At 35.7% G+C, this 57,671-nt stretch carries 50 protein-coding genes (1 of these 50 only partly in view); 34 read left to right on the plus strand and 16 right to left on the minus strand.

Annotation, left to right across the window (positions count from 1 at the left end):
• Positions 1-306 precede the first annotated feature (306 nt).
• Positions 307-795, plus strand: coding sequence for a DNA-deoxyinosine glycosylase (locus tag BMX24_RS03625; protein ID WP_089790702.1), 489 nt, complete (start codon positions 307-309; stop codon positions 793-795).
• A gap of 91 nt (positions 796-886) precedes the next feature.
• On the opposite strand, the gene BMX24_RS03630 is transcribed toward BMX24_RS03625, so the two are convergent.
• The 5 genes from BMX24_RS03630 to BMX24_RS03650 all read right to left on the minus strand — a co-directional run bounded on the left by BMX24_RS03630 (position 887) and on the right by BMX24_RS03650 (position 5,581).
• Positions 887-1,924, minus strand: a complete 1,038-nt coding sequence (locus BMX24_RS03630; RefSeq protein WP_089790703.1) for a phosphotransferase enzyme family protein — start codon at positions 1,922-1,924, stop codon at positions 887-889.
• Positions 1,915-2,823 carry a nucleotidyltransferase family protein gene (locus tag BMX24_RS03635; RefSeq protein WP_089790704.1) on the minus strand — a complete coding sequence of 303 codons (909 nt, stop codon included), beginning with the start codon at positions 2,821-2,823 and terminating at the stop codon, positions 1,915-1,917. The genes BMX24_RS03630 and BMX24_RS03635 overlap by 10 nt, the downstream gene beginning before the upstream one ends.
• Complete coding sequence (locus BMX24_RS03640; RefSeq protein WP_089790705.1) at positions 2,813-4,201, minus strand: Gfo/Idh/MocA family protein; 1,389 nt, start codon at positions 4,199-4,201, stop codon at positions 2,813-2,815. The genes BMX24_RS03635 and BMX24_RS03640 overlap by 11 nt, the downstream gene beginning before the upstream one ends.
• 429 nt (positions 4,202-4,630) lie before the next feature.
• A complete protein-coding gene (locus BMX24_RS21325) occupies positions 4,631-4,801 on the minus strand; it encodes a hypothetical protein (RefSeq protein WP_228404668.1) in 171 nt (56 codons plus the stop codon).
• Positions 4,802-4,888: 87 nt separating this feature from the next.
• A complete protein-coding gene (locus tag BMX24_RS03650; RefSeq protein WP_089790706.1) occupies positions 4,889-5,581 on the minus strand; it encodes an AIM24 family protein in 693 nt (230 codons plus the stop codon).
• A gap of 198 nt (positions 5,582-5,779) precedes the next feature.
• Between BMX24_RS03650 and queA the strand changes: the two genes are divergently transcribed.
• From queA to BMX24_RS03680, 6 genes are all read left to right on the plus strand, one after another.
• Complete coding sequence (gene queA, locus BMX24_RS03655; protein WP_089790707.1) at positions 5,780-6,829, plus strand: tRNA preQ1(34) S-adenosylmethionine ribosyltransferase-isomerase QueA; 1,050 nt, start codon at positions 5,780-5,782, stop codon at positions 6,827-6,829.
• Positions 6,830-6,893: 64 nt separating this feature from the next.
• Positions 6,894-7,241, plus strand: coding sequence for a four helix bundle protein (locus tag BMX24_RS03660; RefSeq protein ID WP_089790708.1), 348 nt, complete (start codon positions 6,894-6,896; stop codon positions 7,239-7,241).
• A gap of 41 nt (positions 7,242-7,282) precedes the next feature.
• Positions 7,283-8,317: a dual-specificity RNA methyltransferase RlmN gene (gene rlmN, locus BMX24_RS03665; protein ID WP_089790709.1), complete on the plus strand. Its 1,035-nt coding sequence runs from the start codon at positions 7,283-7,285 to the stop codon at positions 8,315-8,317.
• 75 nt (positions 8,318-8,392) lie between these two features.
• Positions 8,393-9,331, plus strand: a complete 939-nt coding sequence (locus BMX24_RS03670) for a sterol desaturase family protein (RefSeq protein WP_394332538.1) — start codon at positions 8,393-8,395, stop codon at positions 9,329-9,331.
• A 408-nt stretch (positions 9,332-9,739) separates the two neighbouring features.
• Positions 9,740-10,618, plus strand: a complete 879-nt coding sequence (locus BMX24_RS03675) for a hypothetical protein (RefSeq protein ID WP_089790711.1) — start codon at positions 9,740-9,742, stop codon at positions 10,616-10,618.
• 188 nt (positions 10,619-10,806) lie between these two features.
• A complete protein-coding gene (locus tag BMX24_RS03680) occupies positions 10,807-11,784 on the plus strand; it encodes a polyprenyl synthetase family protein (protein ID WP_089790712.1) in 978 nt (325 codons plus the stop codon).
• Between the two features lies 1 nt (position 11,785).
• Here BMX24_RS03680 and BMX24_RS03685 read toward each other — a convergent pair whose 3' ends face one another.
• A complete protein-coding gene (locus BMX24_RS03685) occupies positions 11,786-12,079 on the minus strand; it encodes a hypothetical protein (protein ID WP_089790713.1) in 294 nt (97 codons plus the stop codon).
• Positions 12,080-12,216: 137 nt separating this feature from the next.
• Here BMX24_RS03685 and BMX24_RS03690 point away from each other — a divergent pair, with 137 nt between their 5' ends.
• Positions 12,217-14,649 carry an alpha-ketoacid dehydrogenase subunit alpha/beta gene (locus BMX24_RS03690; RefSeq protein ID WP_089790714.1) on the plus strand — a complete coding sequence of 811 codons (2,433 nt, stop codon included), beginning with the start codon at positions 12,217-12,219 and terminating at the stop codon, positions 14,647-14,649.
• A gap of 6 nt (positions 14,650-14,655) precedes the next feature.
• Positions 14,656-15,585 carry a restriction endonuclease gene (locus tag BMX24_RS03695; RefSeq protein WP_089790715.1) on the plus strand — a complete coding sequence of 310 codons (930 nt, stop codon included), beginning with the start codon at positions 14,656-14,658 and terminating at the stop codon, positions 15,583-15,585.
• A gap of 21 nt (positions 15,586-15,606) precedes the next feature.
• On the opposite strand, the gene BMX24_RS03700 is transcribed toward BMX24_RS03695, so the two are convergent.
• Positions 15,607-15,990, minus strand: a complete 384-nt coding sequence (locus BMX24_RS03700; protein ID WP_089790716.1) for a winged helix-turn-helix transcriptional regulator — start codon at positions 15,988-15,990, stop codon at positions 15,607-15,609.
• 302 nt (positions 15,991-16,292) lie between these two features.
• Between BMX24_RS03700 and BMX24_RS03705 the strand changes: the two genes are divergently transcribed.
• Positions 16,293-17,354, plus strand: a complete 1,062-nt coding sequence (locus tag BMX24_RS03705; RefSeq protein WP_089790717.1) for an NADH:flavin oxidoreductase — start codon at positions 16,293-16,295, stop codon at positions 17,352-17,354.
• Between the two features lie 303 nt (positions 17,355-17,657).
• Here BMX24_RS03705 and BMX24_RS03710 read toward each other — a convergent pair whose 3' ends face one another.
• The gene (locus tag BMX24_RS03710) at positions 17,658-18,860 is read right to left on the minus strand and encodes a C1 family peptidase (RefSeq protein WP_089790718.1); all 1,203 of its coding nucleotides are present in this window, start codon (positions 18,858-18,860) and stop codon (positions 17,658-17,660) included.
• A 504-nt stretch (positions 18,861-19,364) separates the two neighbouring features.
• Between BMX24_RS03710 and BMX24_RS03720 the strand changes: the two genes are divergently transcribed.
• From BMX24_RS03720 to BMX24_RS03805, 17 genes are all read left to right on the plus strand, one after another.
• Positions 19,365-19,883 (plus strand): RNA polymerase sigma factor, encoded by a 519-nt coding sequence (locus BMX24_RS03720; RefSeq protein ID WP_089790720.1) that lies wholly within the window; start codon positions 19,365-19,367, stop codon positions 19,881-19,883.
• A gap of 12 nt (positions 19,884-19,895) precedes the next feature.
• Positions 19,896-21,002, plus strand: coding sequence for a TonB-dependent receptor plug domain-containing protein (locus BMX24_RS03725; RefSeq protein ID WP_089790721.1), 1,107 nt, complete (start codon positions 19,896-19,898; stop codon positions 21,000-21,002).
• A 150-nt stretch (positions 21,003-21,152) separates the two neighbouring features.
• Positions 21,153-23,066 (plus strand): vWA domain-containing protein, encoded by a 1,914-nt coding sequence (locus tag BMX24_RS03730; RefSeq protein WP_089790722.1) that lies wholly within the window; start codon positions 21,153-21,155, stop codon positions 23,064-23,066.
• A gap of 126 nt (positions 23,067-23,192) precedes the next feature.
• On the plus strand, positions 23,193-23,696 hold the full coding sequence (locus tag BMX24_RS03735) for a GbsR/MarR family transcriptional regulator (protein ID WP_089790723.1): 504 nt from the start codon (positions 23,193-23,195) through the stop codon (positions 23,694-23,696).
• Positions 23,697-23,769: 73 nt separating this feature from the next.
• Entirely contained in the window at positions 23,770-24,114 is a 345-nt protein-coding gene (locus BMX24_RS03740) for a hypothetical protein (RefSeq protein WP_089790724.1), read from the plus strand.
• 7 nt (positions 24,115-24,121) lie between these two features.
• On the plus strand, positions 24,122-24,529 hold the full coding sequence (locus tag BMX24_RS03745) for a hypothetical protein (RefSeq protein ID WP_089790725.1): 408 nt from the start codon (positions 24,122-24,124) through the stop codon (positions 24,527-24,529).
• Positions 24,530-24,996: 467 nt separating this feature from the next.
• Positions 24,997-25,779 (plus strand): fatty acid desaturase family protein, encoded by a 783-nt coding sequence (locus BMX24_RS03755; RefSeq protein WP_089790727.1) that lies wholly within the window; start codon positions 24,997-24,999, stop codon positions 25,777-25,779.
• 43 nt (positions 25,780-25,822) lie between these two features.
• Positions 25,823-26,527: a YqjF family protein gene (locus BMX24_RS03760; RefSeq protein ID WP_089790728.1), complete on the plus strand. Its 705-nt coding sequence runs from the start codon at positions 25,823-25,825 to the stop codon at positions 26,525-26,527.
• A gap of 138 nt (positions 26,528-26,665) precedes the next feature.
• Entirely contained in the window at positions 26,666-27,559 is an 894-nt protein-coding gene (locus BMX24_RS03765; RefSeq protein ID WP_089790729.1) for a TIGR01777 family oxidoreductase, read from the plus strand.
• Between the two features lie 135 nt (positions 27,560-27,694).
• Positions 27,695-29,137: an alpha-L-fucosidase gene (locus tag BMX24_RS03770; RefSeq protein ID WP_089790730.1), complete on the plus strand. Its 1,443-nt coding sequence runs from the start codon at positions 27,695-27,697 to the stop codon at positions 29,135-29,137.
• Between the two features lie 243 nt (positions 29,138-29,380).
• Positions 29,381-32,044, plus strand: coding sequence for a beta-glucosidase (locus BMX24_RS03775; RefSeq protein WP_089790731.1), 2,664 nt, complete (start codon positions 29,381-29,383; stop codon positions 32,042-32,044).
• Between the two features lie 117 nt (positions 32,045-32,161).
• A complete protein-coding gene (locus BMX24_RS03780; RefSeq protein ID WP_089792726.1) occupies positions 32,162-32,422 on the plus strand; it encodes a hypothetical protein in 261 nt (86 codons plus the stop codon).
• A gap of 166 nt (positions 32,423-32,588) precedes the next feature.
• Positions 32,589-33,977, plus strand: coding sequence for a dihydrolipoyl dehydrogenase (gene lpdA / locus BMX24_RS03785; protein WP_089790732.1), 1,389 nt, complete (start codon positions 32,589-32,591; stop codon positions 33,975-33,977).
• A 34-nt stretch (positions 33,978-34,011) separates the two neighbouring features.
• Positions 34,012-34,626: a PH domain-containing protein gene (locus tag BMX24_RS03790; RefSeq protein WP_089790733.1), complete on the plus strand. Its 615-nt coding sequence runs from the start codon at positions 34,012-34,014 to the stop codon at positions 34,624-34,626.
• A 61-nt stretch (positions 34,627-34,687) separates the two neighbouring features.
• Entirely contained in the window at positions 34,688-35,287 is a 600-nt protein-coding gene (locus BMX24_RS03795) for a hypothetical protein (protein WP_089790734.1), read from the plus strand.
• A gap of 141 nt (positions 35,288-35,428) precedes the next feature.
• Complete coding sequence (locus BMX24_RS03800; protein WP_089790735.1) at positions 35,429-36,997, plus strand: amidohydrolase family protein; 1,569 nt, start codon at positions 35,429-35,431, stop codon at positions 36,995-36,997.
• A 108-nt stretch (positions 36,998-37,105) separates the two neighbouring features.
• A complete protein-coding gene (locus BMX24_RS03805) occupies positions 37,106-37,906 on the plus strand; it encodes a patatin-like phospholipase family protein (protein ID WP_089790736.1) in 801 nt (266 codons plus the stop codon).
• A gap of 34 nt (positions 37,907-37,940) precedes the next feature.
• On the opposite strand, the gene BMX24_RS03810 is transcribed toward BMX24_RS03805, so the two are convergent.
• Positions 37,941-38,378: a hypothetical protein gene (locus tag BMX24_RS03810; protein ID WP_089790737.1), complete on the minus strand. Its 438-nt coding sequence runs from the start codon at positions 38,376-38,378 to the stop codon at positions 37,941-37,943.
• Positions 38,379-38,836: 458 nt separating this feature from the next.
• Here BMX24_RS03810 and BMX24_RS03815 point away from each other — a divergent pair, with 458 nt between their 5' ends.
• Entirely contained in the window at positions 38,837-40,774 is a 1,938-nt protein-coding gene (locus BMX24_RS03815; protein ID WP_089790738.1) for an SPFH domain-containing protein, read from the plus strand.
• 171 nt (positions 40,775-40,945) lie between these two features.
• Here the strand turns inward: BMX24_RS03815 and BMX24_RS03820 are convergent, their stop codons facing one another.
• The 3 genes from BMX24_RS03820 to BMX24_RS03830 form a co-directional block, all read right to left on the minus strand.
• The gene (locus tag BMX24_RS03820; RefSeq protein ID WP_089790739.1) at positions 40,946-41,641 is read right to left on the minus strand and encodes an ATP-binding cassette domain-containing protein; all 696 of its coding nucleotides are present in this window, start codon (positions 41,639-41,641) and stop codon (positions 40,946-40,948) included.
• Between the two features lie 83 nt (positions 41,642-41,724).
• Positions 41,725-42,285 (minus strand): hypothetical protein, encoded by a 561-nt coding sequence (locus tag BMX24_RS03825; RefSeq protein WP_089790740.1) that lies wholly within the window; start codon positions 42,283-42,285, stop codon positions 41,725-41,727.
• A 561-nt stretch (positions 42,286-42,846) separates the two neighbouring features.
• Complete coding sequence (locus tag BMX24_RS03830) at positions 42,847-43,443, minus strand: hypothetical protein (RefSeq protein WP_089790741.1); 597 nt, start codon at positions 43,441-43,443, stop codon at positions 42,847-42,849.
• 292 nt (positions 43,444-43,735) lie between these two features.
• On the opposite strand from BMX24_RS03830, the gene BMX24_RS03835 reads away from it, so the two are divergent.
• From BMX24_RS03835 to BMX24_RS03855, 5 genes are all read left to right on the plus strand, one after another.
• Positions 43,736-44,140 (plus strand): VOC family protein, encoded by a 405-nt coding sequence (locus tag BMX24_RS03835; RefSeq protein ID WP_089790742.1) that lies wholly within the window; start codon positions 43,736-43,738, stop codon positions 44,138-44,140.
• A 337-nt stretch (positions 44,141-44,477) separates the two neighbouring features.
• Positions 44,478-46,982: a PIG-L family deacetylase gene (locus BMX24_RS03840; protein WP_089790743.1), complete on the plus strand. Its 2,505-nt coding sequence runs from the start codon at positions 44,478-44,480 to the stop codon at positions 46,980-46,982.
• A gap of 100 nt (positions 46,983-47,082) precedes the next feature.
• On the plus strand, positions 47,083-48,774 hold the full coding sequence (locus BMX24_RS03845) for a sodium:solute symporter family protein (protein ID WP_089790744.1): 1,692 nt from the start codon (positions 47,083-47,085) through the stop codon (positions 48,772-48,774).
• Between the two features lie 29 nt (positions 48,775-48,803).
• Complete coding sequence (locus BMX24_RS03850) at positions 48,804-49,322, plus strand: DUF2911 domain-containing protein (RefSeq protein ID WP_089790745.1); 519 nt, start codon at positions 48,804-48,806, stop codon at positions 49,320-49,322.
• Positions 49,323-50,314: 992 nt separating this feature from the next.
• Positions 50,315-51,130: a hypothetical protein gene (locus BMX24_RS03855; RefSeq protein WP_139176719.1), complete on the plus strand. Its 816-nt coding sequence runs from the start codon at positions 50,315-50,317 to the stop codon at positions 51,128-51,130.
• A gap of 204 nt (positions 51,131-51,334) precedes the next feature.
• Here BMX24_RS03855 and BMX24_RS03860 read toward each other — a convergent pair whose 3' ends face one another.
• The 4 genes from BMX24_RS03860 to BMX24_RS03875 form a co-directional block, all read right to left on the minus strand.
• On the minus strand, positions 51,335-52,354 hold the full coding sequence (locus BMX24_RS03860) for a hypothetical protein (protein WP_089790747.1): 1,020 nt from the start codon (positions 52,352-52,354) through the stop codon (positions 51,335-51,337).
• Positions 52,355-52,786: 432 nt separating this feature from the next.
• Entirely contained in the window at positions 52,787-53,743 is a 957-nt protein-coding gene (locus tag BMX24_RS03865) for a hypothetical protein (protein ID WP_089790748.1), read from the minus strand.
• Positions 53,744-53,826: 83 nt separating this feature from the next.
• Complete coding sequence (locus BMX24_RS03870; RefSeq protein ID WP_089790749.1) at positions 53,827-54,879, minus strand: hypothetical protein; 1,053 nt, start codon at positions 54,877-54,879, stop codon at positions 53,827-53,829.
• Positions 54,880-55,024: 145 nt separating this feature from the next.
• The gene (locus tag BMX24_RS03875) at positions 55,025-56,596 is read right to left on the minus strand and encodes a tetratricopeptide repeat protein (RefSeq protein WP_089790750.1); all 1,572 of its coding nucleotides are present in this window, start codon (positions 56,594-56,596) and stop codon (positions 55,025-55,027) included.
• 584 nt (positions 56,597-57,180) lie between these two features.
• On the opposite strand from BMX24_RS03875, the gene BMX24_RS03880 reads away from it, so the two are divergent.
• Positions 57,181-57,671 carry the 5' portion of an SDR family oxidoreductase gene (locus tag BMX24_RS03880; RefSeq protein WP_089790751.1) on the plus strand. It continues 265 nt past the right edge of the window, so the window shows 491 of its 756 coding nt (coding positions 1-491); its start codon is at positions 57,181-57,183; its stop codon lies off the right edge, out of view.

Consider the following 57,671-nt stretch of genomic DNA (forward strand, 5'->3'; position numbering starts at 1 on the left):
CCCCTCCTTTGGAGGGGTGGCGAAAATTCTAAAAGAATTTTTGACGGGGTGGTTCAAAAAAAAACAAATAATTATTTAAAAATATCAATAGGAGCGGGCTTTAGCCCGCTTTTTGTTTGTAACATTCCGATGGCTTTAGCCAAAACTTAAAAGAAGTTTATTTGAACCATTAAGATTTATGTAAGGAGTTAAGTTTAATTAAGAAAATCATTCTGATTTTTAAGCTTAATTCCTTACATAAATCTTAATGGTTCAAAAATTTAAAGCAAATTCATAGTTTAAGTCAAAAAATGATATATTTAAAAGATGCAAAACAGGATTTCTTCATTTCCTCCGATTATTGATAACAATTCTAAAATTTTGATTTTAGGTTCGATTCCGGGCGTAAAATCTTTAGAAAAGCAGCAATATTATGCTCATCCGCAAAATAAATTCTGGAAAATTATTTTTGAATTGTTGAATGAAAAATTTACTGAAGATTATGCGGAACGAATTAATATTTTAAAGAAACATCATATTGCACTTTGGGACGTCATTGATTCCTGTGAGAGAAAAGGCAGCCTCGATTCGGAGATCAGAAATGAAGAAGCCAACCAGATTGCAGAGCTTCTGGAAAACCATCCTCACATTGAAGCTATTTTTTGTAACGGTGGAAAATCTTACAAAAACTTACATAAAATTTTAGGAAAGAATTTCAGAATTCCTGTATTTTTGATGCCATCAACAAGTCCGCTTCACACTGTTTCTTTTGAAAAAAAAATTGAAGAATGGAAGACTGTTTTGGATTTTTTATAAGTTAACATATAGTTTGTCATGCTAAGCGGAGTCGAAGCATCTTTTAAAACTCCAAAACGCTAAAATCCTCAAACTCTATAACTCTCCAACCCTAAACCCTCAAACCCAAATACTCATTCAACCCTTTTAAAAGCTCCAGTTGATTCCTGGTTCTATCAAGATTATGCTCAGGATATTTTGTTGAATAGTAAGTGCTTCCATTTAAATAATCCGTCAAAAAGCGAATTTCCTGAATATAAATTGCGACTTGCGCAGCATAATCAAGGTTCTCAGATTCTTCCGGAGTTAATTTTTCTTTTAGATGAAATAAAAATCCTTCTTTTACAGCTTCATAAATTTCAGGATTAAAATTATTTTCGGCACTTCCGTCATCTTCATTTGTCGTGTTGGTATAGGATTGAATCATAGTCCCAAAGTCATATAAAATGGTGGAAATCATTACTGTATCCAAATCAATCACAGCTAATGCATGGTGATCTTCATCAAACAAAATATTACTGATTTTGGTATCGGCATGAATAATTCTTTTGGGAAGTTGGTTGGTTTTCACCATTTCGATCCATTTATCGGGCAATGACAGAAATTGGTCGGTGATTTCTATTTCTTTTTTTGCGTTTTCAATCAATTGAGGATCAGTGTTTTTTAAAGAATTTTTATAATCTGCAACTCTTTTTTCAAAATTAAGAAAGTTGGATAACGTTTCTTTTATTTCAATTAAATCACCGGTATTAATAATATTTAAAAAATAACTGAAAGTTTTTGCCGCCTCAAAAGCTGTTTGCACGGAAGGAACTGTAATAAAAGTGAAACTGTTTTCAATATAACTTTGCATCCTCCATGACTGTTCGTTTTCATCATGAATCAGAAATTCCTGTGTTGAAGAGGAAATTGGATGAATGATATCAAGTTGATAACCGTTAGACTGCAATAGACAATTGATCTGCAAATGATTAATAATGATAGTATTTGCGTCTTTAAATACCTGATTATTAATTTTTTGAAGAATAAATTTTTGATCAGAATCTCTGTTTTCTACAATATAAGTAGTATTGATCAGCCCGTTGGTAACCGGCGTGATCGTATAATTTTCGGTGTTGATAAACTTGTAAACAATATGATCTATTTCCATAAATTTGCAGGATATCTGTTGCGTTGAATCTGTTTTTCAAGATAATTTTTCAGGATAATTTTATCATTCGGGTACGTCATTCCCATCCATTGTGAAGGTGAAGACTTTACTAATACTTTTACTTTTTTAGTAGTAATCATTTTTTGTATTGCGAAAGGAATATAAAATTCTTCTTTAGGTAAAGGGTTTGACTTTATAAATTCAATAAAATAATTTTCTAAAGAATTAAAAATACTTGGATGAAACACGAAAAAATTCATGGAAACCAAAGTTTGATTTTTGATTTCAATATCTGTTTCATTTTCGGTGTAAATAATTCGGCTGTTTTCTTTTCTGAGGGAAGTTTGTTCCTTGATTTTCAATAAATAACTTTCTGAATCTAAGGCACAAACTCCTCTTGCAACCGTGCCGTTTTCACTTAAGGTTGTTTCAACAGGATAAGCAATCAATTCAAACTGAAATTCGGAAATATTTCCCAAATCCATTTCCCTGGAGGCAAGTTGAAAAGCTTCTTTTCCATAAAAATCATCGGCGTTGATTATGACAAAGGGTTCTTTAATCATTTCTTTGGCACAAAGGGTGGCATGACCGGTTCCCCAAGGTTTCTCACGACTTGAAATATCAATCTCTTTCGGAACAAATTTTTCCATTTCCTGATAGATCCATTTCAGCTCAAATTTTTCCATTTTTGAAATTTTTTCGAGCCTTTCAATATAACTTTCAGGAATAAATTGATTGATAACCACCGCAATTTTATTAAAACCAGCCTCCAAAGCATCATAAATAGAATATTCCAGAATAGGGGAGCCGTTTTCCAAAATTCCGTCGACCTGCTTCAGACCTTTGTATCGGGTTCCCAAACCTCCGGCTAATATGAGAAGTGTTTTTTTAGAATTCATCGGTCATTCCAAATACCGGTTTACGGTTTTTCCATTGTCCTTTTGTAAAATCGGGGATATCGATTACCTGGCCGCCTTTTGCGATGGATTCTTCACTTAGTGGAGTAATCGAGTACAAAGTTGCCAGATCATAAACATCCAGCGGAAACTCGATATTTCGTTTGATACATTCAATAAAAGTATTCATAACAAAGAAATCCATTCCGCCGTGGCCGGCTCCTGTAGCTTTATTTTCAAATTTTTTCCACATCGGATGATCGTTTTCACTAAGCCATTTTTCGGAATTATCCCACTGATCGTTATGATTCATCAATTTTTCGAAATAAATATGTCCCTGATTGAGTCCGCCTGAACCGAAATCCTGCCAAAGTCCCTCAGTTCCCTGCACACGGAATCCCAGATCATAAGGTCGCTGTAAACTGGTGTCATGCGTCAGAAGAATTGTTTCTCCATTTTCACACGCAATTTGTGTGGTTACAACATCTCCCTGTTTGAATTTTACTTTTGCATTCGGATGATTTTCTCCACCTTTTGCGTGTTCTACAATATATTTATGTAAGCCGAGAGATTTGGATGAAAATGAAGAGAGTCTTGTTAATCTATTCCCACGATTGACGTTCATCATGACAGAAACCGGTCCTAAACCATGAGTTGGATAAAGCTCTCCGTTTCGTTTTACATAATGTTCGGTTCTCCATTTTGCTTCACTGAAACCTTTTGCTCCAAATTCTACCCCCGAATTATAAGCTGTAATCCCGTCATTGAACAAAACTCCACGAAGGTCGTGCTGATAGCCACCTCTTCCATGAACCAATTCTCCAAACATTCCCTTGCGGACCATATTTAAAACCGCCATAATATCTCTTCGGTAGCAGACATTTTCCATCATAAAAATAGGAACTTTTGTTTCTTCGTAAGCTTTTACAAATTCCCAGCAGTCCTCAAGTTTCATGGCTCCGCCGACTTCCATTCCCACGATTTTTTTATTTCGCATGGCTTCCACACCTTGCGTAAGATGCCACTCCCAGGGTGTTGCAATGACTACAGCGTCGATGTTTTTTAACTTTAAAAGATTCTTATAGTCATGTTCGCCGTTAGAGAATTCCTGTGCGGCAGGTTTATTATTGTCTTTTAAGATTTTTTGAGATCTGGCAAGCATAATTTTATTGGGATCGGCAAAGGCGATAATTTCTACATCGTCTCGTTTTGCCAATAATTTAACGTGTTCCTGTCCACGGAATCCGACACCGATAAACCCCACGCGGATTTTTTTATCATATCTGAAGTTTTCAGAATATGCAAACAAAGAATTAGGTAAAACAAGTGCTCCAAAGCTTGCCATAGCGGCAGTCTTAATAAAATTTCTTCTAGTCGTCATTTGTGTATTTTTATTAATTTTAAAGGTAAATAAAAATTTGACAAATTGATTAAAATAATCGTTTTTGCCTATGTGTTTTAATTGAAAATTTCATTTTGTTTGAATTTTTATTAATATGGATTGATTTATTGTTCTAAATGTATATTTTATTTATTGTTAGGTGAATTATTTTTAATGTTCAAAATTATAAACAACAAAATAGCTCTGAAACTATTTCAAACGATGAAATGGATAATAGTAAAATCGTATTATTTACTGTAATAGGCAGTAAGAACCCTTTCTCTCATTTTATTAAGGTACTTTGATATCCTTCGTGTTGGATAAAATAATCAGGGAAACATTTTTATCAATTAAATGAACCCAATTGGCACTGTGACCGTAACCTTCACCCTGACGTTCTGCGAATAATGTATTTACAGAACCAAATTCTTAGAATAAACCTTTATAAGTAAGCAATTCAATATTGCCGTTTTTCGTTAATAATGAACCATTGAAATTGTCTTTCTTCACACAGGAATCAATGACTTTTTCGACTTTTTGCAGTTGTGAATACGCTGTATTGATGGTGATCAGTAACTGCACAGTCAATAAACTCTTCAATGGATGTATATTTTTAACAATATTGAATTGCTTATAGGGTGAACATAATTAATTATTAATAATTTGGTTTAAATTAATCATAAATAATTATTTTTCTATCGTATAAACTTCTTCGTAAGGCTGAATTAAAACCCATCCGCTTCCTGAAAATTTCATCTGAAATTCTTCACCGCTTCCTCTTCCGATCAGGCTTTTGAAAGATACATTGGTTTTCAGTTCAGGGCTCAGATTTCCCGACCAGGCAACGGTAGCATTCGGATCTGTGAAAACAGGAGCATCAGGAGTTACCATCAATGTCAGTGGATCTCCGTGAGTAGTGATTGCGATATGTCCCGTTCCGGATAATTTCACCTGAAACAATCCTCCGGACATCATTCCTGCTACACTTTTCAGCATGGTGATATCGTTTTTGATGCTTTGTTCGTGAGCCAATACGTCATTTCCGTTGACGCAGATCGATTCATTATTAAGATAAAGAATACGGACTTTTTTCCCCGAATCGGCAACGTATAATTTTCCCGTTCCTTCAGCCTTCATCAGTCGCGTTCCTTCTCCGCTGATCGCTTTTTTCAAAAGATTTCCCAACCCTCCGGAAAGCATGCCTTGTTTTTCGAAGTTGATATTTCCGATGTAGCCGACCATACTCCCGATTTTTGTCCATACAGACTGGTTATTCAGGTTGATTTCGAGTAATTGCGGTTTTTCGAGTTCGAAATAATCTCTTTCCTGCGGATTCTCTTTTGTTTCGTTTACGAAAGCTTCCAATGAATATTTGCTCATAGTGTAATTATTTTAAGATGCCAAAGTACAATTTTTTACCTTTAGAAATTACCGTAATATCACGGTTTTTTATTTCATTTAAAATTAATTTGATATGAATTCAAATAATACTTGACAAAGGGGTGTTTGATGTCGTATATTTGCACTCCGAAAATTACACCTCGTAATTTCAATAATTTTTAAACCGTAATTTAAAAAATGAAAACATCAGATTTTAATTTTGATCTTCCTGCAGAACTATTAGCAGAACACCCATCAGAGCACAGAGACGAAGCGAGATTAATGGTTTTGGACAGAAAAACTCAGACCATTGAGCACAAATTGTTCAAAGATGTGGTAGATTATTTCAGTGAGGAAGATTTATTTATCTTTAATAATACTAAAGTTTTCCCTGCACGTCTTTATGGAAATAAGGAAAAAACAGGTGCTAAAATCGAAGTATTCCTTTTAAGAGAGCTTGATAAGGAAACACGTGTGTGGGATGTATTGGTAGATCCTGCAAGAAAAATCAGAATCGGTAACAAACTTTTCTTTACAGAAGATGAATCTTTGGTAGCTGAAGTTATCGACAATACAACTTCCAGAGGAAGAACATTGAGATTTTTATTCGACGGTTCTTACGAAGAATTCAGAGCCAAATTAAAAGAATTAGGAGAAACTCCACTTCCAAAATACATCAAAAGAGCTGTTGAACCTGAAGATGCTGAAAGATATCAGACTATTTATGCAAAAATAGAAGGGGCGGTTGCTGCACCTACTGCTGGTCTTCACTTCTCTAAACATTTGATGAAGAGATTGGAAATCAAAGGAATTAATTTTGCAGAAATTACACTTCACGTTGGTTTAGGAACATTCAACCCAATCGAAGTTGAAGATCTTTCTAAACATAAAATGGAGTCGGAAGAAGTGTTTATTGATGAAAGAAATGCTGAAATCATCAACAAAGCCGTAGACGGAAACAGAAGAGTTTGCGCAGTAGGAACTACAACAATGAGAGCTTTGGAAACTTCGGTTTCTTCAAACAAAAAAATCTCTGCATTCCACGGCTGGACAAACAAATTCATCTATCCGCCTCACGATTTCGGAGTAGCAAACTCAATGATCACAAACTTCCACACGCCAAAATCTACATTAATCATGATGATTGCAGCGTTTGCCGGAAGAGATTTCATCATGCACGCATACGAAGAAGCTGTAAAAGAGAAATACAAATTCTACTCGTACGGTGATGCAATGTTAATTTTATAATAAAAAAGTAAAAAGAGCCAAGTTAAAAGTAAAAAGGTAAGTTAGAGGTATAAAGTAGAGGTCGATGAGACAGAATGATTTACTTACAAGGACTTTTGCATTTGGGGTTAATTGTCTTAAGTTTTTAAGAACGCTTCCAAACGATCCTGAAAGTAAATTAATAAGATTTCAACTTGGAAAATCTGCTACTTCAATAGGTGCTAATTATGAAGAATCGCAGGCTGGATCTTCTAAAGCAGATTTTAAAAATAAAGTGAAAATTGCTTTAAGGGAAGCCCGGGAAAGTAATTTTTGGCTTCGGGTTTTAGAAAAACTAGACGGCTATAATTCAGAAGAATTTAAAAACTTATTGAATGAAAGTGCAGAACTGAAAAATATTCTGGCTGCAATAGTTAATAATACCAAACTTTAAAAACTTTTTAATTTTTACTTTTAACTTGGCTCTTAAATAATATGAAAGATATCAGAACTTTATCACTAGACCAGCTCAAAGAATACTTTATGTCTTTGGGAGAGAAGCCGTTTCGTGCGAAACAGGTGTATGACTGGTTGTGGAGTAAGAATCTCCATTCGATTGATGAAATGACGAATCTTTCGAAAACTCTTCGCGAAAGAATTGCGGAAGAATATACCATCAATCCCGTTTCTGTGGATCAGCTTCAAAGAAGTACGGACGGCACCATCAAAAACGGAGTGAAGCTTCACGACGGCCTTATGGTGGAATCTGTATTAATTCCTACAGAAACAAGAACTACAGCATGTGTTTCTTCACAGGTCGGATGTTCATTGAACTGCGAATTCTGCGCCACAGCGAGACTGAAAAGAATGAGAAATCTTGAAGTTGCTGAAATCGTGGATCAGGTTGCTTTAATCGACAGCCAGAGTAAAATGTACTTCGACAGACCGCTTTCCAATATCGTTTTTATGGGAATGGGAGAGCCGATGATGAATTACAAAAATGTGGTGGAAGCGATCAGAAAAATCACCCAGCCGGAAGGTTTGGGAATGTCTCCGAGAAGAATTACCGTTTCTACTTCCGGAATTCCAAAAATGATCAAAATGTTGGCAGATGAGGATTTGAGGGTGAAATTGGCATTATCACTTCACTCGGCAATTGAATCTAAACGCAACGAGATCATGCCTTTCTCCGATAAGTTTCCTTTAACGGAGATCATGGAAGCGCTTCAATATTGGTACAAAAAGACAGGCTCTGTTGTTACTTTTGAATATTGTGTCTGGAAGGATATTAATGATAAAGATGAAGACATAAAAGCCTTGATTAAATATTGCAAGCAGATTCCTTCTAAAGTTAATTTAATTCAGTATAATCCGATCGGTGACGGAAAATATGACCAGTGCAACAAACAGGCGGAAGAAAACTATATCCGTCAGCTTGAAAATGCCGGAATCGTTTGCGTCGTAAGAAAAAGCCGTGGTGGAGATATCGATGCAGCTTGCGGTCAGCTGGCTAATAAAGCTTCGGATTAAAATTTTATTAAAAAAATCAAAAAAAATTCTTAAAAGTTTCTTAAAATCCTACCTTTGTGTTACAAATTAAAGGTGATAATGGATTACTTTATGGACGAAAATGGATTAGAAAGTGTCTATTCATGGGCAATTCCTATCCATGCCACTATTATTTTAGCTGAGATGATTTATAGTCACGTTTCAGAAGCTAAGCTGTATGATAAAAAGGATGTTGCCACCAGTGTCTATCTTGCTTTAATGAATTTCGGACTTGATCTTGTGATGAAAGCTTTTGCCATGGGTGTCATGTTTTTCTTTTACAATCACAGGCTTTTTTCATGGGATTTTACGATTTGGTATTGGCTGATCTGCTTTGTTGTGACAGATTTTGCTTACTATGTTTTACACTATGTAGATCATCATTCCAGGGCGTTTTGGGCGGTTCATATTACGCATCACAATTCAGAATATTTTAATCTGACAACAGGTTTCAGAAGTCCTGTTTTACAGCCGCTATACAGATATTTATACTTTTCTCCATTGGCTTTTTTAGGGTTTAATCCTTGGCATATTATGGTCGTGTATGCGATCGGTCAGGTGTACGGAACTTGGGTTCATACGCAGACCGTGAAGAGTATGGGAATTCTTGAATATGTTTTGGTAACGCCTTCTCATCACCGTGTTCATCACGCCTGCAACATCAAATATCTTGACAGAAACATGGGAATGTGCCTTATTATCTGGGACAAAATTTTCGGAACTTTTGAAAAAGAAGACCCCAACGTTCCGGTAAAGTATGGAATTTATCCAAAAATGCCGGATAATAAACCGGATACCGTTCTTTTGTATGAATGGAGAAAAATTTGGAAAGATATTAAACAACCAGGTTTAAAATTTTCAGACAGAATTAATTATATCTTCAATTCTCCGGGATGGCGACACGACGGAACTGGAAAAACGGTACGACAATATCAAAAAGATTATTGGGCGAAAAAAAATAAGAAAAAAGAAGACATTCAGAAGAAATCTGCTTGATTTTTTTTTAACACAAATGGCACTAATATTTTCACAAATCGCACAAAGTTTTAAACATAAATTACACAATTTTTCACTTCAACGGTTTCATAAAATCAATAAAAATCAATATTAATATCGATAGGAGCAGGCTTTAGCCCACTATCACTTTAAGAATAATCATTTGGCTTTAGCCAAAACCTAAAATACAAAACATCAACCCTTTGCTGAGTGAAATTGAAGATTCGATGTAGTCAAATGCCTTTGCGAACGAAAAATCAATACAATAATTTAAATAAAAACCTCTGCGTTAAAATAGATTCTTCCTTCGTCAAAATGACAAAAAGAACGTCTAAGTTTTATATAAATATTGGTGAAAATTAGTGCAAAGATTAGTGCAATTTGTGTTTAAATAAATATTTTTACCCTATGAAAAAGTTATCCCTCATAATAGCCATCACTATTTCCACATTCTCCTTTTCGCAGCAATCTGATCAATTGAAAATCAGAAAGCACAGAATTAGTTATTTAAATGAAAAGATTCAGGAAACATCTGGTTTAAACTTTTTTGACGGAAAGCTTTACACATTCAACGACAGCGGAAATGCTCCCGAACTTTTTGAACTGAATAAAACAACGGGAGAAATCATCAGTATTTTAAAAATTAATGCTAAAAATAAAGATTGGGAAGCCTTGACAAACGACGGGAAGAATGTCTACATTGGAGATTTCGGAAACAATGGCGGAACAAGAAAAGATCTGGAGATCTATAAAATTCCATTTGAAAATAATTCGTTGAAAAATGATTCTGTTAAAATAATTTCATTTGAATATCCGGAACAGGCTGAATTTGTACCAAAATATCTGGAAACGAACTATGATGCGGAAGCGATGATTTACTTAAATGGAAAAATTCATCTTTTTACAAAAGAATGGGGCGCGAAATCAACCACACATTACACGATAAATCCTGAAATTTCAGAAAAACAAAAAGCCGAAAAAGTAGAATCTTTTAAAACAAATTTTGTTATAACCGATGCTTCTTATTTTGATAAAAAGCTTTATTTAGTCGGATATACAAAGAAGACGGAAGTCTTTTTAGACATTTTCAATGAGTCCGAACCGGGAATATTTTTTAAAGAAAACCCCAGGCATTATTACCTCGGAAGTTCTTTATCCATCGGACAAATCGAAGGCATTGCCGTAGACGAGACAGGAGTTTATATTTCTGGGGAAAAATTCCATTCTCCGTTGGGAAGTACAAAACCGAGCCTTTATTTTATTCCTAAAGAAAAACTTAAAGATTAACAATTTTAACATCATAGTATCATTTGCTGAGCGAAGCGCCCTTACGAACGTAAAATAGTGAAACAATTAATATAATTCTTTGCACCTTTGCATTAAAACTAAAAAACTGATATTCGTATTAAATTACCTTAAAATTGCCCGAAAACAATTATCTTTGTGAGAATTAATTTATCCATCATTCAAAGACTGTGGCCAACACCGTAGAAGAAATCAAGCGACCGATCAATGAGGAAATGAAACTTTTCGAACAAAAGTTTTACGAATCTATGCAGAGTAAAGTACCTTTATTAGATAAAGTCACTCGTTTTATCGTTACCACAAAAGGAAAGCAGATGCGTCCTATGTTCGTATTTCTTTGCGCAAAACTCATCGGGGATGTCAATGAAAAAACCTATCGCGGAGCTTCCATGATCGAATTAATCCACACGGCAACTTTGGTACATGATGATGTGGTAGATGAAAGTTTTAAACGTCGTAATTTCTTTTCAATCAACGCTTTATGGAAAAATAAAATTGCGGTTTTGGTGGGGGATTATCTTTTGTCGAAATCGGTTTTATTGTCGACGGATCATAAAGATTATGATTTGTTGGGCGTGATCTCCAGAACGATCCGTGAAATGTCGGAAGGGGAGCTTCTCCAATTGGAAAAGGCCAGAAAACTGGATATTACGGAAGATGTTTACTATGAAATTATCCGTCAGAAAACAGCGACATTGATTGCCGCCTGTTGTGAAATCGGTGTTCTGTCTAATAATGCCGATGAAGTTTTAGCCAAAAAAATGATGGATTTCGGAACCTATACCGGAATGGCTTTTCAGATCAAAGACGATCTTTTCGATTATCTGACTTCCAATGTCATCGGAAAACCTGTCGGAATTGATATTAAAGAGCAAAAAATGACCCTGCCTTTGATTCATACCTTAAAAACAGCCGGCGAAGCAGACAAAAAATACTATTTCAACACGATCAAACGTTATAATAATGATCAGAAAAGAGTAAAGGAGCTGATTAATTTTGTTAAAAGTTCCGGAGGTCTTGATTATGCTTTTGGTGTCATGAAAAACTTTCAGCAGAAGGCGAAAGATATTCTCGACGAATTCCCGGATTCTGAAGCCAAAAGGTCTTTACACATTATGCTGGATTATGTAATTGAACGAAAATTTTAAATTAAATAATTTTCACCGTTACAATAACAACCGCTAAAACAATGCAAAATAAAGCGATTAAAAATAAATAATCCGCAATATCCTCAAACTTGTTTCCGCGCTTTTTATCTGCAGATCTGATCGATAAAAAGGAAAAGAAACAGCTTATGGCAAAACAAACGCTGGCAACTGAGGCAAATTCATCCAAATAGGTGCTCTGACTGATTTTAGAGATTTTTAATGAGGTAATGATGACCAATGAAAATCCTAAAAGATTGCTCGATGCATTCAAAATATGCGATGATTTTTTTTCCATCCTTACAAATTTACTCTAAAATAAGCACTATTTTTTTTATTATCAAATTTTTAAAAAAGATTATTAAAAATTAAAATTAATTTAAAAAGTGTATATTAGCAAAATACTTGGAAAATTAAAATTTTTTATATTTGGCTATGCAAACAACCTATATTGAAACACAGCAAATTTCCTTTCAAGATTTTAAAAATCAGATACTTGAAGATTACAAGTTAGGGAGGATTTCTCGCGAAATGTCTTATCTGGGCAGAAGAGAAGTTCTTACAGGAAAAGCTAAATTTGGTATTTTTGGGGATGGTAAAGAGCTTCCTCAGCTAGCAATGGCGAAAGTTTTCAGAAATGGAGACTTCCGTTCAGGATATTACAGAGATCAGACTTTTGCGTTGGCTGTAGATGCTTTGTCTGTTGAAAGTTTCTTTGCTCAGTTGTATGCAGATACAAGTGTTGAAAGAGAGCCTGCATCAGCGGGAAGACAGATGAACGGGCATTTTGCGACAAGAAGTTTAAACGAAGACGGAAGCTGGAAAGATCTGACGGCTCAGAAAAATATTTCTTCGGATATTTCTCCTACTGCAGGGCAAATGCCGAGATTGTTGGGGTTGGCTCAGGCTTCTAAAATATATAAATCAGTAAAATTCGACGGTTCTGAAAAATTCTCGAAAGAGGGTAACGAAATCGCTTTTGGAACAATTGGTGATGCTTCGACTGCAGAAGGTCATTTCTGGGAAACTTTGAACGCGGCTTGTGCGCTTCAGGTTCCGATGATTGTTTCGATTTGGGACGACGGTTACGGAATTTCTGTTCCTACAAAAAATCAGAGAGCAAAAGCGGATATCGCAGAAATGTTGAGCGGTTTCCAGAGAAAAGAAGGTGAAAACCAGGGTTGTGAAATCATTCAGGTGAAAGCTTGGGATTATCCGTCATTGTTGGATGCATACGCAAGAGCTGAGCAGTTTGCAAGAATGGAATCGGTGCCGGTTGTAGTTCACGTGATTGAAGTTACACAGCCGCAAGGGCACTCCACTTCGGGTTCTCACGAAAGATATAAAAATGAAGAGCGTTTGGCTTGGGAATCTCAGTTTGACGGACTGGTAAAATTCAGAGAATGGATTTTAAATTATTCCATCGAAATTGAAGGAAAAGAAGAGATCATTGCTAGTGCGGAAGAATTAGACGCTATCGATGAAGAAGCTAAAAAAACGGTAAAAGCCGGACAGAAAAACGCTTGGGACAGTTATCAAAAAACAATTACGGATTTAGTTCATTCAGTTTTGCCTTTAGTTGAAAATCTTAAAGGACAGAATGCTGAAATTGAAAATTATATCAATCAATTTAATAAATTAGTTTCAAAAGCTAAGAAAGATGTTTTCCATTTGGTGAGAAAATCTTTATTGGCAACGAGAGGAACAGATTCTGCAGAAAGAAGCCAATTGATGCAGAAATACAATGAGATTTTTGAGGTTGAAAAAGACAATTATTCTTCTCATTTATATTCTCAGTCTCAGTGGAAGGCTGAAAATGTAAAAGAAATCAAACCTATCTATTCCGACAGTTCTGAAGATGTAGACGGAAGAGTAGTGGTAAGAAATAACTTTGACAAAATTTTTGAAAAATATCCTGAAACTTTAGTCTTTGGTGAAGATGCCGGAAATATCGGTGACGTAAACCAGGGGCTTGAAGGAATGCAGGAAAAATATGGTGACGTACGTGTTGCCGATACGGGAATCCGTGAAGCGACGATTCTTGGTCAGGGTATTGGTATGGCAATGAGAGGATTGAGACCGATCGCTGAAATCCAGTATTTAGACTATATTTTGTACTGTTTACAAGGGATGAGCGATGATTTGGCGACGGTTCAGTACAGAACAAAAGGTGGTCAGAAATCACCTGTAATTATCAGAACAAGAGGTCACAGATTAGAAGGGGTTTGGCATTCAGGTTCGCCAATGGCGGGAATTCTGAACCTTTCAAAAGGTATTTTGGTATTGGTTCCAAGAAACTTAACAAAAGCTGCCGGATTCTACAACACAATGCTTCAAAGCGACGATCCAGCTGTAATTGTTGAATGTTTAAATGGATATAGATTAAAAGAAAAACAACCTGATAACTTAGGTGAATTCACTGTTCCTGTCGGTAAAATTGAAGTGACAAAAGAAGGAAAAGATGTGACGTTGGTAACGTACGGTTCGACTTGGAGAATTGTAATGGAAGCGGCGGAAGAACTGGAAAAATTAGGGATTTCTGCGGAAGTTATTGATGTTCAGTCTTTAATTCCTTTCGATTTGACGCATGAAATTGCAGAAAGCGTAAAGAAAACCAACAGATTGGTCGTAATTGACGAAGATGTGGAAGGTGGAACTTCAGCGTTTATTTTACAACAGATTTTAGAGAAGCAAAAAGCTTTCAGATTCTTAGATTCTGATCCGTTGACAATCGCTGCGAATGATCACAGACCTGCATATGCAAGTGACGGAGATTATTTCTCTAAGCCATCTGCGGATGATATGGTTGAAAGAATTTATGCCATGTTTAATGAAACAAATCCTCAGAAATATCCTGCGATATTTTAATTTATAATGAATAAGGATTTAGAAAAGCTAGCTCCTTCGAAACAATCTGCAGCTAAAAATCTGTTTGCTGCATTTGAAATTCTTAAACAAGAAGGAGGGCAGTTACTAGGTAAACAAGTAATTGATAGGATAAGAGATAAGAATGACCTTACTGATTGGGAAAAAGAAGTCTATGAGAAGACTGGATATATTCGTTGGGAATCAATTCTACACTTTTATACAATAGATGCAATAAAAGCAGGCTATTTAAGGAAAAATAAAGGTATTTGGTATTTAACAGAAGAAGGTGAAAAAGCAATTAGTTTAGGTCCTGCAAAAATATTAGAAACGGCTTCAAAACTTTATAGAACTTGGGCTGCTGACAAAAAAGAAGGTAAGTATTTAAATAATAACAATTCTAATGATGAGCCAATTGAACTGGAGGAAAATAAAACCCAGAGTCAAAAAGCTAATTTAGATTTACTGGAGGAACAAGCTATTGCTGGAATAAAAGATTTTATCAGAAATAAAAATGCCTACGAATTTCAAGATATGGTTGCAGCTCTTTTAAGAGCTATGGGCTATCATACACCATTTATTTCTCCAAAAGGGAAAGATGGAGGACTAGATATAATTGCATATAATGATCCACTTGGTGCAACAACTCCCAGACTAAAAGTGCAAGTAAAGCATAGACCGGATTCTTCAGTTCCTGTTGATGATATAAGAAGTTTAACGGGCTTATTAAATAAAGATGGAGACATTGGATTATTTGTGACGTCAGGAGCTTTTACATCAGAATCCGAACGTTCAGCGAGAGAAAGTCATAGACATATAAAACTATTGGATATAAATAATTTTATTGAATTATGGCAAGAGTTTTATAATAAAATGGAAGATGAAGACAAAAATATGTTGCCATTACATCCAATTTATTTTTTAGGAAGTAATGAATAATTTTTAATAAATAAAAGGCTGTCAAACAACAGTCTTTTTTATTTTCTTACTATTAACACCACATTCTTTCACTTTATCCGGGTCATACACATGATACTTCGTTTCCCATTCTTCCAACAAATATAAAATCGGCAACAACGCCAATCCTTTTTCCGTTAGCGAATATTCAACTCTTGGAGGGATTTCTTTAAACTCTTCACGAATCACTAATCCATCGGCTTCCATTTCTCGCAATTGGTCGGTCAATACTTTTCTGGAAATCACATGAATGCGCACTGCGAGTTCTCCAAAACGTAATTTCCGGTCTTTGATGACCAATACAATGATAGGCTTCCATTTGCTTCCCAAGGCAGACATTGCTTTGCCGAGAGGACAGCTGTATTGCATTAATTCGTTCTTTTTCATTGTTGATTTATTTAAAACTTATTAAAAAAATTAACCTTAGTATCATAAAATAAAATCAGAAATTCTAATATGATTAATAACAATCTTGATTATTAATATTCCTAAACCTAACGGGTTTTTAAAATCCGTTAGGTTTCATTAGGCTTCCGATAAGAATAGTCAAAAAAACTATTCATTTATCCGTTACTTTTACGTTACTAATGTAAGTTACTGTAAAGTTACCACTTTTTTTTATTTAAAGATACAAAAACGAACTATTATTAGTTACTTTGTGTAACAATTATAAAATACACATTAAAAAAATGAGTACAGAATCATTATTTAAACCTTTTCAATACAAGAATTTACAGCTTAAAAATAGAATTGTAATGGCTCCGATGACGAGAGCACAATCTGATAATGGAGTTCCGACTCAGCAAATTGCTGAGTATTATGCAAGAAGAGCTGCTTCAGAAGTAGGTTTGATCCTTTCTGAAGGAACTGTGATCAATAGACCGGCATCAAAAAATATGCAGAATATTCCCGATTTCTATGGAAATGAAGCCTTAAATGGGTGGAAAAACGTAATCGATGCCGTTCATGAAAACGGAGGAAAAATGGGGCCTCAAATCTGGCATGTTGGCGACACGAGAAATTCTCCGGATTATCCTTTGGAGGATATGGAAAAAGCTTCTACAATGACGTTGGAAGATATCAAGGATACGATTGCCCAGTTTGCCGCTTCGGCGAAAGCAGCAAAAGATCTTGGGTTTGATGTAGTGGAAATTCACGGAGCGCACGGCTATCTGATCGACCAGTTTTTCTGGGAAGTGACCAATACAAGAACAGATGAATATGGTGGTAAAAATATCAAAGAAAGAAGCCGTTTTGCGGTGGATGTTGTAAAAGCCATCAGAGCTGCAGTAGGAGAGGATTTCACGATTATTATCCGTCTTTCCCAATGGAAACAGCAGGATTATTCATCGAAATTAGCGAATACTCCTGAAGAAATGGAAGATTGGTTATTACCATTAAAAGAAGCCGGAGTTGATATTTTCCATTGTTCACAACGTCGTTTCTGGGAACCGGAGTTTGAAGGTTCTGATCTTAATTTTGCAGGTTGGGCTAAAAAAATTACGGGGCAACCGACAATTACGGTAGGATCAGTTGGTTTAAAGGGTGATGTGATGGGCGCTTTTGCGGGACAAGGAACTGAAAAAGAAGATTTGGCAGAACTTACCCGCAGATTGGAAAGAGGAGATTTTGATCTGGTTGCAGTCGGAAGAGCTTTGCTACAGGATCCGGAATGGGCAAAGAAAATCAAAGAACAAAATATAGAAGCGATTTCAGATTTTAAAGCGGAAAGCTTAGGCGTATTATATTAAAAATCAATTGTTAATGGTGAATTTGCTTTGCTGTCAATTTGATTTTTACAACTTTTCTGAATTGACAATTAACTATTCACTGGCGAAGTAAAATTCACTATTGACAATTTTATTTATATCTTGATTACCTATTTAAATTTTTAAACAAAACCGCCTTAAGATAATTTCTTGAGGCGGTTTTATTTGATTCAAAATTAATTTTTAAAATGTAAAAACAAAGCCACTTTCCAGGAATTCAGGAAGTGGCTTTTAACAGATTTAAATATCTAAAATTGTCATCTTCTAATGACAAGAGTGATTCTCTTACAAACCAATATTTTTAGTTGGTTTTAATTGTTTTTTAATGCTTTTTGGAAGCGCATCTTTATGAACCAAAATCGCAGTCGATTTGTATTCTATATAGGGCTTTGTCGCGTACAGATATCCTTCGAAATCATTGGTCACACCCCAGGAATTTTTCACCATATAGTATTCTTTTCCGGTTTGATCTTTTGCCAATCCTACGATATGCATACCGTGATCATCCGTTGTAGAAAGGTTGTTCAGTGCTTTCTGACGCATATCTTCCGTGATGGCTTTGTCTTTTTTAGGCTCTGTGAATAATGTTCCTTTGTTTTCTGCCGTAATTTGGTCTAAATCCATGTCCGGAACATAAGCAACTCCATTTTTATATGAGAAGTACGGCTCGGAAACATCTGTTGCCCAACCTACGGAATATCCTTTGTTTACAGCATTATCGATAATTGCCGTTAGATCTTTCATCGGAACATTCCAGTCAGAATCGTGGCTCCAGTTATCAGGAATCGGAACTACGAATTTCTGATAATATGGATAATCTTTATAAGAAGAAATTTCTACATAATCTTCAGGATTAATCCCTACAACCTCCTTCGCAAAGGTTTGCGGAGTGTAATTTTTTCCTTCATATGTAAAATTGGCAGGAACTTTTCCTAAATACTGGTCTAAAATTGCATCCACTGCAGACATCCAGTTATCCGTCAGTTTTCCTTTTTGGGAAGCCTGAACCAGGCTGTCTAAAACCGGCTTCAGTTTACCCTGCATTTCTGAGAAATTGTTGATGGTTTGTCCTTGTTTTAGCCCTGTATAAGCATCCTGAGGAACAGCTCCGTATTTTTTGTACATGTTGATTACATCGTGCAGTTCACCTCCGTCTCCCCAGTTGATCGCGCCGTTGTTCAGGACGTATAGTTTTGCTTTATCGTGATAAGAATTCCTTGCAGTATAGATTTCTGCCAAATCAACAGGTTTTTTACCCATTCTCTGCATTTCAGATTCAAGGAAAGAGTTCCCCGAATAACTCCAGCAAGTTCCCGAAGAACCTTGATTTTTTACTGAAGTTGCCCCCACGTCTTTCAACGTTGTGAACTGGAAATTAGCATTTTGAGATTGATTGTTTTTTAACTTATTGATTAAGTCATCCTGAGCAAACATCATACTTCCTGCAGACAAAACAAAAAGTAATGACACAATTTTGGTATTTTTCATTACTATAAAAGGTTATTTTTCATGAATAGTCGTTAATGTTAAAGATTCGTTACAACAGGAAAGGTTAAATTTACTATTGAAATTTTTCACGGAAAGTTTTTATTTGAAGCTATTTCCCGCTTTCCGCACTCGCTATTTTTAGCTTTTCGGTTGGGGCAAGCCTTTGGCTTGCCCCAACCGAAAAGCTAAAAATGAGCTCAAACAAATGCTCCAATCGGGGCTAGGGTGGCAGTCGGTGATTTAAACATTGAAAATCCATTCAATAGACCATAAAATTTGTCATCTAAACATTGTATTAGAAAACAGTCTGGAAAAATTCGAGCATGGATCCTTTCAGTATGAAAAACTTTAATAAAAAAAAAAATCTTTAAAGCTTCAAATTTCTTTATATAAAAGGCCTTTTCGTTCATTACCTTATTTACTTTTTCACTATTTTTAAAAAAAGTTTACAATGTTTCCAACGCTTTTTGAAATTTTTGCATCTATATAGTATACAACCGGATTATGGAACATCAATTACTGATAGAATGTCAACGGAACGACCGCAATGCACAGCGGAAGGTTTACGAAAAAATGGCGGGTAAGCTTTACTCTGTCTGCAAAGGCTATTTGAAAAATGATGAAGATATTGAAGAAGTGTTGGCAGATACATTTTATAAAATTTTTACGAAGATCAATCAGCTCCAAAATCATGATATTTTTGAAGCCTGGGCCAGAAAAATTGCGGTGAATGAGTGTCTGCAAAAACTGAGAGCCAATAAAGCCCTGCATATTTCTCTGGAAGAAAATCATATGGCTGCTTCAGATTCTGCGTTGGAAAATATCTCTTTTGAAAAAGATATTCTGAGCCTGCTGAACTTCCTTCCCGAAGGATGCAGAGCAATTTTTAATCTTTTTGCCATTGAAGGTTATCCTCACAAGGAAATTGCGGTCATGCTTTCCATCAGTGAAGGAACATCGAAATCCCAACTCAATTTTGCCAGAAAAAAACTTCAGGAATTGCTGGTTAATCAAAACATTTAAACTTTTAGAACAATGGAAAATAATCATAATATAGATAAAACGTTCAACGAGGCTTCTAAGACTTTGGAAGAGCCTGCGACTTTTCCGGGTTTTGAAAAAGTTTGGAATACAATTGAAGAAAAATTAGATAAAAAACAGGAAAAGAAAAAAATATTTCCGATCTGGCTTCCTTATGGGATTGCTGCAAGTTTGCTGATTGCTTCGGGAGTTTTTTACTTTAATAATCAAAAAGAAAATACTGAGATTGCAAAACCTGCGATTGCAGAAACTGTTGTAGAATCTAAAATGCCTGCTACTGCTACTTCTGGAAATATCCTGAAAATTGACAGTACAGTGAAAGCTAATATCCAAAGTGAAAGTTTGCCTGCTGCACCGGCGAAAATTGCTTCTCATACTTTTCCAAAAATGGTTACTTCTCCGGTTGTTGTGGCTCCGGTACAGCCTTCTTATGATGATGTATCAGACGCTGTTTATGACAAAATTTCAGATACTTTGCAAAGTAAAAACCTTGAAGAAGTAAGGATTGCAATGGGCTTAAAAAAGGATAAAGTTTCTATGATAAACGCTGAGCGTCTGGCTTCTTCGGAAAAAAAGAAAATCTCTGACCTGAATGCCATCGCTGATACCGCTGAATTGATTGAACCGATTGATGTTTTCGACCTGAAACAGCAAGCTCGCGAACCTGAAATTCTTGCGTACAACAAAAAGTACAAAAAAAGTCAAAAACCTGTAGCTGCGACATCCGCTTTTGGAGAAAAAATCGGGAGGAATAGTTACCTTAATTCAATTCAAGGTGCGACTCCGGGAGTAAATGTCAGCTCGATTTCAGGAAAACCCGGCTCAGGAAAAGTAGATATTCTGATCAGTTGTCAAAACTCTGCAAAACCCGAAATGAATCCTCTGGTTGTTATCGACGGACAAGTTTCTGATATGGAAACGCTGAAAAAATTAGATCCAAAGAAAATTGAAAATATTTCAGTCATTAAAAAAGAAAAAGCTGCAGGTCTCTTTTCAGGGAAAGCCCAAAACGGACTTCTTGTAGTGATCACCAAAGATATTTCCAAAAAAGAAAAAAGAAAACTGAAAAAACTTCTTAAAAAAGAATTACCCCAAAAATAATCTTTTAAAGTTCATTAATATATTTTTTGATTGTTGGTACGTGGATAATACAGGCTATTCACAAGGGTAGTCTGTATTTACAATCAAAAGAAAAATCCAAACTCTTATTGACACATTTTCAAATAATTTAACTCTTAAAAATCAATTAAGATGAGAAAAACATGCATAACAATAACTGCCCTGGTATTTCTGGCAGGCTGTAAAACTAAAAATGTTTCAGAAGCTTCGAATGAATCGAAACCTTTAAGTATTAAAAAAGATAAAGATCAGGACGGAATTCCCAACAAGCTCGATCAATGCCCTGAAATAGCAGGTTCGATTGAAAATAATGGCTGCCCATGGCCCGAAACAGATGGCGACGGTGTGATTGATAAAGATGATGCGTGTCCTACCGTTGCTGGCCCTGCTGAAAACAACGGCTGTCCGTGGCCGGATACAGATGGTGACGGAATTTTGGATAAGGACGATGCTTGTCCTACCGTTCCCGGGTTACCGGAGTACAATGGCTGTCCAAAACCTAAAAGCGTGACGGCAATGGAAGTTGAGTCTTCCTTTTCAGTAGGAGATTATTCATACCAATCTCGAGGAAAGGTGTATAATAATCGTATCAGAACCCAAAAAACAGGAAAAAAAGTAATTAAAAAACAAAGAGATTACAGCAATGAGGAATACGATGCTTTGGTAGAAAATCCTTTCGAACTGGCACAAAACCAACCGGTTTCTACTTTTTCAATTGATGTGGATAATGCTTCTTATTCTAATGTCAGAAGAATGATAGATTATGGGAGTGTCGACAAAAATGCTGTGAGAATAGAGGAAATGATTAATTATTTTAAATATAATTATCCTCAGCCTAAAAATAATCAGCCGTTTTCGATTAATACAGAATTAAGTTCCGCGCCGTGGAATCCTGATCATCAGTTGTTGAAAATCGGTTTGAAGGGAAAAGATATCCCGATGGACAATCTTCCGACTTCGAATATTGTTTTTCTGATCGATGTTTCAGGGTCTATGAATGAAGAGAATAAGTTGCCGCTGCTGAAATCTTCCTTTAAAATTTTACTGGAACAGCTGAGACCACAGGATAAAGTAGCGATGGTTGTGTATGCAGGAAGTGCAGGAGTGGTTTTACCGCCAACTTCCGCTGCAGAAAAAGGTAAAATCATTGAAGCTTTAGGCAGACTACAGGCAGGAGGAAGTACGGCAGGAGGAGCGGGAATCGAACTGGCGTATAAACTGGCAGAAGAAAATTTTGTAAAAAATGGGAATAATCGCGTGATTCTGGCTACAGACGGAGATTTCAATGTTGGGGTATCTTCTAAAGCTAGTCTGGAAGAATTAATTGAAGAAAAAAGAAAATCCGGTGTTTTTCTAACGTGTCTTGGCTACGGAATGGGCAATTACAAAGACAACAAAATGGAAACCTTAGCAGACAAAGGAAACGGAAATTATGCCTATATCGATGACTTGAAGGAAGCCAATAAATTTTTGGGAAGAGAGTTTGCAGGAAGTATTTACACCATCGCCAAAGACGTGAAAATCCAAATTGAGTTTAATCCAAAATATGTAAAATCCTACCGATTGATTGGATATGAAAACCGGAAGTTGCGAAATGAAGACTTTACCAATGATAAAATAGATGCCGGAGAATTGGGAAGCGGACACACGGTAACTGCTTTGTATGAAGTGATTCCAGTAAACGCCTCTTCAGAATTTTTGCCAAAACAAAGCAAGCTGAAGTACAGTTCGACATCAAAAACACAAAAGTTCGGAGATGAATTGGCGACCATTAAATTCAGGTATAAAAAACCGGCGGGAATGAAGAGTTCAGAGATGATTCAGATTGTTAAAAATTCTGCTGTTTCCAAAGCAAAGGCAAGCCGGGATTTCAAATTTGCTTCTTCGGTGGCTTGGTTTGGGCTGGTGTTGAGAAATTCAAAATTAATTAAAAAGAAAAATCTCACAGACATCGAAAATCTTGCAAAACAGAATGTAGGAAACGATTCTGAAGGTTACAGGGCAGGATTTGTCAAAATGATTCAGGATTATAAAAATATTAAATAGCGAGAAATTGCTTTAAAACAGGCATTCGAAAGGGTGTCTGTTTTATTTTTAAAATTAATTTTCAAAAATTATTGAAAGTTCAAAAATTATTATTACATTTGTATCAGAAATTTAAAAGAAAACAAAATGCAACTTTCAGAAGCTAAAGAAAAATACATTCAGACCTGGGGAACATTTGCTACCAATTGGGGGATCAACCGTACGATGGCGCAGGTTCACGCTCTGCTTTTGGCTAGTGGCAAACCGCTTTCTACTGATGAAGTGATGGAACAGCTCGAGATCTCGAGAGGAAATGCCAATATGAACCTGAGAGCTTTGATGGATTGGGGAATTGTAAAAAAGGAGTTTGTAAAGGGAGAAAGAAAGGAATATTTTGTGGCAGAAAAAGACGTTTGGTTTTTATTCAAACAAATTACGAAAGAACGCAGAAAAAGAGAAATCGAACCCGTAATCTCCTTTTTAGAAGAACTGAAAAACATTGAAGATAATGATTCTGAAGAGGCTAAAGAATTCATCAAATTAATGGATGATTTCAGCTCCGTAACAGGGAAGATCAACAATATCATGGATCTGGCGATAAAAAGCGATGATCACTGGCTGGTCGGCAAGATTACGAATTTATTGAAATAGATAGAAGAGGGTGAAAATCCTTTTTTATTTCAAATAAACTTTCAAAAATTACTGAAAATATAAAAATTATAAAATGTTCAATATTGTTTCATATGTGATTTTCCTTACGATCAGTTCATACATTACGATTGATGTCGGGCGCAGGTGCTACAACGCCGGAAAGTCTTACCTGGACTACCTTATTCATGATTCCGATCTTTGTCTGACGATCAACAGAATTCTTTTAGGATGCTATTACCTGATCAATTTAGGATATATAGCGATCAGCTTAACGACTTGGGACAGAGTAGATTCGATGGAGGAAGTTTTTACGGTGACAGCCTTCCGGATAGGAAGTATCGCACTGATTCTTTGCGCTTTGCATTATATGAACATTTTTGCGCTTTACTTTTTAAGAAAAAATTTAACAATCAAATAATACTATTATGACAGCAACAATTCTTACCACAGCAACAACGTACAATTTTCAGGCCTACATGATGTATCTGCCTATTGTGATTACGCTTACCGTTTTTGTTTCTCAGTTTCTGTTTAAAAATTCAAAAACTTTCATGATCGATATTTTTCATCAGAAAGAAGACATTGCAATGGCGACAAATTCATTGTTTAAAATTGGTTTTTACCTTCTGAACATCGGTTTTGCCCTTTGTATTATCGAATTTTTCCAAATCGAAAGCGTAGAAAGACTGGTTGTAGAGTTAAGCCAAAAAGTCGGCGGATTCTCTATCTATCTGGGAGTAATGATGCTATTGAATTTACTATTATTCTTAAAAGGCCGCAAACACGCCATGAACAAAGAAAAACAAATGCAACATGAAAACACTGATATTTAAAATCTGGATGTATTTCACCTTCAAATTTCAGAATAAACGTACAAGAGGAGATTTTTTAAACCTTTAAAAACTGATGACCATGAAAACTTTTTTTAAATATGATTATTACTTTCAACTTTCAATTCTTGTTGCTTATGTATTAGGCTGGATATCAATAGAGTTATTCAATATTAATTGGGGAAATTACTTTTTATTGTTTTATTATATAGTAGGAGGATCTCAGCTAATAAGTTATCTTTTGAGATTGATGATGAGATATCCTAAAAATTGGATATATGTGATGTATGGAATATTTATTATCCCAGTTTGGCTAATTTTATTGTATCAAACTCAAATTCGAATAGTAAACGGATTCTTTTTTTACATTCTTTTTTCTTCTTTCTTCTACAGTCCTGTTCTGGCTTTAGTTTACATCTTTTACACATATCGGATGAATATTTTATATAATTCAAATAAAAACTAAGAAAATGAATCACCTTGAACTTATCAAAAAAGTAGAATGGAAAGATCTGAAATCTCTTTCTATCAAAGAAATGTTGATTGAAAATAACATTAGTCTGCCTTGGTTAATTATTTCCTTATTTTTAGCTTACAAAAATTATTATTGGGCGGCACTTCCGTTTTCGGGATTTTATTTTCTAACGGCTCTCAGACAGGTTCATAATGGTTTTCACAATTCGTTGGGGACTGGAAAATTTCTCACTTGGCTGTCTTTGTATCTCAACAGTATGTCTATGATGACATCAATTCATGCAGTAAAATTCAATCACATCAGACATCATAAATTCTGTCTTTCTGAAGAGGATTATGAAGGAAAATCTGCTTCAATGAAATGGTACGAAGCTATTTTGTATGGCCCGAAACACATGTTTCTCATTCATTGGATCACTTTTAAAAAAGCGAATAAAAATTATAGAAAGAATATGATTTTAGAATTAATTTCAATTTCAGTTTTTGTAATGATTGTCTTTTATTTTAGGATTAATTTTTTACTGTATCACATTGCAGTCATGTTTTTCGGAGAATTTTTAATGGCCTTTTTTGCAGTATGGACGGTTCATCATGACACTCATGAAAATCCGAATATTGCGAGAACACAACGCGGATTCTGGAAAAATAAATTGACATTCAGCATGTTTTATCATATGGAACACCACCTTTTTCCTGCTGTTCCCACCATAAAACTTCCAAAACTTGCAGAAAGGATTGATCAAGTTTTACCGGAACTGAATAAAAGACAAACATTTTAAGAGAGGTTAAATGTGACTTAATTTAATTGAAAAAACAGAAACAATGAACTTTCTAAAAGCCGAATGGCGAAAACTAGCCATCATCAACTACGAGATAAACCCTGAAACCCTGATAAAATACCTCCCAAAAGGTACAGAACTCGATTTCTACCAGGGAAAATGCTATGTAAGCTTAGTGGGTTTTATGTTTTTAAATACTAAATTATTAGGACTTCCAATTCTTTTTCACCGAAATTTTGAAGAAGTAAATTTAAGATTTTATGTCAAGAAAAAAGAGGGCAACGAATGGAAACGGGGAGTGGTTTTCATCAAAGAAATTGTACCGAAGCCGGCTTTAAGTTTTGTAGCTAATTCTGTCTATAAAGAAAATTATAAAACAATGCCGATGAAAAATTTTATTAATGAAAAAGACGGAGAACTATTAATAAAATACTCTTGGAAAGATAAAAGCTGGCATTCAATTGAAATCACGGCAGAAAATGAACGGTTAAAAATGGAAACAAATGCAGAATTTGAATTCATCACGGAACATTATTTTGGCTTTACAAAAAAAGGAAATAAAACTTCTGAATATGAAGTCTGCCATCCGAAATGGGATTATTATTTCATCAAAGACTACCAGTTGGAAATTGATTTCGAAAAAATCTACGGAAAGGATTTCGGATTTTTAAATCATCAAAAACCAATCTCCATCATGCTTGCAGAAGGCTCTGAAATTGAAGTGAAAACAAAGAAATATTTAGCTTAATTTTAAAAAGCATCAAAACAGTTCGTATTTGCGCTGTCATCCTGAGGATAAACCGATGACTTCCGAACGAATGTTCACGAAGGATCTCAACGTAAAAGAAACAAACAACTTGCAACCATCAACCACCAACTAGAAAAAATGAAAATAATCATCGCCGCCGGAACAGGATTTCTGGGAAAAAACCTGGAAAAATATTTTACAGAAAAAGGAAATGAGGTTTATATTTTAACCAGAAGTCCAAAACGAAATAATGAAATGTATTGGAATGCGAAAACATTAGGAGAATGGAAAAACATCCTTGAAAATGCAGATATTTTAATTAATCTTGCAGGAAAATCTGTTGACTGCAGGTACACAGAGAAAAATAAAAAGGAAATTTATTCCTCAAGAATCGACAGTACAAAAGTGCTTCAACAGGCTATTGATGACTGCAGGAATAAACCTAAAGTTTGGTTAAATGCAAGTTCCGCAACGATTTATGTGCATTCCGAAACACAATTAAATACAGAAGAAAACGGAATTATCGGAGACGATTTTTCAATGAATATTTGTAAAAGTTGGGAAAAAGAATTTTTTAAAGCAAAAACTGAAAATCTGCGAAAAGTAGCTTTACGAACTTCTATTGTTTTAGGTAATAACGGAGGCGCTTTTCCAAAATTAAAAATGATCACAAAATTCGGATTGGGAGGAAAGCAAGGACGCGGAAATCAGAATGTAAGCTGGATTCATATCGATGATTTTTGTAAAGCGATTCAATTTATTATTGATCATGAAAATATTTCAGGAAAAATCAATATTACGGCACCGAATCCTTTATCCAACAAAGAATTTATGATGAAATTAAGGAAAGAAATGAAAGCTCAATTTGGGTTGAATGCCCCCGTTTGGCAGTTGGAAATCGCATCAATTTTTTTAAAAACCGAAACCGAATTATTACTAAAAAGCAGAAATGTTTATCCTGATAAATTAATGAAAAGTGGTTTTGAATTTTCTTATCTGGAAATAGATTCTGCATTTAAAAATTTAATTTAAATATGATAAGTCACTTTTTGAGAATACTTTAAAATTTGAAAATTATTTTAACCTAAAACTTAATTTTCACTTGATTATATTGACATTTTTGTGGTTTTAATAAATGATGATTAAATTAGCACAAACTAAACTTCAATGTTAATCAGACAAAAAACGAAAACCTTATTTCTCTCATCATTACTTATATCCACAGCTTTTTTTTCGCAGGCTCACAATGTTTCAAAAGGCTATCAGAAACCTACTGATCCTCTTGTTGTTCAAAATCTGGAAAACTGGCAGGATTTGAAATTCGGACTGTTTATGCATTGGGGAACCTACAGCCAGTGGGGAATTGTAGAGAGTTGGAGTTTATGCCCGGAAGATGAATCCTGGACACAAAGAAAACCGGAACACGGAAAATCTTACTACGAATATGTAAAAAACTATGAAAATCTTCAGGCAACTTTTAATCCTACACAGTTTAATCCGCAAAAATGGGCAGATGCCGTAAAAAAGGCCGGGATGAAATATGTGGTGTTCACAACGAAGCATCATGATGGTTTTGCCATGTTCGATACCCAACAATCGGATTATAAAATTACATCTTCAAAAACACCTTTTTCCAAAAATCCGAAAGCGGATGTGGCGAAGGAAATTTTCAATACATTCCGAAAAGAAGGCTTCAAAATCGGAGCTTATTTTTCAAAACCCGATTGGCATTCTGATGATTATTGGTGGTCGTATTTTCCGCCAAAAGACAGAAATGTGAATTATGATCCTAAAAAATACCCCGAAAGATGGGACAATTTCAAAAAATTCACCTTCAATCAGCTCAACGAAATTACCTCAAACTATGGTAAAATCGATATTCTTTGGCTGGATGGAGGCTGGGTTCGCCCTTTCAACACCATCGACTCGAATGTTGAATGGCAGAGAACCATTAAGGTTGAACAGGATATCGATATGGATAAAATTGGGACAATGGCCAGAAAAAACCAACCCGGAATTATCATTGTAGACCGCACCGTTCCTGGAAAATGGGAAAATTATGTAACACCGGAGCAGGCTGTTCCAGAACATCCTTTATCGATTCCATGGGAGAGCTGCATCACGATGGGAGACTCTTTTTCGTACGTTCCGAACGACAATTATAAGTCGTCTCAGAAGATTATCGAGACATTAGTTAAAATCATTTCGAGAGGAGGAAATTATCTGATGAACATCGCTCCCGGACCCAATGGCGACTATGATCCGATTGTTTACGAAAGGTTAAAAGAAATTTCCGGCTGGATGAACAGCAATCAGTCGGCGGTATTTGCAACGAGAAGTGTAGCGCCTTACCACGACGGAAATTTTTATTATACGCAAAGCAAAGATGGAAAAACAGTGAATATTTTTCACTTAGATGAAAAAGCAGATTATCAATCGCCATCCACTTTAAGTTTTCTGATTCCTGAAAATTTTAAACCAAAATCATTGAAAGTTTTAGGATTATCCAATAAAATTCAATGGAAAAAATCAGGAAATTCAATTGAAATTAATTTGCCTAAAGAAAGAAATCAATTAAAATATGCAACCGTAATTCAAATTACACAATAACTATAAACTGTCTTTAAAAAGACCTGGGAAATCGCAGCGTTAAGAAAATTAAAACTTAATCCGTTAAAAAATTCCCATTGTTTGAAGCGCGACACAAATATTGAACCGAAGAACGAATATTGAATTCGCGCAAGTTTTGGGAATTTTAGGATTAAATTTTAATTTTTAGCGGAGAGTTCCAAGTCTTGAATTTTTGGTTCTTTTGTTTCAAGACAAAAGAACAATAATTAAATCAAATTATTTATGTGCTTTAAATTTCGTTTTAAAATCATAGCAATTTCATTATTGAGTTCTATATTCATCTCAGCTCAAAAACCTTTGTACAAAGATCCGAAACAGCCTGTTGAAGCCAGAGTTCAGGATTTGTTGAATAGAATGACACCTGAAGAAAAATTCTGGCAGTGCTTCATGATTCCCGGAGATTTGGATAATGTTCCGAAAGGTCAGTATTCCCACGGAATTTTCGGATTACAGGTAAGTGCAGGAAATCAGGGTGGTGGCGTTGCAGGGCAAATGTTGAAATACAACGCGAATGAAGATGCAGAAAGATTGGCGAAAAAAATTAATGCCATTCAAAAATATTTTGTGGAAGAATCGAGGTTGGGAGTTCCGATTATCCCTTTTGATGAGGCTTTGCACGGGTTGATGCGTGAAGGGGCAACGGCTTTTCCTCAGGCGATCGGATTGGCGGCGACCTTCAATCCGGATTTGATGAAAGAGGTTTCGACGGCCATTGCAAAAGAATCGAAGCTGAGGGGAATTCGGCAGATTTTGACTCCGGTGGTGAATTTGGCGAGTGATGTTCGATGGGGAAGAACGGAGGAAACGTACGGCGAAGATCCGTTTCTGACTTCTGTGATGGGTGTAAATTTTGTCAGTTCCTTTGAAAATCAGGGAATTATTACGACTCCGAAACATTTTTTGGCGAATGTCGGCGAGGGTGGAAGAGATTCGTATCCAATTCATTGGAGCAAAAGATATTTGGAGGAAACTCATTTGATTCCCTTCCAGAAAGCCTTTAAACAAGGGAAAAGCCGTTCTGTAATGACTTCTTATAATTTGTTGGATGGAAGACCTTCCACGGCAAATCATTGGTTGTTAACGGAAAAATTAAAAAATGAATGGAATTTCAAAGGTTTTGTCATCAGCGATGCAAGCGCGGTGGGTGGAGCCAATGTTCTGCATTTTACGGCAAAAGATTATGACGATGCTTCTGCACAAGCGATGAATGCAGGGCTTGATGTGATTTTCCAGACAGAATATAATCATTATAAATTGTTTATTCCTCCCTTTTTGGATGGGCGAATTTCAAAGGAGAGAATTGATGATGCGGTAGCAAGAGTGTTGAGAGCAAAATTTGAACTGGGTTTGTTTGAAAATCCCTATGTTTCCAATAAAGATATTCAGGAATTAAAAAGAATCAATCACAAGCCTTTAGCAGAAAAAACAGCCATTGAATCTTTTGTTTTGCTTCAAAATAATAATCAGACACTTCCGATTTTGGAAAATTTTAAAAAGATTTTGGTGGTTGGAACAGATGCTGTTGATGCGAGATTAGGAGGGTATTCCGGACCGGGGAATAAGAAAGTGAATATTTTGGATGGAATTAAAAATTTCGTTAAAAATAAAAATATTGAAGTAAATTATTCAAAAGGAATTGACTGGAACCTGAAAAGTTTTACAACCGTCCCAAGTGAATTTTTATCGTCAGAAAATCAAAAAGGATTAAAAGGAAATTATTTTTCCAATTCTGATTTAAAAGGAAATCCCGCATTTGAAAAGCAGGACGAACAGTTGAATTTTAAATGGACATTGTATTCTCCCAACCCGGAAAAACTGCAGCCCGACAATTACAGCGTTCGTTGGACGGGAAAACTGGAAGCTCCCGATTCAGGAAAATACAAGCTGGGATTGCGTGGAAATGATGGTTTCAGATTGTACGTGAACGGAAAATTATGGATTGACCATTGGGAAAAGTTGAGTTATTCAACCCAAACAGTTGATCTTGATTTTATTAAAGGGCAAAAGTATGATATCACTGTTGAGTTCCATGAAAACAGGGGAGAAGCAAACATCGAATTGATCTGGAATTATGGTTTAAATGATGGGCAAAAAGATTTTAATGATGCTTTACAATTGGCTCAAAATGCAGACTACATCATCGTTACAGCCGGAATTCATGAAGGTGAATTTCAGGATCGTTCTTCGTTGAGCCTTCCGGGAAATCAGGAAAAATTTATTCAGGAAGTTTCAAAATTAAATAAGCCGACAACGGTAGTTTTGGTCGGTGGTTCTGCCATTAAAACGACCGATTGGAAGGACAAAGTCGGGGCGATTTTAGACGTTTGGTATCCCGGAGAGGAAGGCGGAAATGCAGTGGCAAAAGTGCTTTTCGGAGCAGAGAATCCTTCGGGAAAATTGCCGATTACGTTTCCGGTTGAGGAAGGGCAATTGCCTTTGACTTACAATCATCACCCAACCGGAAGGGGAAATGATTATCATGATTTGAGTGGCGAACCACTGTATCCTTTTGGTTTCGGATTGAGTTACACGAGTTTTGAAATTTCCGATTTAAAATTAAATAAAACAAAATTCACTGAAAACGAAACGATTGTAGCGACCATTACGGTTAAAAATACAGGTTCAAAAGCGGGAAGTGAAGTTGTTCAGTTATATGTAAAAGACTTGCTGGCTTCCGTTTCAAGACCGGTTATTGAGTTGAAAGGATTGAAAAAAATAGCGCTGAAACCTGGAGAATCAAAGCAGATTTCCATTGAAGTTCCGGTACAGGAATTGAAATTTTTAGATGAAAAAATGAATTGGATCGTCGAAAAAGGAACCTATAGAATTATGGTTGGAAATTCCTCAAAAAACCTTCCTTTAAAGCAAAATGTTGAGATTGAATGATTTGTGTTTTAAAGACAAAATCAATCTTGGTATGATATCTGTAATATTAACTTTAAATCTGAATGAATTTAATTGATCATTATTAATCACTTAAAATTATTCAAAAAAGTAAATATCATGAAAAAGTTAATTATATCAATGATCGTATTGCTGGGATTATCAATGAATGTTTCTGCACAGCAACGTCCGCCGGCTCCTCCGCATCCTTCGAAAAGTGAGCTGATTGCGATGAAATCTCGTGAGCTGGATAGAAGATACAACGAAGAAAAAAAACTGATTCTGAATCATCCGCTGGCAACTAAAAAAATGAAGAGAGATCAGCTAAAGGCTTTAAATGAAAAATATCAAAGCCAGAAAAGATTGCTTAAAAAAATGTAATACAACAATTTTAATACAATAAATCGTTGAAAGAGAATACTTTTTGTGTTCTCTTTTTTTATTTGAAACCATAAAATGCTGTAGGTTTTATATTACAGAATGAATTTCCGGAAACGTGCTTCATCCAAATATTTTTCCTTAAATTCGCATAAAAATTTTTATACTAATGAACTACGATATTATTGTCATCGGAAGTGGTCCTGGTGGATATGTTACAGCTATTAGAGCGGCACAATTGGGTTTCAAAACTGCAATTATCGAGAAAGAAAATTTGGGAGGAATCTGTCTAAACTGGGGTTGTATTCCTACTAAAGCTTTGTTGAAATCTGCTCAGGTATTTCATTATATCAATCATGCTGAAGAATATGGTTTAAACAAAGTGGAGGCGAGCTTTGAGTTTCCAAACGTGATTCAGAGAAGCCGTGGTGTTGCATCTAAAATGAGCAAAGGAATTGAGTTCTTGATGAAAAAGAACAAAATCGATGTTATTTTAGGGACTGCAAAAGTTCAGAAAGGTAAAAAAGTTTCTGTTACGGATAAAGACGGGAAAGTAACCGAATATACAGGTACTCACATCATTATCGCTACAGGAGCTCGTTCAAGAGAATTACCGAACTTGCCTCAAGACGGTAAAAAAGTAATCGGATACAGACAGGCATTATCTCTTCCTGAGCAGCCGAAATCTATGATTGTTGTAGGTTCCGGAGCGATCGGGGTAGAATTTGCCGATTTCTATAATACAATGGGTACAAAAGTAACTGTTGTAGAATTCATGCCAAACATCGTTCCTGTTGAGGATGAGGAAATTTCTAAACACTTGGAAAAATCTCTGAAAAAATCAGGAATCGAGATCATGACAAATGCTTCTGTAGAAAGTGTTGACACAAGCGGAGCAGGCGTAAAAGCTAATGTAAAAACGGCTAACGGAAACATAACTCTTGAAGCTGATATCTTGTTATCTGCTGTTGGTATCGCTGCAAACATCGAGAACATCGGTCTTGAAGAAGTGGGAATCCAGACAGATAAAGGAAGAGTTTTGGTAAACGAATGGTACGAAACTTCAGTTCCGGGTTACTACGCGATCGGAGATATCATCCCGACTCAGGCTTTGGCACACGTTGCTTCTGCGGAAGGAATTACCTGTGTAGAAAAAATCAAAGGAATGCATGTTGAGAAAATCGACTATGGCAATATTCCGGGATGTACATACTGCCACCCTGAAGTCGCTTCTGTTGGTCTTACAGAAAAGCAGGCTAAAGAAAAAGGCTACGAAATCAAAGTGGGTAAATTCCCTCTTTCTGCCAGTGGAAAAGCAACTGCAAACGGAAATACAGACGGTTTCGTTAAAGTTATTTTCGATGCTAAATATGGTGAATGGTTAGGTTGCCACATGATCGGTGAAGGGGTTACAGATATGGTTGCCGAGGCTGTTGTTGCCAGAAAATTGGAAACTACAGGTCACGAGATCATCAAATCAATCCACCCGCACCCGACAGTTTCTGAAGCAATTATGGAAGCTGCTGCTGCTGCTTACGGTGAAGTGATCCATATTTAATTCAAATAAAATAAACTAATAATAAAATACAACGATGTTCAAAAAATTAGCTGCAGAAGCGTTAGGATTAGGTGATATCGGTAAAATTATTCCTTCTCAGGATTATGACAAAGTAGACTCGGATGATTATATTTTGTCGGAAGATAATGAGAAAATTTTCTTCTTGATTAAATCTAAAAGAGACGAATATTGCTTTACAAACAGAGCATTAATTCACATCGACGGGGCAAGTGCTTTGGATAAAAAAAGAGTGTTGAGAAGATACGAATATTATCAGTTTCCTTTTTCTAATATCGCGCTGCAAACTGCCGGAACGATCGATCTTGATGTTGAAATTTCATTCAATATCGGAAATGTTCCTTTGATGATCAGTGTTACGAAAAGTCAGGTGGATCAGTTGAAAGACTTGTATAAAGCGCTTTTGGCGATTCAGCAGGAAGTTCATCACAACCATTCGTTGTTGAATTTCGCCAACGACAGCTTACAAAAAGCAGTAACGACGGTAGCATCAGGAAAGCAGGAAAATGTTTCGAAAAGTCAGGAGTTGCAGAACATCAATGAGTATATTTTCAATTGGAACAAAAACAGTTTCAATACATATAACCAGAAAGATTTTTCAGCAATTTTTGAAAAGTATATTAATAACTAAAATATTAATCTGCATTATATAAAGCCCGGAATTTTCTGGGCTTTTTTTAACTTTATTAATTATGAAAAAAATTACTTTATTACTTTTGATTCTTTGTTTTAACGCTCTGTTTTCTCAAAAAGAAGAGATGTTTAAGGAAACGTATTTCCCTGTAAAGTATGTATTAAAAAGCTCTAAAGACACCATAAAAACAAAAATTCTCAATATCGGATTTTACTCCAACGAAGAATTTTCTCCTGCAACCTACATCAAGCAAATGACGGTTTTAGACCCTTCCGGAAATAAAGTGAAAGTGCCTGAAAATAATATTCTGTATCTGGAAATTGTTGATCTTAAGAAAGTTAAAAGAAAATTTGTAGATGCAAAATCGATTATTTCTAAAGACCTCGGATTGGTTCAGATCATATACAGCGGCAAAAAAACGGACTGGTACAGGAAAAGTTCTTATTCTGGATCCATTTACACCTACAAAACAGACGACGTCGATTATTTGAAATTTCATAAAGACAAAAGTATGATGGAAATACACTTCGACATACCGGGCGCCAAGTATCAGATCAAAGAAAAATTTTACAATTACCCTGATTTAGCATTGTTAATAGATAACATGGTTGAAGATACCGACCTGTTGAAGGTGCTGAAACTATATGATAAAAAATAAGTTATCAAAATAAGTTTTTAAGGTTCTTCATTTTATTCATGATAAGATTTTAAAACGGCTATTTTTTATTGAAATATCTCACAATTAGTTTATACCATAAAGATTAACTCACTAACTTTATGGTAATCAAAAACTAAGGTCATGAAATATTTCGATTTTCACTGTCACCCTGTTTTAAAACAGTTGTTTAATGATAATCCCAACATCGATGCCTTTATTTACAGAAGCGATGTAGCGGCCATTCCGAAAGCCTGTTCCGATCTTCCAAGTATCATTGAAACCCAAACTCACCAGTCTCAACTTTCAGAATTCAACGACGAGGTAATTTTGGGAGCTGTGCTCTACAGCGTGGAAAAAAACGTTGCCGAGACAGTGATTCCGCTTCGGGGTTATCTCAAAAAAGCCTCTCAATTCAAGCTTTCAGAGCAGCTTTTAAAAGATATTGTCAGCAATAAAAATAGGCCGTTTTCAGATTTTTTGATGAAAAGAACGCTGGACAAATATCTCGAAGCCTCTTCTTCCTTTCATATTTTAACAAAAGACAGCTTCAAAAGTCCGCTTCCCAAGAATAAAGTCAATGTGTTTTTTACCATCGAAGGATGTCATTCTCTGGTGGACAGTCCGAATTTTTGTAATGCTTCAAACAAATATAAACCGGGCGATATTTTAAGCAATTTGGATAAGGTTTTAAGTAAAATCAGCATCATTTCTATTAATATTACCCACCTTCAGCAATCCAGCCTCTGTAATCAGGCATTCGGGATGCAGGTGGCCAATGCTTCCGCATTTTTTCCTTCCGGAAACGGCTTTGAAAACGATGGAAGAACGGTTGTACAGGGCATTTTCGACAGGAAGATCTGCATTGATGTAAAGCATATGAGTTACAAATCACGAAAGGATTTAATGAGTGAAATTGACTCCAAGAAATATAAAAATATACAGCCTTTGGTTTGTACCCACGCAGGATTTACCGGAATGCCATTTAAAGACTGGGCAGGTCATATTCAGCTTAAAAAGCCGGCTTCAGGAGCCTTATATCTGGAAATTACCAAACCTTTTAATGCTAAAATAAATCCCGGAAGACCTGGTTTTCCTACTTTTAATGCTTCCACTATTAACTTATTCGATGAAGAAATAGTCTGGATCGTAAAAAATGGCGGCGTCATAGGAATCTCGATGGACAGGAGGATTTTAGGGTATGTAGATAAATTCGATGACGATCCGACGGGAATTACCGATATGGAAAGAATTGTCGACAAAGAATTTTTCTCAAAAACAGAATGGGATTCTTTAGGAATAAAAAATGAAAATATCGGAAAGGTGATCGACGATGACAACTGCCTTTTTATGAACGAATTGGAAGAAAATACCGAATCGAGTCTTCCGCGCCGGGATGAATATTTTTATGATCATCTTTTAAATCATATTAAACATTATTTCCAGGTCTGCAAAGACAACGGAATCCCGATACAGACTGCCCAGAAACAAATCACGATCGGGACAGATTATGATGGACTTATCAATCCTTTCCTCAACATGCCGACTGTGAAAAGAATGGCAGATGTGAGAAGCTATATCAGCATGAATTTAAAATATTTTCTAAGAGATTTGAAAGATTCTAAAAAATGGGCAGACGAACTGAACATTGATACGTTTATGGAAGACCTTTTTTATAATAATGGATACAGATTTTTAAAATCAAGGTTCTGAAAGGGTGGTACTGATGCCTGATGAGTGATTTTATTAAAATAATTTTAAAATTTGCATATTTAGAAAAATTAATCTCGTTTTCTCACCTTGTTTTCTTAATTTTATTCTATGAACTTTGAGAAAGTAGGGCTTGTTTTATCTGGTGGTGGTGCGAAAGGTATTGCTCACGCCGGAGTTTTAAAATTCCTGAAAGAAAAAAATATTAATGTCGATGTTTTGTCATGTTGCAGCGCCGGTTCTATTGTAGGCTGTCTGTACGCGGTAGGCAAAACGCCCGAAGAAATCTTAGAATTCTTCAATTCGGTGTATTTTTTCAACTGGAAACATTTTACTTTTAATCAGCCGGGATTGGTTTCCTCTGTGATTTTCAGAAATTATCTGAATCCTATTTTCGGTGATATGAAATTAGGCGATCTGGATAAAGAAGTGAAAATTGTTGCTACCGAGTTGGTAGGAGGAACGGAAAAAATTTTCGATAAAGATTTTAAAATAATGGATGCCATCATCGCTTCATGCTCGATTCCGGGAATCACAACACCTTACATTATCGGGGAAGAAATGTATTGTGATGGCGGAGTTCTCAATAATTTTCCTGCAGATATCATCCGGGACGATTGTGACAAGCTCATCGGGGTTTTCGTTTCGCCTCCTCATGATATTAAAATTGATGACCTGAAATCTATTAAAGCTATTGTTTCCCGCTCATACGACTTGCTTTCGTACAGAATTGAAAAAATAAAGTTTGAGTATTGCGATTGGTTTATTTCTTCGCAGGAATTGTCAACGTACGGAACTTTTGAAAGAAGAAAAGACCGTTTGGAGCAAATTTTTAATATTGGCTATAATGCAGCCAAAGAAAGCTTCAACGAAAGCAGTTTCTACATACAGCTCAAACAATCCGGAACATAAAAAAACTCTCACTTCAAAAGCGGGAGTTTTTATTTTATTTTTTAACGACCTGTGCGCCCTGATCCACGATCGTTTTTCCGTTTTGATCACTCACCATCAAGGTGTAAGGAGGCATCGTACCTTCTGTAAGATAATTTCTCCAAACGTGATAGGTGTAGCCTTTATTGGTGAATTCGTAGTAATAATTTCCACCCGATCCGTCAGGAACTATTTGCCCGTCACTGATGATCATGCTTGGTTTTGAGGTGATTTTTGCATTCGCTGGCCATGACTGGTACAGGTATTTCCCATTTGGCTGCTGATCGATTCTTATTTTAAATTTTTTAGTTTTAATAATAACCGTTTTAGGAACTTTTTGTTGAAATTCCGTACTGTTTTTTGATGTAATGCCTGGATTTCTGTCAACATTATTGGCAAAAACCAGGGAGAACTGCGCTACACAAAGCGCTCCTAATATTATTTTTTTGATCATTTTTTTAAACTTATTGTTTAGATGTTTATGGTATCAAATTTAGAGCCAATTCTATCATCTTCTATATAATTTGCAAGGTTAATTTAAACTTAAAAAGTACAGGTTTGGATAGATAAATAATCAATAGTTGAAAATAATTGTATTGATTTTCAGTATGTTAAATTTTATATTTAAAAATATTTTAATTTTTTGCAACAACTGAATATTTTTCTTGCGTACATTTGTACCATCAAAGGATCTCGTTCCTTTCCCATTGAAATGAAACTAATTAATTTTAAGTTTTTTCTATTAAAAATATCAGAAATTATCTTCACGATTTTTAATACATCTCCTCCTAAGATTTCTTAATTTTTTTCGAAAGAATTATCAAATAATTCATACTCTGTTTTTTCATTTTCTGAAAAAATAGAGCACAATCCCTGTTTTCAAAATTTAATCAAACAAAAAATAAACAAATTATGGAATTAACTTTTCATGGCTGGATGATTCCTGCCTTAATTGCGCTGTTGTGCGTACTTTTTTACAAATTTATTCTTAGAATTTTCTTCGGACTTATCATTGTTCCCCAGGACAAAATCGGTTTGGTGACCAAAAAATTCGTATTGGTCGGTAAGCAGGAACTTCCGGAAGGGAGAATCATTGCAACCAACGGAGAGGCCGGTTTTCAGGCTCAGACATTGGCTCCCGGCGTGTATTTCGGGAAATGGATTTGGCAATATTCTATTGATTTCCAATCTTTCACGGTAATTCCGACAGGTAAAATAGGATTATTACTCGCAAAAGACGGTATGGAACTGGAAACCGGAAGGATTTTAGGAAGAAAAGTAGATTGCGATTCTTTTCAGGACGCAGAAGCTTTTTTAAGAAACGGGGGACGAAAAGGACGTCAAACCGCGATCATCGCTCCAGGTTCTTACAGAATCAACACCTTATTATTTGAAGTTGAATTAACGGATATGACGCAGATTCCGGATAATGCAGTGGGAATTATCACTACCATGGAAGGTAGTCCTCTGGAAGAAGGGCAGATTGCAGGAAAAATTATTAATGACCATAATAAATTCCAGGATGTTGATACTTTTTTAAATAACGGAGGATATAAAGGTCTTCAGGAACAGGTAATTTTGGCGGGTTCCTATTTCCTGAATCCTTGGTTTACAAAGGTTGAGATGGTGAAAATGACGGAAATTCCGATTGGTCATGTCGGTGTGATTATCAGTTATGTAGGGGAGGATGGCAAAGATTTAAGCGGTGTCGATTTTAAACATGGAAATATTGTGGAAAAAGGCCACAAAGGAGTTTGGGCAGAGCCGATAGGTCCCGGAAAATACCCGATTAACCCATATATTATGAAGGTTGAGCTTGTTCCGACAACCAATTTGGTTTTGAACTGGGCATATGAAAGAAGCGAATCTCACCAACTGGACAAAAATCTTTCAACGATCACAGTGCGAAGTAAAGACGGTTTCCCTTTTAATCTTGATGTTTCACAGATTATTCATATTCCTACATATGAAGCTCCGAAAGTTATTGCCCGTTTCGGAAATATGATCAATCTGGTAAGTCAGGTGTTAGAACCGACAATTGGGAATTATTTCCGAAATTCTGCGCAGGACAGCGACGTGATTGCCTTCCTGGGAACGCGTAAAGAAAGACAGCAGTCTGCAAAAGACCACATCAGCAGCGTATTGGAGCAGTACAATGTAAATGCGGTGGATACTTTGATTGGTGCGATTGTTCCTCCTGAAAGTTTAATGAAAACTTTAACGGACAGAAAATTGGCGGAAGAACAAAAAATCACTTATGAAACCGAAATGCTGGCTCAGGAAACTCGTCAGGCTCTGGAAAAAGAAACTGCCGTTGCCGATATGCAGAAGGAAATTGTAAAAGCGGATCAGGGTGTTTTAATTGCGGAAAGAATTGCGGATGCATCTGTGAAAAAAGCTACCGGAGACGCCAATTCAGTAAGATTACAGGCCAATGCTGAAGGTGACAGATTGAAACTTTTGGCAACCGGGGAAGCAGAAAAAACAAGATTGCTGGCCAAAGCAGAAGCAGAGAAAATAGAATTGCTGGCTAAAGCAAGTGCCGAACAAATTTCATTAACAGGTAATGCTGAAGCGGAAAAAATTCTGGCAATTGGTAAATCTAATGCAGAATCTTACAAATTATCGGTGGAAGCGATGGGCGGAAATAATTTTACACAATTGAAAATCATGGAAAATATTGCCAGCCAAAATGTGAGAATCATGCCTGAAGTATTGATCGGAGGAAGCGGAGATGCAGCAAATGGCGGAATCAGTGGACTTTTGGGGCTGCAGCTTTTGGAACAGGTTCAGAAGAAAAATATTGAGACGGTTTCGGTAATTGATGAAAAGCCGGATAATAATTCTTGATTAAATTAATCCTCTTTAGAATTTTAACCGCAAAAGAGACAAAAGATTTAAGTTTAAATTAAAAACTGTAAAGAAGAATCCAAAAGTTACTTTAAATTCAACAATTATCTTTTGTGACTTTTGTGGTAATAAAGAAAAAAAATGCTCCAAAACCTGGAGCATTTTTATATTTTAAGCGGTATAACTAGCAAACGCTTCTTCCAAACTTTCAAACTTGCCTTTAAATTCATCAATCGGGCAATCCTGAAGAATATTTCCTTTGTGAATGAGGATCACACGCGAACAAAGCGCTTCCACTTCCTGCATGATGTGCGTGGAAAGCAAAACCGTTTTCTGTTGTCCGATCTCCTTTACCACATTCCTGATTTCGATGATTTGATTAGGGTCAAGACCGTTGGTAGGCTCATCAAGAATTAATAAATCCGGCTGGTGAATGATCGCCTGAGCCAAACCGACTCTTTGTTTGTACCCTTTGGAAAGTTGCCCGATTTTCTTTGATTTTTCAGGAGTAATTCCTACCAGCTCGATTACTTCATCTACTCTTGATTCCGGGATTTTATGAATGTTTGCGACGAATTGCAAGTATTCTTTTACGTACATTTCCAGATACAACGGATTATTTTCAGGAAGAAAGCCGATTCTTTTTTTGCTTTCGATCTCATGTTCCGTAATATTTTTATCATTAAAAATGATCTCGCCTTCATCGATTTTCAGTGCACCGACAATGGATTTCATAAGGGTAGATTTTCCCGCACCGTTGGGGCCGAGAAGACCTATGATTTCATTGTTTTCGATAGAAATATTAATATTGTTCAGTGCAGTCTGTTCACCGAATTTTTTGGTTAAATTGTTTATCTGGAGAGACATAATGTGTAATGATCTTTTTGCAAAAATAAAAATAAAAAAACTCATTCGGGTGAATGAGTTGATTTAATATTGTAAAAATTCAATTATTTTCTTGCTTTTTTATCTTTGCCGTTTGAAGCGGGAGCTGCCGTCGATGCTGTACTTGAAGATTTTGCAGCGTTGATGTTATGCATCGTCGCCGGTTTGTCGTACAGGGCAGATTTTCCATTTGCTTTTCCAAAGATCTTATCCACTTGTTTTCTCGTCAAAAACTGGGATTTTCCAACATATTTTTTGTTTTTATTAATATATTGAATAAACTGAACTGTCGGCTGGCCGTAGTTTTTCTCATAATGCAGCTCGATAATATCGTTGGGAAGTTCCAACACGATATTGCTTTCCGGAGTATTAATAAAGCCGTTGGTAATAAGTTCGTATAAGCCGGATACATCTCCGTTTAAGTTTTGAAAGGAAAAGGATCTGAAAGTATTCAGATTAGAGGTATTAAGATCCTGATAATTAATAGTAAAATTATTTTCTTTTTTATATAAACCTACGGAATTATCTTTACCAATTTCCACTAAGCTTTCGTTTTTCAACACTTTTATCTGTGAGAAAACCGAAATACCGAACATACACGTAAAAAGTAGAATTATTTTTCTCATGTGATGATTTTTAATGTATCATAAAATTGGTGTATCTAAAATAGTAATAAAAATGCGAAAAAACAATTTTTATTATCTAAAGCAAAAGTAACATTTTTTTTTAATATCCATCATTGTTATAAGCCTGATGCTATGCATCTCATTTTAATCAGAATATGTTTAAATATTTGATAGTAAGAAATTTATAAACAACTTTACGGAATCTGTGTTTAAATTTAATTATTGATATATTAAGTCAGTGACGTAATTTAATTAATTGAAATTCAGTTTATTAATAGTCAATTTGAAATAATATGGGATACAATTTAAAATAAATGTTAAATCTGTTTAAATCTACACCGTTGTTTTTTAAATCAGGTTAAGTGAAAAATTACGAATTGATGAAATCTTCTCTGAATGGCAGCTAAAATCAGAGGGAGGATTGATTAAAAATTTTTTCATTGTGTGCATTGAATATTATTAGCTGCAAATGTAGAATAAAAATTAATATTTTACATCGATTCTGCAATAAGAAAAAAAAAGCTGCAAAAAGCAGCTTTTTAAAATTATGGTAATTTAAATTTATAATCCTGAAGGTGAAGAAGTTGCGGAAGCGTCTTTTGAACCTCCCAGATTCTGTATAACATTAGGAAGGGTTTTTACGAGTGTATTATTGATGACTAAACATCTAATTTCCCAGGTTCCATTTCCTCCTGAAGATGTTGCACCCTTGTAATCTGCAGATAAATGCCATGTATTCCCGGAATTAAAAGCAAATACATTCATAGGGTTAAAATCTGTTCCGACGGCTGCCGTTAATCCATTATTACTACTAGTATAATTACTTCCGATGATGGCAACAGTGTATTCGCTGGAGCTTATCTTTGTGTCATAGTCATTTACCCAGTCACCATTTACATTATTTAATGTATACGTAATATAATTGAGGGGAAGCGTGTTTCCTGATGGAGATGCAATCACTTTAAGCTCACCGGTATTATCATCTCTTACAATGCACGAATATCCTTTATTGCTTAAAGCAGAATTTGCCTTGCGCAGAACCATATTTCCATTTACATCGAGAGTTGCAGTAGGAGTTGGAGTATTAATTCCAACTTGAGCACTTACTTCATAATAGAAACTATTAAGAAGTATCAGTGCTAAGATACATTTTTTCATTCTTAGTGTTTTATAAGGTTGGTCTTCACCCTTCCAAAATTGTGCCAATAAATTTGGTTAATGTATAAGTTGTTGTTTTATAATTTGTTAAATTGAATTAAAACACAGGAAGTATAGTAAAAAATTGGTTGAAAAAGTGGAGTTAATATTTTTTAATAGTGAAATAATTAAAAAACGGTAATCCATAAGAATTTTGGTTTTTCTGTACTTAGAGTAAAATATTTTTACCGTTCCTGACACACTGTTGTCATATTGGCATTCTACCTTTATATTAGTAATTAAAAAATAAAAAATGGGTAGAGTACATTTAGTATCAGTAAGAATTATCACCGCTGACATAAAGCGACTGGTTCAGTTTTTTGAGGATGCAACAGGAATCACGGCCAAATGGGCAACCGATGACTTTGCAGAACTCTCATCTGAGTCTTTTACTTTGGCAATTGGAAGCACGCGGACATTGGCTTTCTTCGGAGAAGGCGTTGCTGAACCTGCGACTAATAAAAGTATGATCATAGAATTCCTTGTGGAAAACGTAGATGATAATTACGAAATAATTAAAGGTTTAACAAGCGAAATTGTTCAGAAACCGACAACAATGCCTTGGGGAAATCGCTCGCTACTGTTTCGCGATCCGGACGGGAATCTGATTAACTTTTTTACTCCGGTAAGTGAGGTAGCAAAAAAGAAGTTTGCATAAAGAATAGAATAGATCAGTTATCAACGACAGTTTATAAAATAGCGGGTTCAGTATTGATTTGAATGTTTGTTGATCAGTATTACAAAAAAATGGTGCCACTTTAAAACAAGCGGCACCATTTGGCTTTTTGTGACCAAGACGAGCGTCTCTTCAAACACTTTTATTGATAATTTAGTTCGATTGAGCTAAATTAAACAAGAATTATAAACCTGTCTTTTACCTTCACGCCAAGATTTTACGAAGAATTTAATAGAATGTTTGGAGTTGCTAATTGCTTTTTCTTTTAAGGTTGAAAGAAAAACGATTTACTTATATTTGCCTCGCAAAGCAAATTCAAATGTTCAAAAAAATAATCCTTGTATTTATTCTTGGCTTTTATACGGTTTTTTGTTCGGCTCAACAGGTTAGGCCCTCAAAATCATCTGAAATTTACCGTGAACTCAAAACACTTAAACACCTACCTAAAGTTTTATACCTTGCAGCTCATCCCGATGATGAAAATACAGGATTGCTCTCTTGGTTAATCAACGATCAAAATGTAGAAACGGGCTATTTGTCTTTAACCAGAGGTGATGGTGGTCAGAATTTATTAGGTACAGAACAGGGGGCTGCATTGGGTTTAATCAGAACGCATGAGCTTTTAGAGGCAAGAAAATTAGACGGTGCCCAACAGTTTTTTACCCGCGCGATTGATTTCGGGTTCTCAAAAAATACTACCGACACCTTTAAACAATGGGATGAAGATAGCATTATAGCGGATGTAGTTTGGGTAATCCGAAAATTCCGTCCTGATGTTATCATTTGTCGTTTTCCTCCTAATGCTGCGGCAGGTCACGGACAACATGCGGCTTCGGCTGTGGTTGCGGAAAAAGCTTTCAAGCTTGCAGGCAATAAGACTGCTTTCCCAAATCAACTAAAATATGTTAATACATGGCAACCAAAACGCGTATTGTGGAATACTTTCCGTTTTGGAGGGGTAGATACGACATCTGAAAATCAACTGAAAGTTACCGTTGGGCAATATGATGCGCAACTGGGAATGGGCTATGGAGAATTGGCAGGATTAAGCAGAAGTTTACATAAAAGCCAGGGTGCAGGAACACAGTCTGTAGCCGGGATCAGAACTGAATATTTTGCCCACGTTGGTGGCGAGCCTGCAAAAGCATCTCTTTTTGATGGAGTCGTTAAAACCTGGACTTCACAAGGAAACGCTGATATTGACCAATCATTAGATAAAATTATTTCCGCTTTCAATTTCAATAATCCTGATCTCAGCTTGCCTGCCTTGCTTGCTTTACGAAAAAAGGTCATGGCGCTTCAAGATTCAGACCTGAAAAAAGATAAAATTAAATCTCTTGACCATATCATTTTTAGCTGTGCCGGATTTATGGGCGAGGTAGTTACCAATCAGGCTGAAGCTGTTGCCGGGGATAGCTACAATTTCAGGTTAAATTTGATTTCAAGAGCTACAAATCCTGTTGTTTTAGAAGATGTACAATGGTTAAATAAGTTAGAGAACTTCAACAGAAAACTATCAAAAGATTCTTTAATTACCATTCAGCATGACATTGAGATTCCTGCAGATGCAGCGCTCACAGAACCTTACTGGTTGGCAAAATCTCCTACAAACGCAGCAACTTTTTCTGTTCCGAATGATACTTTAATCGGTTTACCTGAGGCGGAATCACCACTGAATGTTTTGCTTGGTTTAAAAATCGGTTCGGAAAAATTTCAGGTTAAACTTCCTTTATCTTTCAAGAAATTAGACCCTGTGCGTGGTGATGTGGTCGAAGCTCTGCGTATTGTTCCTGCGTTGGAACTGAAATTTACACAACCGCTTTATCTGGTCAAAGAAAATGAAGATTTACATTTGAGTTTAAATTTTAAGGTTAATTCTAACAAACAATTCAACAATGGTAAAGTAAATCTGATGTATAACGGAGAACGATTAGGCGGCGCTGATTTAAAATCAATGAATGGGAAAGATTTTACCATCGATTACGTTATTCCAAAAACTAAGCTTGCCTCAATAAAATCAAATCAGTTACAATTGGATGCCAATTTTGTTGCAGATGGAGTAACTTATAATAAAAAACAAATATTAATTCAGTATCCGCATTTGCCCTCATTACAATATTTTGCTCCTGCAACTGTCACCGTAATGAAAGGCGATATTCAGTCTAAGGTTAAGAAGGTGGGTTATGTACAAGGAGCTGGCGATTTCATTCCGGAGTTTCTAAGAATTGCAGGTGTTCAGGTTGATGTGTTGAAAGACAAAGATTTTTATGGCAACTTAGATGAATCTGCTGGAAACGGTAGCCAAAACAAGTTATCACAATATGATGCCATCGTATTGGGTGTTCGTGCCAATAACACGGAAAAGAAGTTGGGTCGCTGGATGCCTTATTTATGGTCTTATGTAAAAGCCGGAGGTAATTTGGTGATGCAGTATAACACCAACCAGGATACAACAGTTGACAAATTGGGGATGTACAATTTCAATATTGCCAATAAGCGTGTTACCGAAGAAAATGCTGCAGTTACGTTTTTAAATCAAAATCATAAATTACTGAACTTTCCGAACAAAATTACTGCGGATGATTTTAAAGGTTGGGTACAGGAGCGCGGCGCCTATTTCCCTGCTCAATGGGATGCAGCGTATGAACCGCTTTTTGAAATGCACGATACCAGTGAAGAACCTCTGCAGGGATCAACTTTATATGCCAAATATGGGAAGGGTAATTTTATTTATACACCATTGGCATTTTTCAGACAGTTGCCTGCGGGAAATGTTGGTGCAGCACGTTTATTTTTAAACTTTTTATCTGCACAGAAAAACTAATGAATAATCAACTTAAAAATTGGAATACCTGGTACCTATTACTAGCAGCTGCATTAGTATTGCAGATCGTATTTTATTATTTGTTTACTAAATTCTGGGCATGAGTACTATAGATTGGACAGTCCTTATTGTTACACTTGTTGCAGTGGTGGTTTACGGCGTATTGATCGGTCGTGGCCAAAAAAACAACGAATCATACCTGAAAGCAGATAACAAAATGCCCTGGTACATTGTACTTATAGGTATTATGGCTACGCAGGCAAGTGCCATTACATTTCTTTCAGCACCGGGTCAGGCGTATACAGACGGTATGCGTTTCGTGCAGTATTACTTTGGTCTGCCGTTGGCGATGATTGTTATTTGTATTACTTTCATCCCGATTTTTCAGCGCTTAAATGTGTACACGGCTTATGAATATTTAGAAAACCGTTTTGATAAAAAAACAAGGGTGCTTACTTCACTGCTTTTTCTTTTTTCCAGAGGCTTATCCACGGGAATCAGCATTTACGCTCCGAGTATCATCTTATCAAGCGTTTTAAACTGGAATATTTATTTGACTAATGTTTTAACAGGTGGCATTCTGTTGATTTACACCTATATTGGCGGAGCAAAAGCGATCGCTCACACCCAAAAATTACAGTTTCTCATTATTCTGGCAACCATGGCTTTTGCAGGGTATCTGCTTATTCAAAATATGCCGAATGGAATTGGTTTTAACGATGCGCTTTATCTGGCGGGGAAATCAGGAAAGCTCAATGTAATCACTACAGAATTCGACTGGAAAGATAAATACAATATTTGGAGCGGACTGATTGGAGGTTTTTTTCTGGCACTTTCTTACTTTGGTACAGATCAGAGTCAGGTCGGGAGGTATATTACTGCTAAAGACAATACCAATGCGAAAATGGGCTTGCTGTTGAACGGATTGGTTAAAATTCCGATGCAGTTTTCTATTCTCCTGATTGGTGCTTTGCTTTTTGCATTCTTTTCTCTAAAACCGGCTCCGATTTATTTTAACGAACGCTCTTATCAATATTTAAAGGAAACAAAACCTGAACAGGCAGCGGTTTTTGAAAAAGAGCATCAGGATTTACAATTAAAATTTAATGCAGAATCGAAAGAAATTTTAAAGCTGAAAGAAACTCAATCTCCTCAACTTAAAAAGACAATTCAGGATTTTAAAAATACACAAACACAGGTAAAAGCATTGCACAGTAGGGTAGAGGAAGCTATTAATAATTCAAATTATAATGCGGAGAAAACGGATACGAATTATATCTTCCTGTATTTCGTAAAAAATACCTTGCCTGTAGGGATGATCGGCTTACTGTTTGCCGTCATTTTTCTGGCCAGCTGGGGTTCAATTTCCGCAGCGCTGAATTCTCTTGCTGCCTGCTCATTAAAAGATGTTCATTTGATATTCAGCAAAGAAATTCCTGATGAGAAAACCGAATTGAAGTATAGCCGCCTGCACACTTTAGCCTGGGGCATTTTCTCCATCGGTGTAGCCATGTTTGCCACTCAGATGGGTTCCCTTATTGAAGCTGTTAATGTATTGGGTTCTCTTTTCTACGGCCCGATCTTGGGGATTTTTCTTGTCGCATTTTACTATAAAAAAATTGATGGGAAGAATGTATTTATTGCTGCCATTTTATCAGAAATTGCGGTTATTGCCGTTTATCAGTTCGATATCGTTTCTTTCCTTTGGCTTAATGTCATTGGGGCAGCGGCAGTCATTATATTTTCAGCAATTGGGTTACTGTTTTATAAGCAGAAAGCCGTAAATTCGTAAACGAACAAAAACAAACAAAATAAAATAGTATGAAAACGATGATTAAATCTGCTACTGTACTTTTTGCTGCAATGACGATTTCAGTGAACGCTTTTGCACAGGATACTAAAAAACCTGCAAGTCCTCCAGCTACTGCTACTGGAAAAATTAAGGATGCAACCATTACCATAGCCTATAGCAGTCCTTCTGTAAAAGGGCGTACAATCTGGGGTGGTTTGGAAGCTTATGATAAAGTTTGGCGTGCGGGTGCCAATGAAGCAACTACTTTTGAAACAGATAAAGACATTACCGTTCAGGGTAAACCGCTGCCTGCAGGTAAGTATAGCTTTTTCCTAATCCCTAAAAAATCCGGAACCTGGACTGCGATTTTTAACAAAGAGCCAAAACAATGGGGTGCTTATAAATACGAGCAAGCTAAAGATGCTTTACGTGTTGATGTAAAAACTAAAGCTTTACCGGCAACACAGGAAACATTAGTTTATAAAATAAACAATAATGGATTCACTATGGATTGGGATAAAATCTCAGTTCCTGTAGAGATAAAATAAATTTTGAATATCAGAAATTAAAATCCCGGTTAATCCGGGATTTTTTTTGTTTAAAATTTTGGTGTTGTATCAAAGATTACTATTGTGGCACTTTCAGACCGTTTATTTCAAACAAACTAAATAAAATATCGAATACAAAATGGAACTGAGACCTGAATTAATAAGAGACTTTTTCGCAGTGATTAACAAAAAATACGGAAGTGTTGAAAATTTTTTCAGGTTGAAATGATGATCGGACTAAGAGAGATTACAGTTTTGAAAGAAAAATATTTGAAATAGTAAATCGACAGTTTATTCTTAGTGTTATATGGTAAAACCAGTTTCTATCTTATTTAAATATTCCGGATAACATTTTAAGTGCATTCAAGAGCTATGGAAAGAAATACCCTTGTTGTTTTCAGGAAAATGACCAGGTATTTTCTTTTTTTATCACACTTTGATGATTAATATTGTAGAGCAATTAATATTCAAAACAATCCTTGTCATCGGTGAAATATTTTTACAATAGTAAGTTCATTTTGTTTCTAAACATTTGTACTCCCTCATACATCATTTTCTACTGATTCTAAGATCACAACTGGTTAGTAACCATGCAAATCATCCCAAGTTTTTTGCTGGTTAATTCACATGGCCGCTCTTCGGCCATGTTTCTATTCATACCTAAATATTGTCAAATTTTAATCTTTTTTCGGAAGAAAATACATTTAATTCAATTGTAACAAGAGCCCCAAAATATTTGTATAATTAATCCGGATTTTAGGTTTAATTATTTGGAAATAAATAAGTTAAATCTTAAATATAAATGGTCATTTTCAGGAAAGTGACCATTTGTTATCTTTCTGCATAACGAAATGAAAATTACTTTTGTAACCTTTAGAGGGGATCTTTCAAAAATGAAATCACAAAGTTTCTTAGTCTCTATTCTATTTCCATAGAGAATAAATCTTTCAACTTAACATAAACAAAGTACAATTAATCAGTTAAAAAAAATTATGAAAAACAACATCCTATTTTTAATGTTTCTGGTTGCAGGAAATGCGTTGGTAACAGGCCAGGTCGGTATTCTGACCTCAAATCCACAAGGTTCTCTCCATATTGACGGTGCAAAAGATAATCCTGCCACAGGAACTCCAACTGCCATTCAACAGGTAAATGACGTTATAATAACTCCGGAAGGAAGTGTAGGTGTGGGTACCATTGCTCCGGATTCCTCGTCCTCTGTAGAGGTGAGAACAACTAATAAAGGATTTCTTCCTCCTAGGATGACTAATGCCCAAAGAGACGCTATCGCTTTACCGGCAACGGGATTAATGATCTATTCAACTACCAGTAAATGTCTGCAGACAAATATTGGCACCCCTGCTGCTCCAAGTTGGGGATGTGTAGCTGTACAAGGCAGTGTAGGTGCTCCGGTGGTACAAGTAAATTCGTATACTCCCAATACAGCGGCTGGATCTGCAGCAAGTGAAATCTGCCTTGGAAGTATCTGTGTGAGACACAATGGTGCCGCAATCGAAGGAAGTATTTTGCTAAGAAGTAATACAGGAGCTTCAATTCCTAGTTCAAGTATAGCAGGCTTTCAAGTTGCAACCAGTGGGATTAACATGGGTGATACTGAAATTGTAACTTTAACTACATCTTATACCCAATTCTACAGGGGAGGTGCCAGTGGTGGCGAATTTATCAATTATCAGGTGTGCACAGGCACTGGTGAAAATTATAGAATTTTTTTGACAATGGTGGCACCAGTACTTAATCCAGGTGCAGGTAATGGAATGTATCTCCTTAATCTTGAAAAAATTAGATAGTGTCACAAAAGCGTTGAGGTCATTGTCTCAAAAATGATCTTTAAGATACAAACTCAACACAATAAAAAAGAAGCACCTGACCAGCAGGTGCTTTTGTTATGAAATAACGCATGTTTTTCCTGATCTGGTGTACATGCGCTTGTTTGGAAAAATAGAGTTTTTTGTTTAAACACGATTACTTATAATTCTCAGCATAAAAGGATATTATTTAAGTAATGTCAATGTAAAGCTATTCTGAGAAAAGGTACTTCTTGCAGTATTGGTAGTACATAGATTAGCATCCCTCACTCTCATGTAATAAGTCCCTGCTGTCAGATATGCTATGTTTGAGGTGTAAATAAAGTCATTAATGGTCGGTCCGGCTGGCATATGTACATCTGGGGCAGGAAATGCGTTATTTATTGCTGCTGTCGGGCTCTGGCTTAAGTTATAAGCAATAAAATTTCCACAACCAGACGGGCTTTTATCAGCAATAAGATGTGGAGAAACAATATAGTATCCAGGAATAGTAACAACAGCACTTGCTCCTAAATATTTCATTGTACCTCCGGCAAAATTAACATTACTACCTGTTGTTGAATCAATAATAAGTGCTGCGCCTGTTGTATCACGCCAGGTACCAATACCACTCGCATCAGAAACCAGAACTTTACCTTCTGCCTGTGTTCCGTCTACAATTTTTATTGCTCCCGGAGTACTTCCGTTGTTGATATCTAATCTCGTAGAAGGAGTAGTGGTTCCTATCCCCACATTGTTATTTACTGCATCCACATTCAACGTAGTTCCGTCTACCTGAAAATGACTGGTTCCTGTAGTAGCCGAAGAAGTAAAAGAAAGGGTTTTGTCAGCCATTGTTACCACTCTGTTCGAGGCAAGTGTTCCATTATTTTTATAGATATTTGTGTCCTGATTTATTTTCTGCCAGATATTTCCATCGAAAAAGTAATATCCCTCTTCTGTAATGTTTATTGTCTTTGGCGAAACTGTACTTACAGCAGAGGTAGCATAAACAATATTCCCTTTTTGATCGGTTGTATATTGTGTATCTCCGCCTTTAATCTGATCTCCTGTAAGCCGTGGTGCCACAAGCCCTTCCGGTCTGCTGCCATCAGTTGTTTTTGCTGCTATATCCAATGTTGATTTTGGATTGCTTGTATTGATCCCTATTTGGGTGAAAAATAATTGAGCAGATAATAAAAATAGTAGTAGATTGATTTTTTTCATGAGAATATAAACTTTAATATGATTTTAATCTGATAATACTTTTGTAGATAATGTAGTGATCATTGCTGTACTGTGATTCAAATAGTAATCTAAAAGCGATGTAAAAGTAGATGAATGATGCATCATCCGGAAGACATTATCTTGCTGTTTTCAGGAAAATGACAAGATATGTAAAGGTTGTAAGTGTTTGTAATTTAGTATTTTAAAATTAATTTCATAATTTCGAAACATATCTTTTAGAAAAAGAATAAAAGGTTATTTTGAGAGGATTTTTTTAATATTAAAAAAATAAACATGGCCGAAGAACCGACCATGTGAATAACTTGCAGATAAACAGAGGGATGTTCTGCATCGTTAAAAATCAAATGTGTTTTCTGAATCGCAAAGTAGAAAATGAAATATTAAACTACACTGATTAGTTCTATAAATATCTTATTTAAGCAATGTCAGTGTAAAGCTATTTTCACCAACAGTATGTCTTGAGACATTCGTAGTACAGCGATTAGCATCTCTAACCCGCATATAGTAAGTTCCAGCTGTTAGATACGCTATATTTGAGGTATAAAGATGGTCCCATCCGTTAGGACCTGCAGACATGTGAATATCCTGAATGGGAAATGCAGGACTTATATTTGCTGTTGCACTTTTATTTAGATTGTATGCAATATACGCTCCACAGCCTATCGGAGTTTTGTCGCTAATAAGACGAGTAGAAACAATATAATATCCAGGAACGGTAACGGTAGCCTTTGCCCCCAGATATGTTAATTGATCTCCGGCAAAATCAGCACTAAAACCTGTTGTAGAATTAATGACAATTGCAGTAGCTGAAGTATCTCGCCATGAGCCTACTCCGTTAGCATCAGAAACCAGAACTTTTCCTGCACCTTGGGTTCCGTCTGTGATTTTAATTTTACCGATTACATCCAGTTTTGCTGCCGGAGCTGAGGTACCGACTCCCACATTCCCCTGAATAATAGCTCCGTTAGCAGGCGCGGCGATTGCTGCATAACCAGCTCCGATGGAAGTATTGCCACTCACTGTAAGATCGTTGACAGGCTTGGAGGTGCCTACGCCCACATTCCCCTGAATAATAGCTCCGTTAGCAGGTGCTGCTGTTGCTGCATAACCGGTTCCGATGGAAGTATTGCCACTTACCGTAAGGTTGTTGACGGGTTTAGAGGTGCCTACGCCCACATTCCCTTGGATAATAGCTCCGTTAGCAGGTGCGGCGATTGTTGTATAACCGGAACCAATCGAAGAGTTGCCATTGACCGTAAGGGCGTTGGTGGGTGTGGAGGTCTTGATTCCTACATTACCAGCCGTTTGGCCATACATTCCGATACTACTCAGGATGAGTAGTACGTTGAAATAATTCTGTTTCATCATTAATAATTTTTTTTGTTAATATTAAAATTGAGTTTAATTTTTCAGTTGTGTTGTTTTTTATATGGATTAAGGATGATGATGCATCACCTCTGAAATTCTACGAAAATATATCCTAGTGCTCCAAAACCAAGACTGTCGCCATCTGCTATATGAAAACTTACTCTATAGAATGTTTTATCTATATAAGAAAAAAATGTAAACTGTGCATGGCCATCCTGCCCGCAATTAATCGGGATCAGGGCTGGATTTGCATTTGCCGGTATCCCGGCCCCTATGTTTGCAAATGTCGGAGTTATGGTTAAGGGAACACTATTGATAAAGCCGGAACCATTTTGTGCCGTTCTGTAAATTCCGTGGATAATACCGGTATTGTTGGTTCCTGTTGTTGTTCTTACTTGTACATAAGAATCTGTATTGGTACAGGTTGTAGATGGATATCGAAATTCTAAAGATCCTATAGCCACAGAAGAACTTGTAGGAGTGCTTGCATTAATATTAAATGACCTGAATGACGTTGTTAGAGAACTCTGTACCACAACATTACCATTGGCATCAATTCCCAGAGGAGAAGTATTTGATACAGGCGGGGTTGTATTATTGATATTAGAAAATTTTAATCCTGAAGATCCATCTGTACCCGATGCAATTTCCATTTTTGCGGTAGGAGTGTCGGTTCCTATTCCCACTCTGTTATTGGCGGCATCTACAGAAAAAGTAGTTCCATTAACAGAAAAGGCATTCGTAGCTGTACCATTAAAAGCGAGGGTATTTCCCGCCTGTGTCACCGTTCTGTTTCCTGTGAGAGTTCCGTCTGAATTATAAATATTGGTATTAAGCTTCACCCAGTCTGTTCCATTGAAAAAATAAAAGCCGGGATTATCAATATTTATCGCGCTACCGGTTTGTGTTCCGGTTGTTATATCATTAACGAAAATAAGAGTTGAGGGTGTAATGCCGGTCATATTCTGAGCTCTCTGCCTGTCGACCCTTGGAATTAATATTCCGTCTACTGCTGTTGTTGTTCCGGTGGCATTTTTTGCAGCTACATCAAAAGTGGCAGAAGGGGTGGGAGTATTAATACCAACTTGAGCAAAAACTCCGCAAGGAATTAAAAAAGGCAATAGTAGTTTTTTCATTATTTCAGTTAATAATTAGAATAATTTATTTGCTAATTGTCTGACAAAAGTACCATACCAATTGGTAGAATAAAAGAAAAAGCCTTGTCTTTTTCCTGAAAAAAACAAGGCTTATATGAGTTGTAATGTTTTGATTAATAATTATTTAATCTTTTTTACTTTGAGTTTCATCCTGCAGATATTTAATAAACAAAGACGGAGATAAAGAAGTTACTTTTTTAAATACTTTACTGAATTTGCTGTGAGAAGAAAACCCAATTTCTTCAGCTAAGGAAGCCATTTTATAGTTTCGGTACTGTGGCTCATTTTTGAGCTTTTCAATGATGTAATTAATCCTTAATTCATTGATATAATTATTAAAATCTTTCTCTTTATGGGTATTGATCACATAAGAAAGGTATTTGGTATTGGTTTCAAAGCGCCCGGCTAAAAAGGGGAGGGAAATATTTTTATTGTTGAATAGATTCGATTTCTCAAATTTATTCAATTTTGCGAGCAGCTTTTCTTCTGTTTCGGAGGTCATTAACACCGTAGCTTCGCTACTTTCAATGTCGGTATCCTCTATTTTGACTTCTTTTACGACAATAGGCTCAGCCAGTTTAGGCTTTTCATTGGATCTCCTTAATATTTCCTTAAATTTTTCAATATTTTTCCTTTGTTGTATTTTAGATCTTATATACAATGCAAGGATAAGAATAACCAGAAGTCCCGTAATGATTATAAGATAATTTTTCTGGGTACTTTTCTTCTCTGCCTTTATTATTTTTTTGTCGAGATTAGTATAAGATTCATCAATAAACTGTCGTGTTTTTGATGTTATTTTCCTGTCTAATGTATCTTTTTTCAGGCCTAAATCCTTTAGCTTTTCAATATCTTTAGTTTTAATATAATATTGCTCAACTGTACTATAGACTTCCTTCTTAAGTTCCAGATGCTCTGCTTTATCAGCTACTTTTTGTGCAAGATCAAGGTATTTCTTTGCCTTTATCAAATCGTTTTTTTCTAAATATACGTTTGCTAAACCATTGTAAATATATCCTGTAAGTTGATTTTCGGGAACATCTTTAACTAAATTTAAAGCCTTTTCATAATGAAATAAAGAAGTTTCAATGTTTTTAAGATGATAATAGCTTAATCCCAAAAGCTGTTCATTAGTCGATGTAAAGAAATCTTTGTCTTTTTTTATATTGTTGAAATGAGCCTGAGAACGCTGAATATATTGGATGGATTTCTTATATTTTTTACGATCGATTTCGTAATAAGCCATTTCCTGCAAGGCCATTCCCTGAATATTATGAGCAATTAATGTATCACTGATTGTTTTACTGATTTCAAGTCCTTTTTCGGAATATTTTTTAGACTGATTATACAATTCTAAAATCCGATATTGAGAGGCTAAAAAAAGATAAATTCTGCATTTCCAATTTGAATCGTCTGTTCCATCCACAATTAATGCTGATCTTTCAGCGTATAATACAGATTTTTTCACATCTCCAGACTGCCTGTACAAAGAGGCGGTAAGCATTAAACTTTTCGCTTGAAAATAGGGTGTTTGAGAAGTTTTATATAGAGAATCGGCAATAGAGAGGGCTTTATTAAAATCTTTGGGAGCTGTTTCTAAATAGGTTTTAGTGTATAATTTGTTATAGCTTGTTAAATCTTGTGCGTTAGCGGATATACAGGCAATGAGAAGTGAAAGGAAAAATCTTTTTTTCATAGTTAGGTTTATGTAGCAATATTAATAAGCAATATTATTAGTAATGTGATCTCTATAGACGGGCGGAGGTGATGTAAAACTTAATCATCTTGGGTAATAAGTAAGTAAATTATGAATTAAGGAAGTGGATTAAATTCTATGTGTCTAGACTATTTTATCATTACTCATCGTAATACGTTATTAATTTTTTGCAAAATTAAATTTTTTAATGTTATCAAATTAAATCTTATAAAATAATTAACGATATATTATATTTGAATGTACTAGATCAATTCTGCACCCTTATACAATTAAACTGGATATGTTATAAAACAAATAAAGTTTTATTTTTTGGTTCGATATATCCAAATATAGTTGCCATTATTAATAGCGCTTTGGTAGACCGGGATTAAGGTATTACTAAAATGAGGGTAAAGGAATTGAATATTGAAAATGGAATAATAAACTTCTCACAGGTTTTTAAAAATTTTTTAAAAAAAAAGACAAAAGAAATTCCGAAATTCTCACGCCTTCCGAAAAGTTCACTATATAAATATGAATTTGATTGTTGATTTTTGTGTGATAATATTTAAAATATAAAAACAATGTCAACACACGATGTTAAAGGAAAAATAGTTTTAATTGCCGGGGGTGGTAAGAATCTTGGCGGATTACTAAGTAAAGATTTTGCAGCAAAGGGAGCAAAATTAGCAATACATTACAACAGCGAAAGTTCTAAAGCTGAAAGCGAAAAAACTTTGGCAGAAGTACAAGCCTTGGGAGCTGAAGCATTTTTGTTTCAGGGAGATTTAACAAAAGTGGAAAACATTACTCGTTTTTTTGATGAAACGATTGCCAAATTCGGAGGTGTTGATATTGCTATCAATACTGTAGGAATGGTACTTAAAAAACCATTTACAGAAACTACTGAAGAAGAATATGATTTAATGTTTGGTATCAACTCAAAGTCAGCTTATTTCTTTTTGCAGGAAGCTGGTAAGAAACTGAATGATAATGGTAAGATTTGTACCATTGTAACTTCTTTATTAGCCGCTTACACTGGATTATATTCTACTTATGCTGGTGCAAAAGCTCC

The organism is Chryseobacterium wanjuense (genome assembly GCF_900111495.1).
Classification (GTDB): Bacteria; Bacteroidota; Bacteroidia; order Flavobacteriales; family Weeksellaceae; genus Chryseobacterium; species Chryseobacterium wanjuense.

Bases quoted from the DNA above. Each gene is read 5' to 3' on its own strand.
- BMX24_RS03820 (WP_089790739.1), bottom strand. From the start codon at position 41,641: ATGTCTCTCCAGATAAACAATTTAACCAAAAAATTCGGTGAACAGACT.
- BMX24_RS03640 (WP_089790705.1), bottom strand. From the start codon at position 4,201: ATGACGACTAGAAGAAATTTTATTAAGACTGCCGCTATGGCAAGCTTT.
- BMX24_RS03650 (WP_089790706.1), bottom strand. From the start codon at position 5,581: ATGAGCAAATATTCATTGGAAGCTTTCGTAAACGAAACAAAAGAGAAT.
- BMX24_RS03865 (WP_089790748.1), bottom strand. From the start codon at position 53,743: ATGATGAAACAGAATTATTTCAACGTACTACTCATCCTGAGTAGTATC.
- BMX24_RS03690 (WP_089790714.1), top strand. From the start codon at position 12,217: ATGCAAACAACCTATATTGAAACACAGCAAATTTCCTTTCAAGATTTT.
- BMX24_RS03630 (WP_089790703.1), bottom strand. From the start codon at position 1,924: ATGGAAATAGATCATATTGTTTACAAGTTTATCAACACCGAAAATTAT.
- BMX24_RS03875 (WP_089790750.1), bottom strand. From the start codon at position 56,596: ATGAAAAAAAGATTTTTCCTTTCACTTCTCATTGCCTGTATATCCGCT.
- BMX24_RS03740 (WP_089790724.1), top strand. From the start codon at position 23,770: ATGTTCAATATTGTTTCATATGTGATTTTCCTTACGATCAGTTCATAC.
- BMX24_RS03695 (WP_089790715.1), top strand. From the start codon at position 14,656: ATGAATAAGGATTTAGAAAAGCTAGCTCCTTCGAAACAATCTGCAGCT.
- rlmN (WP_089790709.1), top strand. From the start codon at position 7,283: ATGAAAGATATCAGAACTTTATCACTAGACCAGCTCAAAGAATACTTT.
- BMX24_RS03685 (WP_089790713.1), bottom strand. From the start codon at position 12,079: ATGGAAAAAAAATCATCGCATATTTTGAATGCATCGAGCAATCTTTTA.
- BMX24_RS03730 (WP_089790722.1), top strand. From the start codon at position 21,153: ATGAGAAAAACATGCATAACAATAACTGCCCTGGTATTTCTGGCAGGC.
- queA (WP_089790707.1), top strand. From the start codon at position 5,780: ATGAAAACATCAGATTTTAATTTTGATCTTCCTGCAGAACTATTAGCA.
- BMX24_RS03735 (WP_089790723.1), top strand. From the start codon at position 23,193: ATGCAACTTTCAGAAGCTAAAGAAAAATACATTCAGACCTGGGGAACA.
- BMX24_RS03800 (WP_089790735.1), top strand. From the start codon at position 35,429: ATGAAATATTTCGATTTTCACTGTCACCCTGTTTTAAAACAGTTGTTT.
- BMX24_RS03860 (WP_089790747.1), bottom strand. From the start codon at position 52,354: ATGAAAAAAATCAATCTACTACTATTTTTATTATCTGCTCAATTATTT.
- BMX24_RS03810 (WP_089790737.1), bottom strand. From the start codon at position 38,378: ATGATCAAAAAAATAATATTAGGAGCGCTTTGTGTAGCGCAGTTCTCC.
- BMX24_RS03850 (WP_089790745.1), top strand. From the start codon at position 48,804: ATGAAAACGATGATTAAATCTGCTACTGTACTTTTTGCTGCAATGACG.
- BMX24_RS03765 (WP_089790729.1), top strand. From the start codon at position 26,666: ATGAAAATAATCATCGCCGCCGGAACAGGATTTCTGGGAAAAAACCTG.
- BMX24_RS03660 (WP_089790708.1), top strand. From the start codon at position 6,894: ATGAGACAGAATGATTTACTTACAAGGACTTTTGCATTTGGGGTTAAT.
- BMX24_RS03845 (WP_089790744.1), top strand. From the start codon at position 47,083: ATGAGTACTATAGATTGGACAGTCCTTATTGTTACACTTGTTGCAGTG.
- BMX24_RS03815 (WP_089790738.1), top strand. From the start codon at position 38,837: ATGGAATTAACTTTTCATGGCTGGATGATTCCTGCCTTAATTGCGCTG.
- BMX24_RS03700 (WP_089790716.1), bottom strand. From the start codon at position 15,990: ATGAAAAAGAACGAATTAATGCAATACAGCTGTCCTCTCGGCAAAGCA.
- BMX24_RS03760 (WP_089790728.1), top strand. From the start codon at position 25,823: ATGAACTTTCTAAAAGCCGAATGGCGAAAACTAGCCATCATCAACTAC.
- BMX24_RS03705 (WP_089790717.1), top strand. From the start codon at position 16,293: ATGAGTACAGAATCATTATTTAAACCTTTTCAATACAAGAATTTACAG.
- BMX24_RS03755 (WP_089790727.1), top strand. From the start codon at position 24,997: ATGAATCACCTTGAACTTATCAAAAAAGTAGAATGGAAAGATCTGAAA.
- lpdA (WP_089790732.1), top strand. From the start codon at position 32,589: ATGAACTACGATATTATTGTCATCGGAAGTGGTCCTGGTGGATATGTT.
- BMX24_RS03720 (WP_089790720.1), top strand. From the start codon at position 19,365: ATGGAACATCAATTACTGATAGAATGTCAACGGAACGACCGCAATGCA.
- BMX24_RS03805 (WP_089790736.1), top strand. From the start codon at position 37,106: ATGAACTTTGAGAAAGTAGGGCTTGTTTTATCTGGTGGTGGTGCGAAA.
- BMX24_RS03870 (WP_089790749.1), bottom strand. From the start codon at position 54,879: ATGAAAAAACTACTATTGCCTTTTTTAATTCCTTGCGGAGTTTTTGCT.
- BMX24_RS03675 (WP_089790711.1), top strand. From the start codon at position 9,740: ATGAAAAAGTTATCCCTCATAATAGCCATCACTATTTCCACATTCTCC.
- BMX24_RS03745 (WP_089790725.1), top strand. From the start codon at position 24,122: ATGACAGCAACAATTCTTACCACAGCAACAACGTACAATTTTCAGGCC.
- BMX24_RS03795 (WP_089790734.1), top strand. From the start codon at position 34,688: ATGAAAAAAATTACTTTATTACTTTTGATTCTTTGTTTTAACGCTCTG.
- BMX24_RS03635 (WP_089790704.1), bottom strand. From the start codon at position 2,823: ATGAATTCTAAAAAAACACTTCTCATATTAGCCGGAGGTTTGGGAACC.
- BMX24_RS03770 (WP_089790730.1), top strand. From the start codon at position 27,695: ATGTTAATCAGACAAAAAACGAAAACCTTATTTCTCTCATCATTACTT.
- BMX24_RS03790 (WP_089790733.1), top strand. From the start codon at position 34,012: ATGTTCAAAAAATTAGCTGCAGAAGCGTTAGGATTAGGTGATATCGGT.
- BMX24_RS03710 (WP_089790718.1), bottom strand. From the start codon at position 18,860: ATGAAAAATACCAAAATTGTGTCATTACTTTTTGTTTTGTCTGCAGGA.
- BMX24_RS03775 (WP_089790731.1), top strand. From the start codon at position 29,381: ATGTGCTTTAAATTTCGTTTTAAAATCATAGCAATTTCATTATTGAGT.
- BMX24_RS03830 (WP_089790741.1), bottom strand. From the start codon at position 43,443: ATGAAAAAATGTATCTTAGCACTGATACTTCTTAATAGTTTCTATTAT.
- BMX24_RS03825 (WP_089790740.1), bottom strand. From the start codon at position 42,285: ATGAGAAAAATAATTCTACTTTTTACGTGTATGTTCGGTATTTCGGTT.
- BMX24_RS03725 (WP_089790721.1), top strand. From the start codon at position 19,896: ATGGAAAATAATCATAATATAGATAAAACGTTCAACGAGGCTTCTAAG.
- BMX24_RS03625 (WP_089790702.1), top strand. From the start codon at position 307: ATGCAAAACAGGATTTCTTCATTTCCTCCGATTATTGATAACAATTCT.
- BMX24_RS03780 (WP_089792726.1), top strand. From the start codon at position 32,162: ATGAAAAAGTTAATTATATCAATGATCGTATTGCTGGGATTATCAATG.
- BMX24_RS03855 (WP_139176719.1), top strand. From the start codon at position 50,315: ATGAAAAACAACATCCTATTTTTAATGTTTCTGGTTGCAGGAAATGCG.
- BMX24_RS03835 (WP_089790742.1), top strand. From the start codon at position 43,736: ATGGGTAGAGTACATTTAGTATCAGTAAGAATTATCACCGCTGACATA.
- BMX24_RS03840 (WP_089790743.1), top strand. From the start codon at position 44,478: ATGTTCAAAAAAATAATCCTTGTATTTATTCTTGGCTTTTATACGGTT.